General features: G+C 69.1%; 52 protein-coding genes (2 of these 52 only partly in view). 31 read left to right on the forward strand and 21 right to left on the reverse strand.

The window, feature by feature from the left end; genetic code table 11:
* A protein-coding gene (locus KA711_05220) for an N-6 DNA methylase (GenBank protein ID MCM0608384.1) crosses the window boundary here: on the reverse strand, positions 1-1,043 show its 5' portion. Its footprint begins 412 nt before the window's first position; the window shows 1,043 of its 1,455 coding nt (coding positions 1-1,043); its start codon is at positions 1,041-1,043; the stop codon falls past the left edge of the window.
* A 1,015-nt stretch (positions 1,044-2,058) separates the two neighbouring features.
* Between KA711_05220 and KA711_05225 the strand changes: the two genes are divergently transcribed.
* From KA711_05225 to KA711_05240, 4 genes are all read left to right on the forward strand, one after another.
* On the forward strand, positions 2,059-2,283 hold the full coding sequence (locus KA711_05225) for an AlpA family transcriptional regulator (GenBank protein MCM0608385.1): 225 nt from the start codon (positions 2,059-2,061) through the stop codon (positions 2,281-2,283).
* Between the two features lie 9 nt (positions 2,284-2,292).
* Positions 2,293-4,788 carry a DUF3987 domain-containing protein gene (locus KA711_05230; GenBank protein ID MCM0608386.1) on the forward strand — a complete coding sequence of 832 codons (2,496 nt, stop codon included), beginning with the start codon at positions 2,293-2,295 and terminating at the stop codon, positions 4,786-4,788.
* 437 nt (positions 4,789-5,225) lie between these two features.
* Entirely contained in the window at positions 5,226-7,106 is a 1,881-nt protein-coding gene (locus tag KA711_05235; protein ID MCM0608387.1) for an ATP-dependent endonuclease, read from the forward strand.
* Between the two features lie 2 nt (positions 7,107-7,108).
* Complete coding sequence (locus KA711_05240; GenBank protein ID MCM0608388.1) at positions 7,109-8,518, forward strand: DUF2130 domain-containing protein; 1,410 nt, start codon at positions 7,109-7,111, stop codon at positions 8,516-8,518.
* A gap of 112 nt (positions 8,519-8,630) precedes the next feature.
* Here KA711_05240 and KA711_05245 read toward each other — a convergent pair whose 3' ends face one another.
* The 6 genes from KA711_05245 to rpmH all read right to left on the reverse strand — a co-directional run bounded on the left by KA711_05245 (position 8,631) and on the right by rpmH (position 14,243).
* Complete coding sequence (locus tag KA711_05245; GenBank protein MCM0608389.1) at positions 8,631-9,809, reverse strand: tyrosine-type recombinase/integrase; 1,179 nt, start codon at positions 9,807-9,809, stop codon at positions 8,631-8,633.
* Positions 9,810-9,992: 183 nt separating this feature from the next.
* Positions 9,993-11,378 carry a tRNA uridine-5-carboxymethylaminomethyl(34) synthesis GTPase MnmE gene (mnmE, locus tag KA711_05250; protein MCM0608390.1) on the reverse strand — a complete coding sequence of 462 codons (1,386 nt, stop codon included), beginning with the start codon at positions 11,376-11,378 and terminating at the stop codon, positions 9,993-9,995.
* Between the two features lie 184 nt (positions 11,379-11,562).
* Positions 11,563-13,254 carry a membrane protein insertase YidC gene (gene yidC / locus KA711_05255; GenBank protein MCM0608391.1) on the reverse strand — a complete coding sequence of 564 codons (1,692 nt, stop codon included), beginning with the start codon at positions 13,252-13,254 and terminating at the stop codon, positions 11,563-11,565.
* A gap of 10 nt (positions 13,255-13,264) precedes the next feature.
* A complete protein-coding gene (yidD, locus tag KA711_05260) occupies positions 13,265-13,582 on the reverse strand; it encodes a membrane protein insertion efficiency factor YidD (GenBank protein MCM0608392.1) in 318 nt (105 codons plus the stop codon).
* An 18-nt stretch (positions 13,583-13,600) separates the two neighbouring features.
* The gene (locus tag KA711_05265) at positions 13,601-14,035 is read right to left on the reverse strand and encodes a ribonuclease P protein component (protein ID MCM0608393.1); all 435 of its coding nucleotides are present in this window, start codon (positions 14,033-14,035) and stop codon (positions 13,601-13,603) included.
* A gap of 73 nt (positions 14,036-14,108) precedes the next feature.
* Positions 14,109-14,243, reverse strand: coding sequence for a 50S ribosomal protein L34 (gene rpmH, locus KA711_05270; protein ID MCM0608394.1), 135 nt, complete (start codon positions 14,241-14,243; stop codon positions 14,109-14,111).
* A 217-nt stretch (positions 14,244-14,460) separates the two neighbouring features.
* On the opposite strand from rpmH, the gene dnaA reads away from it, so the two are divergent.
* The 3 genes from dnaA (at position 14,461) to gyrB (ending at position 19,927) form a co-directional block, all read left to right on the forward strand.
* The gene (dnaA, locus tag KA711_05275) at positions 14,461-15,900 is read left to right on the forward strand and encodes a chromosomal replication initiator protein DnaA (GenBank protein ID MCM0608395.1); all 1,440 of its coding nucleotides are present in this window, start codon (positions 14,461-14,463) and stop codon (positions 15,898-15,900) included.
* 260 nt (positions 15,901-16,160) lie between these two features.
* Positions 16,161-17,270, forward strand: a complete 1,110-nt coding sequence (locus KA711_05280; protein ID MCM0608396.1) for a DNA polymerase III subunit beta — start codon at positions 16,161-16,163, stop codon at positions 17,268-17,270.
* Positions 17,271-17,371: 101 nt separating this feature from the next.
* Positions 17,372-19,927, forward strand: a complete 2,556-nt coding sequence (gene gyrB, locus KA711_05285; GenBank protein ID MCM0608397.1) for a DNA topoisomerase (ATP-hydrolyzing) subunit B — start codon at positions 17,372-17,374, stop codon at positions 19,925-19,927.
* Positions 19,928-20,402: 475 nt separating this feature from the next.
* On the opposite strand, the gene KA711_05290 is transcribed toward gyrB, so the two are convergent.
* The 4 genes from KA711_05290 to KA711_05305 form a co-directional block, all read right to left on the reverse strand.
* On the reverse strand, positions 20,403-20,831 hold the full coding sequence (locus tag KA711_05290) for an EVE domain-containing protein (protein MCM0608398.1): 429 nt from the start codon (positions 20,829-20,831) through the stop codon (positions 20,403-20,405).
* Positions 20,832-20,886: 55 nt separating this feature from the next.
* Positions 20,887-21,255 (reverse strand): VOC family protein, encoded by a 369-nt coding sequence (locus KA711_05295; protein MCM0608399.1) that lies wholly within the window; start codon positions 21,253-21,255, stop codon positions 20,887-20,889.
* A gap of 103 nt (positions 21,256-21,358) precedes the next feature.
* Positions 21,359-22,048, reverse strand: coding sequence for a YafY family transcriptional regulator (locus KA711_05300; protein ID MCM0608400.1), 690 nt, complete (start codon positions 22,046-22,048; stop codon positions 21,359-21,361).
* Between the two features lie 618 nt (positions 22,049-22,666).
* On the reverse strand, positions 22,667-23,854 hold the full coding sequence (locus KA711_05305; GenBank protein ID MCM0608401.1) for a CoA transferase: 1,188 nt from the start codon (positions 23,852-23,854) through the stop codon (positions 22,667-22,669).
* A 281-nt stretch (positions 23,855-24,135) separates the two neighbouring features.
* Between KA711_05305 and KA711_05310 the strand changes: the two genes are divergently transcribed.
* From KA711_05310 to KA711_05325, 4 genes are all read left to right on the forward strand, one after another.
* Entirely contained in the window at positions 24,136-24,894 is a 759-nt protein-coding gene (locus tag KA711_05310) for a 3-oxoacyl-ACP reductase FabG (protein MCM0608402.1), read from the forward strand.
* Between the two features lie 19 nt (positions 24,895-24,913).
* Positions 24,914-25,849, forward strand: a complete 936-nt coding sequence (locus tag KA711_05315; protein ID MCM0608403.1) for a glutathione S-transferase family protein — start codon at positions 24,914-24,916, stop codon at positions 25,847-25,849.
* Between the two features lie 22 nt (positions 25,850-25,871).
* Positions 25,872-26,288 carry an ester cyclase gene (locus KA711_05320; GenBank protein MCM0608404.1) on the forward strand — a complete coding sequence of 139 codons (417 nt, stop codon included), beginning with the start codon at positions 25,872-25,874 and terminating at the stop codon, positions 26,286-26,288.
* Positions 26,289-26,387: 99 nt separating this feature from the next.
* A complete protein-coding gene (locus KA711_05325) occupies positions 26,388-27,008 on the forward strand; it encodes a glutathione S-transferase N-terminal domain-containing protein (protein ID MCM0608405.1) in 621 nt (206 codons plus the stop codon).
* Positions 27,009-27,011: 3 nt separating this feature from the next.
* Here KA711_05325 and KA711_05330 read toward each other — a convergent pair whose 3' ends face one another.
* Complete coding sequence (locus KA711_05330) at positions 27,012-27,914, reverse strand: LysR family transcriptional regulator (GenBank protein ID MCM0608406.1); 903 nt, start codon at positions 27,912-27,914, stop codon at positions 27,012-27,014.
* A 146-nt stretch (positions 27,915-28,060) separates the two neighbouring features.
* On the opposite strand from KA711_05330, the gene KA711_05335 reads away from it, so the two are divergent.
* From KA711_05335 to KA711_05345, 3 genes are all read left to right on the forward strand, one after another.
* Entirely contained in the window at positions 28,061-29,050 is a 990-nt protein-coding gene (locus KA711_05335) for an aldehyde dehydrogenase family protein (GenBank protein MCM0608407.1), read from the forward strand.
* Positions 29,041-29,865 carry an HDOD domain-containing protein gene (locus KA711_05340; GenBank protein MCM0608408.1) on the forward strand — a complete coding sequence of 275 codons (825 nt, stop codon included), beginning with the start codon at positions 29,041-29,043 and terminating at the stop codon, positions 29,863-29,865. Before KA711_05335 ends, KA711_05340 begins: the two co-directional genes overlap by 10 nt.
* 88 nt (positions 29,866-29,953) lie before the next feature.
* Complete coding sequence (locus KA711_05345; protein ID MCM0608409.1) at positions 29,954-31,651, forward strand: AMP-binding protein; 1,698 nt, start codon at positions 29,954-29,956, stop codon at positions 31,649-31,651.
* A gap of 57 nt (positions 31,652-31,708) precedes the next feature.
* Here KA711_05345 and KA711_05350 read toward each other — a convergent pair whose 3' ends face one another.
* Positions 31,709-32,146 (reverse strand): hypothetical protein, encoded by a 438-nt coding sequence (locus KA711_05350; protein ID MCM0608410.1) that lies wholly within the window; start codon positions 32,144-32,146, stop codon positions 31,709-31,711.
* A gap of 82 nt (positions 32,147-32,228) precedes the next feature.
* The gene (locus KA711_05355) at positions 32,229-33,356 is read right to left on the reverse strand and encodes an extracellular solute-binding protein (GenBank protein ID MCM0608411.1); all 1,128 of its coding nucleotides are present in this window, start codon (positions 33,354-33,356) and stop codon (positions 32,229-32,231) included.
* Positions 33,357-33,535: 179 nt separating this feature from the next.
* Between KA711_05355 and KA711_05360 the strand changes: the two genes are divergently transcribed.
* Positions 33,536-34,117 (forward strand): NnrU family protein, encoded by a 582-nt coding sequence (locus tag KA711_05360; GenBank protein MCM0608412.1) that lies wholly within the window; start codon positions 33,536-33,538, stop codon positions 34,115-34,117.
* A 144-nt stretch (positions 34,118-34,261) separates the two neighbouring features.
* Positions 34,262-34,516: a hypothetical protein gene (locus tag KA711_05365; protein MCM0608413.1), complete on the forward strand. Its 255-nt coding sequence runs from the start codon at positions 34,262-34,264 to the stop codon at positions 34,514-34,516.
* Between the two features lie 17 nt (positions 34,517-34,533).
* On the opposite strand, the gene KA711_05370 is transcribed toward KA711_05365, so the two are convergent.
* Complete coding sequence (locus KA711_05370) at positions 34,534-35,430, reverse strand: pirin family protein (protein MCM0608414.1); 897 nt, start codon at positions 35,428-35,430, stop codon at positions 34,534-34,536.
* 46 nt (positions 35,431-35,476) lie between these two features.
* On the opposite strand from KA711_05370, the gene KA711_05375 reads away from it, so the two are divergent.
* On the forward strand, positions 35,477-35,758 hold the full coding sequence (locus KA711_05375) for a DUF427 domain-containing protein (GenBank protein MCM0608415.1): 282 nt from the start codon (positions 35,477-35,479) through the stop codon (positions 35,756-35,758).
* A gap of 46 nt (positions 35,759-35,804) precedes the next feature.
* A complete protein-coding gene (locus KA711_05380) occupies positions 35,805-37,466 on the forward strand; it encodes a thioredoxin family protein (protein MCM0608416.1) in 1,662 nt (553 codons plus the stop codon).
* A 25-nt stretch (positions 37,467-37,491) separates the two neighbouring features.
* On the opposite strand, the gene gstA is transcribed toward KA711_05380, so the two are convergent.
* Positions 37,492-38,103: a glutathione transferase GstA gene (gene gstA, locus KA711_05385; GenBank protein MCM0608417.1), complete on the reverse strand. Its 612-nt coding sequence runs from the start codon at positions 38,101-38,103 to the stop codon at positions 37,492-37,494.
* 46 nt (positions 38,104-38,149) lie between these two features.
* Here gstA and KA711_05390 point away from each other — a divergent pair, with 46 nt between their 5' ends.
* Entirely contained in the window at positions 38,150-38,515 is a 366-nt protein-coding gene (locus KA711_05390) for a glutaredoxin (GenBank protein MCM0608418.1), read from the forward strand.
* 92 nt (positions 38,516-38,607) lie between these two features.
* Here KA711_05390 and KA711_05395 read toward each other — a convergent pair whose 3' ends face one another.
* Complete coding sequence (locus KA711_05395; protein MCM0608419.1) at positions 38,608-40,590, reverse strand: RecQ family ATP-dependent DNA helicase; 1,983 nt, start codon at positions 40,588-40,590, stop codon at positions 38,608-38,610.
* A gap of 93 nt (positions 40,591-40,683) precedes the next feature.
* Positions 40,684-42,498: a peptidase S41 gene (locus KA711_05400; GenBank protein MCM0608420.1), complete on the reverse strand. Its 1,815-nt coding sequence runs from the start codon at positions 42,496-42,498 to the stop codon at positions 40,684-40,686.
* 403 nt (positions 42,499-42,901) lie between these two features.
* Here KA711_05400 and ssb point away from each other — a divergent pair, with 403 nt between their 5' ends.
* The 5 genes from ssb to KA711_05425 all read left to right on the forward strand — a co-directional run bounded on the left by ssb (position 42,902) and on the right by KA711_05425 (position 48,548).
* Positions 42,902-43,384 carry a single-stranded DNA-binding protein gene (gene ssb, locus KA711_05405; GenBank protein ID MCM0608421.1) on the forward strand — a complete coding sequence of 161 codons (483 nt, stop codon included), beginning with the start codon at positions 42,902-42,904 and terminating at the stop codon, positions 43,382-43,384.
* A 140-nt stretch (positions 43,385-43,524) separates the two neighbouring features.
* Positions 43,525-44,580 (forward strand): efflux RND transporter periplasmic adaptor subunit, encoded by a 1,056-nt coding sequence (locus KA711_05410; protein MCM0608422.1) that lies wholly within the window; start codon positions 43,525-43,527, stop codon positions 44,578-44,580.
* Positions 44,581-44,599: 19 nt separating this feature from the next.
* Complete coding sequence (locus KA711_05415; GenBank protein MCM0608423.1) at positions 44,600-47,911, forward strand: efflux RND transporter permease subunit; 3,312 nt, start codon at positions 44,600-44,602, stop codon at positions 47,909-47,911.
* Between the two features lie 12 nt (positions 47,912-47,923).
* Positions 47,924-48,157, forward strand: coding sequence for a DUF2892 domain-containing protein (locus tag KA711_05420; protein ID MCM0608424.1), 234 nt, complete (start codon positions 47,924-47,926; stop codon positions 48,155-48,157).
* A 100-nt stretch (positions 48,158-48,257) separates the two neighbouring features.
* Positions 48,258-48,548, forward strand: a complete 291-nt coding sequence (locus KA711_05425; protein ID MCM0608425.1) for a metal-sensing transcriptional repressor — start codon at positions 48,258-48,260, stop codon at positions 48,546-48,548.
* Between the two features lie 20 nt (positions 48,549-48,568).
* Here the strand turns inward: KA711_05425 and KA711_05430 are convergent, their stop codons facing one another.
* Genes KA711_05430 through KA711_05440 form a run of 3 tightly spaced genes read right to left on the reverse strand, consistent with a single transcriptional unit; the run spans position 48,569 to position 50,221 of the window.
* Complete coding sequence (locus tag KA711_05430; protein ID MCM0608426.1) at positions 48,569-49,210, reverse strand: histidine phosphatase family protein; 642 nt, start codon at positions 49,208-49,210, stop codon at positions 48,569-48,571.
* A 10-nt stretch (positions 49,211-49,220) separates the two neighbouring features.
* A complete protein-coding gene (locus KA711_05435; protein ID MCM0608427.1) occupies positions 49,221-49,667 on the reverse strand; it encodes a VOC family protein in 447 nt (148 codons plus the stop codon).
* Positions 49,668-49,711: 44 nt separating this feature from the next.
* Positions 49,712-50,221: an NUDIX hydrolase gene (locus KA711_05440; GenBank protein MCM0608428.1), complete on the reverse strand. Its 510-nt coding sequence runs from the start codon at positions 50,219-50,221 to the stop codon at positions 49,712-49,714.
* Positions 50,222-50,356: 135 nt separating this feature from the next.
* Between KA711_05440 and KA711_05445 the strand changes: the two genes are divergently transcribed.
* From KA711_05445 to KA711_05475, 7 genes are all read left to right on the forward strand, one after another.
* On the forward strand, positions 50,357-51,958 hold the full coding sequence (locus KA711_05445; protein MCM0608429.1) for a Re/Si-specific NAD(P)(+) transhydrogenase subunit alpha: 1,602 nt from the start codon (positions 50,357-50,359) through the stop codon (positions 51,956-51,958).
* 19 nt (positions 51,959-51,977) lie between these two features.
* Positions 51,978-53,396 (forward strand): Re/Si-specific NAD(P)(+) transhydrogenase subunit beta, encoded by a 1,419-nt coding sequence (gene pntB, locus KA711_05450; protein ID MCM0608430.1) that lies wholly within the window; start codon positions 51,978-51,980, stop codon positions 53,394-53,396.
* 20 nt (positions 53,397-53,416) lie between these two features.
* Positions 53,417-53,668: a hypothetical protein gene (locus KA711_05455; GenBank protein ID MCM0608431.1), complete on the forward strand. Its 252-nt coding sequence runs from the start codon at positions 53,417-53,419 to the stop codon at positions 53,666-53,668.
* A gap of 166 nt (positions 53,669-53,834) precedes the next feature.
* Positions 53,835-55,010, forward strand: a complete 1,176-nt coding sequence (locus KA711_05460) for a Fic family protein (protein ID MCM0608432.1) — start codon at positions 53,835-53,837, stop codon at positions 55,008-55,010.
* Positions 55,011-55,076: 66 nt separating this feature from the next.
* Positions 55,077-55,304 (forward strand): hypothetical protein, encoded by a 228-nt coding sequence (locus tag KA711_05465; GenBank protein MCM0608433.1) that lies wholly within the window; start codon positions 55,077-55,079, stop codon positions 55,302-55,304.
* Positions 55,297-56,403, forward strand: coding sequence for a helix-turn-helix domain-containing protein (locus tag KA711_05470; GenBank protein ID MCM0608434.1), 1,107 nt, complete (start codon positions 55,297-55,299; stop codon positions 56,401-56,403). The genes KA711_05465 and KA711_05470 overlap by 8 nt, the downstream gene beginning before the upstream one ends.
* Positions 56,404-56,432: 29 nt before the next feature.
* Positions 56,433-56,720, forward strand: partial view of a site-specific DNA-methyltransferase gene (locus KA711_05475; GenBank protein ID MCM0608435.1) — the start only. The gene runs 1,251 nt beyond the window's last position; the window shows 288 of its 1,539 coding nt (coding positions 1-288); the start codon lies at positions 56,433-56,435; the stop codon falls past the right edge of the window.

A 56,720-nucleotide genomic window follows, 5' to 3' on the forward strand; every position in this document is an offset into this window, starting at 1 on the left:
CGCAAGGAGGTGCTCGCGTTGTCGGTGTTGCTCAGGAAGGTGTTCTTGATGACGATGGCCGCGCGCCCGCCAGCCTTCAGCGCCTTGATGAAGTGCTGCAGGAAGAGGAAGGCCGTCTCACCGGTCTTGATCGGGAAGTTCTGCTGGACCTCCTTGCGCTCCTTGCCGCCGAAGGGCGGGTTGGCGAGGATGACGTCGTAACGGTCGCGGTCCTGGATGTCGTTGAGGTTCTCGCCCAGCGTGTTGGTGTGGACGATGTTCGGCGCCTCGATCCCGTGCAGGATCATGTTCATCACGCCGATTACGTAGGCCAGGCTCTTCTTCTCCTTGCCGAAGAAGGTGCGTGTCTGCAGCGTGGCCAGGTCGTCGGTGGTGGCGGCCTTGGCGCTCAGGTACTCGAAGGCCTCGCACAGGAAGCCGGCCGAGCCGCAGGCGGCGTCGTAGATGCGCTCGCCGATCTTCGGGTCCAGCACGCGGATCATGGCGCGGATCAGCGGGCGCGGCGTGTAGTACTCGCCGCCGTTGCGCCCGGCGTTGCCCATGTTCTTGATCTTCGCTTCGTACAGGTGCGAGAGCTCGTGCTTCTCGGTCTGCGAGCGAAAGCGCAGCTCGTCCACCAGATCGATCACGTCGCGCAGGTTGTAGCCGCTCTGGATCTTGTTCTTGATCTCGCCGAAGACCTCGCCGATCTTGTATTCAATAGTGTTGGGGCCGCTGGCGCGCTGCTTGAAGCCGGCCAGGTACGGGAACAACGCGGTGTTGACGAAGTCGCGCAGGTCGTCTCCGGTGAGCGCGGTGTGGTGGTCCAGCCGGCCCTCGGCGTTCTTCGGCGCGGCCCAGCGTCCCCAGCGGTAGGGCTCGGCCAGGATGAAGCTGTACGCCCGCCCTTCCAGCTCGGCCTCGGCCGCGCGGTCGGCTTCCAGCGCGTCCAGGTACTTGAGGAACAACAGCCACGACGACTGCTCGGTGTAGTCCAGCTCGCTGGTGCAGCCGGCATCCTTGTGCAGGATGTCGTCGATGTTCTTGAAGGTCTGCTCAAACACGTGTTGTCCGTTCCCTGGGAATCCGGCCTTCCGGCGCGGCCGGCCGGCGGCGGCCTGCCGAACGCCGAAAGATAACGGTCATTCTCACGGAAAGCATCCTGCGGCTGGTCAGCCCTGGGTCGGACGGGCCCTGTCGTAGCTGTCTTGTCGGTGCCGTTCATTCAGGTCAGTGTTTCTGTCCGTCCCGAGCGCCTGAGCGCAACGAGAACATCGAGGGACACGGGGCACCACTCCCGGTTTGTGCCGAAGTCCTGCGTGTTGGCCTGCCCGGCACGGCTTTGGCCCCGATGACGTTCGCTGTGGCGAGTCGGCTCATCGGTTGAACCCTCTGCTGCGCTGGCAGCCCCGCGGGTTCGTCGGGTTGCGCCAGGTCGATCAGACCGCTGGGCGCTTGCTGGACGAGTCCCGCTTGTGGCGGGGTCATCAGGAACAGCTTGCCGGGGCTACCGGCTGCGGCAGGACCCCGTCACTTGGGTCCGTCACTTGCGCCTGCACCCCGCAATCGCTTGCTGGGCGCGGCTTTGGGCGCGTCGTCACTACCGGCGCACCGCGTAGTGACGACGCGCATCGATGGCGCAGCGGCTGGCCGCTGAGGGGTTGCCGCAGCCTGCCGATGGGCTCGGCGACTGGCGCAGGGGTCGACAAGTTCTCCTGCCTTGCGGCGGCCGGCTCTCGGGAGATGGGCCGGCTCCGGGCGCCCGAGGGGCGGGCTGGGCGATGCGTGACGGGCATCAAGCGGGCTGACTCAACCAACGGGGGTTCGATGCTGCGCAGGCTACCGCGGCCCATGCCATGCGCGCATCCACACTGCGGACACCGCAGCAGCGCGCTGGCCCGCGTCATGACCCGCGTCTTCCGCCAGATGCCGCTGGGCACCGCCTGGTGCGACCGGCTGCCGACAAGTTGCACGGCGTCCCGACACTTTTCCGCGCGAATCCGTATCCCTGCGAAGGCCCGCCGCTTTTCGACGGCATCCGTCACGGCGGGCCTCCCTCCAACACGGGAGCACACGAGCATGAGACACGGAACCCCGAGCACCCCGCTCATCCTTCGCCGGCCGCAGGTCGAGCAACGCACCGGCCTGTCGCGCAGCACGCTGTACCAGTACATCCAGGACGGCCAGTTTCCGCGGCCGGTGTCGCTGGGCGCGCGCGCGGTGGGCTGGCTGGAATCCGAGGTGAACGCCTGGATTGCCGCGCGGGCCAAGGCCGTGCGGCCCGGCACGGCCCCGGGCCGCTGAGGTGGCGCCATGGCCAACTCACTGCCGCCGCTGCGCGGCCTGCCCTCGGCTGTGCCCGATGTCGCCCGGGTGCTCGACCAGTTCCGCGCCGCGCTGCGCGCCCGCGACATCGTGCCGCCCGAGCCCATGGTCGCCGACGGCCGCCTGCACCGTTGCCATGCCGCCGGCCGGCATGGCCGGGGCGACGCGGCCTACCTGCTGCACCTGGACGGCATCCCCGCCGGCGGGCTGGAAAACTGGCGCGACGGGCTCGGCTGGCAGACCTGGCGATGCGAGCTTGCGCGAGCGCTCACTGACGCCGAACGCCAAGCTATGCATGAACGCAGCCGGGCGGCTCGGGCCGAAAGAGACCGCGGCATCGCGGAACGCCATACCACCGCCCGCAGAACCGCGGCCCGCTTGTGGGCTGGCGCCGCACCCGCCCCGGCCGACCACCCCTACCTCGCCCGCAAGGGCGTGCAGCCCCACGGCTTGCGGGTCTGGCGAGGCGTGCTGCTCGTGCCGATGCGCGACCTGGCCGGCGAGTTGCACAGCCTGCAATTCATCGGCGCCGATGGCAGCAAGCGGTTCCTGCGCGGCGGCCGGGTCCAGGGGCTGGCGTGCTGGGTTGGCCCGCCACCCAGGGCCGGCGACCCGGAGTCGTCCATCCTCATCGCCGAGGGCTTTGCCACCGGTGCCAGCCTGCACGAAGCCACGGGCCACCCGGTGGCCGTGGCCTTCAACGCCGGCAACCTCGAACCGGTGGCCCGCGCCGTGCGGGCCCGATGGCGCAGCACGCCGATCATCGTCTGCGGCGACGACGACCACCACACCGCCGGCAACCCGGGGCTCACCCATGCCCGCGCCGCCGCACGGGCTGTCGCCGGCCGGCTGGCCATGCCCGACTTCGGCGACGCCCGCCCACCGGACGCGACCGACTTCAACGATCTGCACCGGCTCAGCGGGGTTTCCGCAGTGCTGACATCCCTCGCCCATGCCGAACCGCCAGCAGCCGACGAAGTAGCCATCCCGATGAGTGCAGCAACCTCTCCGGACGACTGGGCCGAGCCCGAACCGCTCACCACGCCGCTCGATCCCACGCCCTATCCGGTCGATGCGCTGCCGCCGCTGCTGCGCGAGGCTGTGCTCGAAGTGCAGGCCTTCGTGCAGGCGCCGGCCGCGCTGGTCGCGTGCTCGGCGCTTTCCACGCTGTCGGTGGCCGCGCAGGGCCTGGTCAACGTGCGGCGCGACGCGCAACTCGTCGGGCCGGTGTCGCTTTACGTCCTGGCCGTGGCCGAGTCCGGCGAACGCAAGACCACCTGCGACCGCATCCTCGGCGCCGCCCTGCGCGAATGGGAGCGCGACCGCTCCCGTGCGGCCGCCCCGGGGCAGGCTGCGCACACCTCTGCCACCGCCGCGCTGCAGGCCAAGCGCGACGGCCTGCTCGAAGCCATCCGCCGCAAGCGACGCGACGGGCACGACACCGCCGAGGACGAGGCAGCCCTCAACGAACTCGCGCAAGACACCCCGCAGGCCGCACCAGTGCCCCGGCTGCTGTACGCCGACGCCACCCCCGAAGCGCTCTCGCACGCCTTGGCCAGCGGCTGGCCGAGCGGCGCGGTCATGTCGGCCGAGGCGGGCGCCGTCTTCGGCGCCCACGGCATGGGCTACGAGACCATCCTGCGCAACCTCGCCCTGCTGAACACGCTGTGGGACGGCGGCGAGATCGCCGTGGACCGCCGCAGCAAGCCGTCGTTCCGCCTGCGCGACCGCCGCCTCACCTTCGGGCTGATGGTGCAACCCGCGGCGCTGCGCGGGTTTCTCGAACGCGCGGGCACGTTGCCGCGCGGCAGCGGGTTCATCGCGCGCTTCCTGATCGCGTGGCCCGCCAGCACCCAAGGCACGCGCGGCTACCGGCCCGCACCGGCGACGATGCCGGCGGTGGAGCGGTTCGGCGCGCGCGTCCGTGAGCTGCTGGAGATGCCGCTCTCGACCCACGCCGACGGTGGCCTGCAGCCGTCGGAACTGGCGCTGTCACCACCGGCACACGCCGCCTGGGTGCAGGCGCACGACCGCATCGAGCGCGCGCTGGCCTCGGGCGGCGAGCTGTCCGACATCCGCGACGTGGCGGCCAAGGCCGCGGAGAACATCGCACGGTTGGCGGCGCTGTTCCATGTGCTGGCCCACGGGCCGGTCGGCGTGATCGACAGGGACGCGATTGCTGGCGCAGCGGGGATCATCAGTTGGCACCTGCACGAAGCCCGACGCCTGCTCTCCGACCTCGACACCCCGAACGACCTCAGCGGAGCCATCAAGCTCGACAACTGGCTGATCGCCGAGGCAAGGCGCACAGGCAGCCATCGAATTGCCACGAACCGTGTCTACCGATGCGGGCCATCCCCTGTCCGGGACGCGAAAGACATGAAGACCGCGCTGGCGACGCTCGCCGAGCGCCGACGCGCGCGGATGGTCGAGGACGGCCGAAGGAGGTTCGTGGAGGTGAACCCGATGCTGCTATGCGAGTGACCGCTGCAACAGACCCCAGGTGATGTTCAATGGCCCAGGCCCGGGGGCCTTGCGACTGCTGCGACTCCTGCGACCGATTGACTGCAGATGCTTGGCTCTGAGTAGCAGGAATCGCAGCAGTCGCAAGGGTTTGGGGACTCAACGACCTCTCGAGGATTCCGCTGCCACCGAGACAGACTGGGTTTGACCCGGAGCGGTCCAACGCCGGCCAGGAAAGTGGACGTTCGGCAGTCCGCCGCTTGGTAGGCAGCGTGGACGAGGCGATGATGGTGGTGTACTTCCCCTCTTGGAGGCTAGGGCAAAATGTTCCCGGTTCTTAAGCGTAGTTGGCGTGCAGGCGAATCTGGCTTTTGAACTCCGTTGAAGAATCCATCGGGCCAGCCCGCGAATCGCCATTTCCGACTACGAGCGGTCCATCAAGGGAAGGCGGAACAGCAATGAAGATTCAGTCAGTTCGAATTAGGAACTTCCGCACGCTGAATGACGTAACCATCCCCTTCGATTCCGTCACGACATTCATCGGGCCGAACGGCGCCGGCAAATCAACTGTGCTTCGTGCGCTTGACTGGTTCTTCAACGGCAAGCCTGGCTCTCTCACGGATAAGGACTGTTCGTTCGGCGCGACTACCGAAAACATCGAGGTTCAGGTTGCCTTCAGCGCGCTCACCGACAAGGACCGGGAAGCACTTGGCAAGTACGCGCCGGAAGGCGTTGCCAGATTTACAGCTTGGAAGCGTCGGTCGCCTGACGGTACCGAGGTACTTTCTGCGAATGCTAAAGGTCTTCCGGAGTTCAATGCGATCAAGGCAGCAAGCAGTGCGACTGCGAAGAAGGAGATGTACGCTGAGCTTCGCAACAGTCGGGCGGAATTGAATCTTCCGGCTGCCAATACTGGGGCAGCGGTGGAGCAGGCGATGACGGCCTGGGAGTCCTCACACACCGATCAGCTTGTCGACGCTCCAGAGGCGCTACAGACCAACTTCTTCGGTTTCAACAGCGGCGGCAAGATGAGCGGCCTCTTTGACTTTGTCCTCGTCACCGCCGACCTGCGGGCAAGTGAGGAGTCGATCGACGGCAAGTCGAGCATCATTGGGCGAATCCTTGAGCGTTCGATCGACCGCGCAGCCGCCGATGACGAGATCGCGAAGATCGTCGAGGAGTCGCGCGCCAAGCAGCAGCAAGTCTACGAGGAGCAGTTCAAGGCGCAGCTTGATGCGATTACGACGCAGCTGAATGAAGTCGTCGGATCCTACTCCCCCGGTCGAGCGGTCACGGTTTCTCCTGCCGGGGTGGAACTCAAAGCTCCTCGCACGACGTTCGACGTGGCAGTACTGGACGGAACGACCGAGACTGTCGTCGAGCGACAAGGACATGGCTTTCAGCGCACGCTTCTGATCTCTGCGCTCCAGCTCTTGGCGCAGTCGGGTGCGGCTTCGGCGGAGGGTGTGATCTGCTTGGCGATCGAGGAACCAGAGCTGTTCCAGCATCCGATCCAGGCCCAGGCCTTTGCAAAGGTGCTCCGGTCACTTGCCGAAGACGCCAGCAAGCGCATCCAAGTGACCTATGCGACGCACAGTCCATATTTTTTGGAGGCTCGCCATTTCGATCAGGTCAGACGATTGACTCGATCCGTCGACAAGAAGCCCGCAGTTGCCATCCACTTCGCCACGGTCGACGCCGTAAAGGCGAAGCTCAGCGGGACGGTTGATGCTGACCAGGTTGCCCGTCAACTAGACGGAATTGTCGCCAGTCAGCTTTCGGTAACTCTGTTCGCGGCGCGTGCACTGCTGGTCGAAGGGGGTACGGAGGCGGCGGTGTTCTACGGCATTGGCGATCGGGATGCCGTGGGCCGACTCGAATCCCAAGGACTGTCGATTGTCTCGGCGCACGGCAAGGGGGGTATCCCGCTTGCCCATGCCATCCTTGTAAGCCTTGGGATTCCAACCTACGTGCTCTTCGACGGGGACAGTGGCTTCGAGGCGCGTGCCAAGGCCGCAGGCAAGACTCAGAGTGTCATAGAGGGCGAGCGCACGAAGTTTTCGACCGAGAACCGCCGGCTTTTGAAGTATTTCGGCGAGACCGAAGTTGATTTCCCATCAGACCGGGTCGGCGATCGTGTCGCGACCCTGAGCGACCACCTCGAGAGCTACCTTGGGTCCAACTGGACGGAGTGGGTCTCTTCCTGTGCGGCGATTGAAGCCGCTGCCGGCATCCGCCTCTCAAAGAATCAATATGCCTACCGGGCAGCGACTCTTGAGGCGAAAGGAACTGCCCCAGATATTCTCAAGCAGATTCTGGCCAAGGCGATAGGAGCGTAGACATGCACGAGATCATTTGCCCGCACTGCAGGAAGGCATTCAAAGTCGACGAGGCAGGATACGCGGACATCCTGAAGCAGGTTCGCGACAGCGAGTTCGAGCGGGCGCTGCACGAGCGGCTTGCGTTGGCCGAGCAGGACAAGAGGAACGCCGTCGAGCTGGCCGAGACGAAGGTCGCGGCCGAAATGCAGAAGGCTGTCGCGGCCAAGGACGCTGCGGTGCGGGACCTCCAGGCAAAGATCAAGGCCGGTGAGGTTGCGCAGAAGCTCGCAGTAGCTGAGGCCCTGAGTGCCGTGGAAAAGGAGCGTGATGCCCTCGCCAACGAACTCAAGCAGGCCAAGCACGATAAGCAAACGGCTGCGCAGCTGGCGGAGGCGAAGTTCGTCAACGAACTGCAGCGAGCCGCTGCGACGAAGGACGCGGAGATACAGGAATTGAAGGCGCAGCTCGGCGCTGGCGAGGCTGCCCAGAGGCTTGCAGTTGCAGAGTCCGTCAGCGCGGTGGCGAAGGAGCGGGACGAGCTGAAAAATTCCTTGGAGCGAGTGGTCCTTGAGAAGCAACTCGCCGAAAAGTCCCTGAAGGACAAGTACGAGACGCAAATCAAGGACCGCGATGACGCGATCGAGCGACTGCGGGATATGAAGGCGCGGTTGTCGACCAAAATGGTCGGCGAAACCCTGGAGCAGCACTGCGAGACCGAATTCAATCGCATCCGAGCCTCGGCGTTTCAAAGAGCCTATTTCGAGAAGGACAACGACGCACGCAACGGAAGCAAAGGTGACTTCATCTTCCGCGACTCGGACGAAGGGGGAACCGAGGTCATCTCGATCATGTTCGAGATGAAGAACGAGAGCGACGAGACCGCGACCAAGAAGAAGAACGAGGACTTCCTGAAGGAACTCGACAGGGATCGGGTCGAAAAGGGCTGTGAGTATGCTGTGCTCGTTTCACTTCTTGAGCCCGACAGCGACCTCTACAACACCGGGATCGTCGATGTCTCTCATCGGTACCCAAAGATGTATGTGGTCCGGCCGCAGTTCTTCATTCCGATCATTACGCTGCTTCGCAACGCAGCCCAGAACTCGCTGCAATACAAGACCGAGCTTGCCCTCGTGAGGGCGCAGAACATCGACATCACTAACTTCGAGAGGCAGATCGACGACTTCAAGACGGCATTCGGACGGAACTGGCGGCTCGCTTCCGAAGGCTTCGCCGAGGCTATCAAGCGGATCGACGAAGCGATCAAGGATCTGGAAAAGACGAAGGAAGCGCTGCACAAGTCAGCGAACAATCTACGACTCGCCAACGACAAAGCCGAGGACCTCACGATCAAGCGGCTCACCCGCGGCAATCCGACAATGGCCGCAAAGTTCGCCGAACTCAAAGATCCAAACGCTGATGACCCGGATTGAACGCCGCAGCAAGCGCGGACTGCCTGTGCTTGCAGTGGTGGGCAGGGCGTAGCCGAGGGTCGGCTGTGCGGCGTGCAGGCGTGTGACTAATCGTGGCCGAACACGGCCGGGCTCAAGCCCCCCGCCCCAACCCCTCCACATACTCCCCCCAGAACCCCAGCATCTCCCGCCTCTGCCCCGCATACTCCGCCCGGTTGTACACCCCGCGCACCCCGCCGATCGTGTGGTTCAGCGCCTTCTCCACCACGTCCGCCGGCCACCCATGCTCATGCAGCAGCGTCGACGCCGTCCGCCGCAGATCATGAATCGTGAACGCGGGGATGTCCTGCCCCCGCAGCGCCACCTTCAGCGCATTGTTCATCGCGTTGTGCGCGAACGGCTTGGTCAGCGACCCGCGCCCCGGCAGCACCAGCTCGCTGCCGCCAGCCAGTGAGCGCAGCTCCGCGAACAAGGCCAGCGCCTGCGGCGACAGGAACACTAGGTGCGGCTTGCCGGTCTTGGAGTGCTCCGCCGGAATCGACCACTCGGCCTTCTCGAAGTCCACATGCTCCCAGCGGGCCAGCATCAGCTCCGACTTCCTCACCAGGGTCAGCAGGATCAGCCGCAGCGCCACCTTGAACTGCCGGCGCACGTTCGAGTCCATCACCGCCTTCAGGAACACCCGGATCTCCTGCGGCGCCAGCGCACGGTCGCGTGAGCGCGCGCGGTGCACATGCCGCATCGGCAGCGCCATCACCGGATTGGTCGCAGTCAGCCCGGCGGTCATGGCGTAGTCGAACAGGCGCTTCAGCAGGCCGCGGATCACGCCGGCGGCCGCGTCGAAGCCCTCGTTCTTCTTGCGCCAGATGATCGCGCGCACGTCCTCGGTGGTCACCTCGCCCACGGGCTTGCTGCCGATGGCCGGCACGATGGACTTGTCGAAGTAGCGCCGGGGGATGGTGGTGTCCTTGCGGTCGCGGTTGACGATCTCGCGGAAGAAGCGCTCGCCGAACTCGGCCACCGTCAGCTCGGGCCCCAGCCCCTGGCGCGTCAGGCGCTTCTGCGCCGCCGGCGACTGGCCCTGCGCCACCAGCGCCTCGCGCCGGTCACGCTCCAGCCGTGCCTGCCGAAGCGACAGCGCCGGGTAGCGGCCCAGCGTCACGCGTTCGGGCTTGCCGTTCACCCGGTAGCGGTAGTGCCAGAGCATGCCGCCGGTGGGGAACACCTCGATCACCAGGCCGCGCTCGTCGGTGCGGCTGTAGCGCTTGGCCTCGGGTTTCAGGGCGCGGATGGCGACATCGGTGAGCGGCATGGGCGGGCTTCCATGTACACATGACGGAGATTGATCATCATATGCCGGATGTGTACCCATGCGTGTACATGAAATCGCTCGGCTCTTGCCGGAAGCCGACGGTACGCAAGAGACAATAAAGCCTTTTCAATCATAGGCTTATCGAACAACCTAGGAAGTCATCGGAACTCTACGGAACCCCACCTACTTGCCGATGCAGAACCGCCCGAAGATCGCGCCCAGCAGCTCCTCGGTGCCGTACTCGCCCGTGATGGCCATCAGCGCGCGGTGGGCCAGGCGCAGCTCCTCGGCCAGCAGGTCGAGCGCGGCGTCGCGCACGGCGGCGTGGGCCTGTGCGGCCTCGAGGTGGGCGCGGGCCTCGCGCAGGGCCTGCACGTGGCGCGTGCGCGCGATGAAGAGGCCCTCGGCCGCCGGCTGCCAGCCGGCCTGCGCCAGCAGCGCCTGGCGCAGCGCGTCCAGGCCCGCGCCGGTGCGCGCCGACAGCGCCATCGCGCCTGCGGGCAACCCGGCGGCCGTGGCGGCATCGGCCTTGTTCCACAGCGTCAGCCGCGGCGTGGCGGCGGGCAGCAGCGTGGCAATCTCGGCATCGGCCGCGTCGTAGGCCGGCTCGCCGCGGCGCGACAGGTCGCGCAGGAACAGCACCACGTCGGCGCCCGCGATCGCCTCCCAGCTGCGCGCGATGCCGATGCGCTCCACCTCGTCGGCCGCCTCGTGCGGCAGGCGCAGGCCGGCGGTGTCGGTCACGTGCAGCGGCACGCCGTCGATCTGGATGGTCTCGGCCACGCGGTCGCGCGTGGTGCCGGGGATGGGTGTGACGATGGCCAGTTCGGCCCCCGCCAGCGCGTTGAGCAGGCTGCTCTTGCCCACGTTGGGCTGGCCGGCCAGCACCACGCGCAGGCCCTCGCGCAGCAGCGCGCCCTGGCGCGCCCGGCCCAGGCCGCGCGAGACGGCCTCGTGCAGCGCATCGAGCCGCTCGCGGGCGCGGGCCTTCTCGAGGAAGTCGATCTCCTCCTCGGGGAAGTCCAGCGTCGCCTCCACCAGCGTGCGCAGCTCCACCGTCTGCGCGGCCAGCGCGGCGATCTCGTCGCTGAAGGCGCCCGTCAGCGAACGCGCGGCGCTGCGCGCCGCCGCCTCGGTGCTGGCGTCGATCAGGTCGGCCACGGCCTCGGCCTGCGCGAGGTCGAGCTTGTCGTTGAGAAAGGCGCGCTCGGTGAACTCGCCCGGCGCCGCCAGCCGCAGCCCCGGCAGGGCCTGCAGGCAGCGCGCCAGCAGCAGCTGCAGCAGCACGGGGCCGCCGTGGGCCTGCAGCTCGAGCACGTCTTCGCCGGTGTAACTGTGGGGCGCCGGGAAATGCAGCGCCAGGCCGCGGTCGAGCGCCGCGCCGTCGTCGCCCACAAAGGGCAGCAGCACCGCCTGCCGCGGCGGCAGCGTGTCGCGGCCGCAGACGGCGCGGATCAGCGGGGCGAGGTCGGCGCCCGAGGCGCGCACGATGCCCACCGCACCGCGCCCCGGAGCGGTGGCGATGGCGACGATGGGGTCCCGGGGCCGGGACGGGAGGGCCGCGCGCATGGGTTTGTCATTGTCGGCGCGGCGCTGAATGCTGGCGCGGGTGGAGCGGTCCGGCGCTGATGCCGGACCGGGCTCCTGAGCCGGCCGTGTGTGGCCGGGTCACCCGCATGCCTGCATCCTCGGCCACCCGCGCTGCCGCCTGAAGGCCGGGCAGGGCAGGCCGCTCCGGAATCCGTGGCTCAGTTCACGCCACGCCCAGCTTCTTGTTGATGTACCACTGCTGCGCGATCGACAGGATGTTGTTCGTCAGCCAGTACAGCACCAGGCCGGCGGGGAAGAAGAAGAACATGAAGCCGAAGGCCAGCGGCATGAACCACATCAGCTTGGCCTGCATCGGGTCGGTCGGGGCCGGGTTCAGCCACACCTGGAACAGCGACGAGGCCGTCATCAGCACGGGCAGGATGAACCAGGGGTCGGGCTGGGCCAGGTCGTTGATCCACAGCACCCACGGCGCCTGGCGCATCTCCACACTGCTCAGCAGCACCCAGTACAGCGCGATGAAGAAGGGCATCTGCACCAGGATGGGCAGGCAGCCGCCCAGCGGGTTGACCTTCTCCTCGCGGTAGATGCGCATCATCTCCTGCTGCATCTGCTGGGGCTTGTCCTTGTAGCGCTCGCGCAGCTCGTTCACCTTGGGCGCCACGGCCTTCATCTTGGCCATGCTGCGGTAGGCGCTGGCGTTGAGCCAGTAGAACGCGATCTTCAGCACCACCACCAGCGCGACGATGGCCCAGCCCCAGTTGCCCATCACGGAGTGCAGCTTGTCGAGCAGCCAGAACAGCGGCTTGGCCAGGACGGTGAACCAGCCATAGTCCTTGACGAGCTCCAGGCCCGGCGCCAGCGCGGCAAGCTTGTTCTCCTCTTGCGGGCCGGCAAAGAGCACGGCGTCGTGCGCCCGGGTGGCACCAGGGGCCACCTCGCCCAGCGGCTGCACCATGGCCACGGTGTAGTGGTTGTCGGCCACCTTGGCGGTGCGGAACTCGCGCGGGCCCGGCGTGTTCACCAGCCAGGCCGACGCGAAGTAGTGCTGCACCATCGCGATCCAGCCTTCGTTGGCGGCGCGCTCGTGGCTGGCGTCGCCCTTGGCGATGGCCTTGAACTCGACCTTCTGGAACTTCTTGGCCTCGGTGTAGACGGCCGGGCCGGTGAAGGTGAAGTAGAACGCGCTCTCGCCCTCGGGCGGGTTGCCGTCGCGGGCCAGCTGCAGGTACAGCTGCGGATTGATGGGCGCGGCACCCTGGTTGATGACCTCGTGGCGCACGTCCACGGTGTACTCGCCGCGTTTGAAGGTATAGGTCTTGGCCAGCTGCACGCCGTCGACCACGGGCGACTCGAAGCGCAGCGCGATCTCGTTCGAGCCCGGGACCAGCGTGCGCTCGCCGGGCATGGCCGTCATCGCCGTGAGGTGGTTGGGCAAGGGCAGGCCGGCCGTGCTGTTGACGAGGCCGGTCTGCGCCACGTACAGCCGCTTGGGGCTCTGCTCGAACAGCAGCACGTTGCGCGTGGCGTCTTTGTTGTCGCGGTGCGCCAGCAGCTCCAGGCGCACCAGGCTGCCGCCGAGGCTGTCGAAGCTGGCCTTGACGCGGTCGGTGGTGACGGTGACCAGCTCACTGCCCGGCGGCGTTGCGGCCGTCGGCACGGCGCCGGCCGGCGCGGTGGCGGCGGGTACGGCGCCCATGGTGGCCGGCGCCGGCACGGCCGCCGCTGAAGGGGCCGCAGGGGCCGTGCCGGCGGGGCCGCTGGCGGGCGTGGCGGCGGACCGCGTGGGCGAGCCGAACATCGTCGGCTGGCCGGTGTGGCGGTTCCAGGCGTCCCACAGCAGGACGAGCGACATCGTGAAGACCACCCACAGCAGGGTGCGGCGCATATCGGTCATGGGTGGGCGATCAGCGGGAGATTCGGGGCAGTTCGTCGGCGGCACGGGCTCCAAGCCCGAGGCGCGAGAAAAGGGCGGGTGGTGCGGGCGGTACGGGGTCGTGGCCGCCCTCGCACCAGGGGTGGCAACGCGCCAGGCGGGCGACCACCAGGTAGCTGCCGGCGGCCGCGCCATGGCGCTCCAGCGCCTGCAGCGCGTAGGCCGAGCAGCTGGGCTCGAAGCGGCAGCCGTTGCCGATCCAGGCCTTCAGCAACAGCCGGTAGGCGTGTACCGCACCGATCAGCAGCCGGCGCGGTAGGGCCCGGACGAAGGCGATGGCAGCGGGCATGGGGTCCGGGCGGCTGGCTCAGCGCGGCCGAGCGGCGGCCAGCAGCAAACGGTCGAGCTCGGCGCGCACGGCCTCGGCCAGGGCCGTCGAGCGCGCCGATGGGTAGTCGGGCCGCGGGAACCCGGCGTGCAGCCTGAGCAGCCACAGGCCCTTGGGCAGGGCGGCGGCATGGCGGCGGAAACTGTCCCTCATCTGCCGCTTCAGCTGGTTGCGCGTGACCGCGCGGCGGGCCTGGCGCTTGGGCACCATGCAGCCCAGCCACTGCGACCTTGGCATGTTATCCACATGTTCGGGCTGAACGCCGGGAACATCTGTGGACAACTCTGTGCCCCGCAGCCTTCCGCGGTGCGGCGCAACCGGCAGGGGCTCCGCATTCACGTGATGAACGGCGAAGTGAGCACTCCGCCCGCGCGAGCGCGTGGCGAGCAATCGTTCGAAGTCGGCCTTGTGCACAAGGCAGCGGCGCGGCGGGTGTGGGCAGCGTGTGGCAAGGGCTGGCGGCCCGCGGGCGACCGGCTGGCCCGGCTCAGACGCCCAGGCGCTTGCGGCCCTTGGCGCGGCGGGCGTTCAGCACGGCGCGGCCACCGCGGGACTTCATGCGCACGAGGAAACCGTGCGTGCGGGCGCGGCGGATCTTGGACGGCTGGTAGGTGCGCTTCATGGCAGACCTGTAGGGTTGGTGTGGCCTTGAAGGCCTGGTTGCGGGCGAATTCGGGAAACCCACGATTACAGCAAAAATGCCCTTTCCGGTCAAACACTTGCGCATCAACTGCTGCAGTCCGGCGGGGATTGACAGCCGCGCGAAGGTTGTGGATAACCGCGGTCCGCCGGCCGTGAGGGATGCCTTGGCCGGTGGCTCCCAAAAGAACATGTCCACAATGACGTCTGATCTCTGGCAGCGTGCCTGCGAGCGCCTCGCGCTCGAACTGCCTGAACAACAATTCACCACCTGGATCCGGCCGCTGGCCAGCGCCGTGAGCGTGAGCCCGCCAGCGCCCGCCGACGGGGGCACCGAAGCCAGCCCGATCACGGTTTCGGTGCGGGTGGCCAACCGTTTCAAGCTGGACTGGATCCGCGCCCAGTACGCCGCCCGCCTGGAGACCGCGCTGTGCGAGGTGGCCGGCGCCGCCGTGAGGCTGGAGCTGTCGGTGGCGCCGCAGCGCGCAGAGGCCCCGGCGATGCCATTGCGCCGCACCCAGCCCCTGGCGGCCTCCACGCTGGCCCTCGACGCGCTGGCCCTGGGCGACGGCCTGCGCGCGGCCGAGTCACCGCCGCCGGCCCGCCCGCTGCCCGCCAGCACCCACCGCCTGAACACCGCGCTGACCTTCGACACCCTGGTGGCCGGCCGCGCCAACCAGATGGCGCGCACGGCTGCGCTGCACGTCGCCGGGGCGCCGGGGGCCATGTACAACCCCCTGTTCATCTACGGGGGCGTCGGCCTGGGCAAGACGCACCTGGTGCACGCCGTGGGCAACGCGCTGCTCAAGGACCGCCCGGACGCGCGTGTGCTGTACCTGCATGCCGAGCAGTTCATTTCCGACGTCGTCAAGAACTACCAGCGCAAGACCTTCGACGAACTCAAGGCCAAGTACCACGGGCTCGATCTGCTGCTGATCGACGACGTGCAGTTCTTCGCCGGCAAGGACCGCACGCAGGAGGAGTTCTTCAACGCCTTCGAGGCCCTGCTGTCGAAGAAGGCCCACATCATCATGACCAGCGACACCTACCCCAAGGGCCTGGTCGACATCGACGAACGCCTCACCAGCCGCTTCGACAGCGGCCTGACGGTGGCCATCGAGCCGCCCGAGCTCGAGATGCGCGTGGCCATCCTGCAGCGCAAGGCGCTGGCCGAGGGCAGCGAGATGCCCGAGGACGTGGCCTTCTTCATCGCCAAGAACGTGCGGGCCAACGTGCGCGAACTCGAAGGCGCGCTGCGCAAGGTGCTGGCCTACAGCCGCTTCAGCCACAAGGACATCAACATCGCCCTGGCCCGCGAGGCGCTGCGCGACCTGCTGTCCATCCAGAACCGGCAGATCGGGGTGGAGAACATCCAGAAGACCGTCGCCGATTTCTACAAGATCAAGGTCGCCGACATGTACAGCAAGAAGCGGCCGGCCTCGATCGCACGGCCGCGGCAGATCGCCATGTACCTGGCCAAGGAGCTGACGAAGAAGAGCCTGCCCGAGATCGGTGAGCTCTTCGGGGGCCGCGACCACACCACGGTGCTGCACGCGGTGCGCAAGATCGGCGCCGAGCGCAGCACCAACACCGAGCTCAACCAGCAGCTGCATGTGCTGGAGCAGACGCTGAAGGGGTGAATGGGTGAATGGGACGGGGGCCGTTGGGTGGCCTCTTCGGTGGGCAGAAGGCTGTGGGCAAGATTCGAACAAGTCCGGTGTTGTCCACAGCGCGCCGCAACGCGTTGATGATGTCCCCAAAGCCGGCCCGCCGACCAGGGGCCGCACACACAGGGTTCGCCGGCAGCTAAAGCATTGCCGGATAAGGCGAAAATAGCCTTGTCCCCAGGTTCGGTGGCGCTCTATCTACTGCTACCAGAGAAAAAGAGAGAGGAAAGCCCATGATCGTTCTCAAGGCTGCGCAAGCGAACGTGCTGGACGCCCTGCAGGCCGTGGCCGGCATCGTGGAGCGGCGGCACACACTGCCCATCCTGGCCAACGTGCTGATGCGCAAGAACGGATCCTCGGTGGAGTTCACCACCAGCGATCTCGAGATCCAGGTGCGCACCACGGCCGAACTCGGCGGCGACGCAGGGCCTCTGGCCATCACGGTGGGCGCCCGCAAGCTGATCGACATCCTCAAGAGCCTGCCGGCCGACCAGGTCGTCACGCTGTCCAGCAACCAGAACAAGCTCACACTGTCGGGCGGCAAGAGCCGCTTCACGCTGCAGACGCTGCCGGCGGATGACTTTCCGCTCGTCAACGAGAGCGTGGACTTCGGGCCGACCTTCTCGGTGCCCATGAAGACGCTGAAGGGTCTGATCAACCAGGTGCACTTCGCGATGGCGGTGCATGACATCCGCTACTACCTCAACGGCATCCTGTTCATCGCCGAGGGCAAGACGCTCACCCTGGTGGCCACCGACGGCCACCGCCTGGCGATGGCGCAGAACCCGCTCGAGGCCGAGGTGCCAAGCAAGCAGGAGGTGATCCTGCCGCGCAAGACGGTGCTGGAGCTGCAGCGACTGCTGAAGGACGAAGACGCCGCCATCGAGATGCGCTTCGCCAGCAACCAGGCCAAGTTTCAGTTTGCGGGGCTGGAGTTCGTGACCAAGCTCGTCGAGGGCAAGTTCCCCGACTACAACCGCGTCATCCCCAAGAATCACAAGAACAGTGTTGTGCTCGGACGCGCGCCGCTGCTGGCCAGCCTGCAGCGCGCCGCCATCCTGACGAGCGAGAAGTTCAAGGGCGTGCGCGTGAACATCGAGCCTGGGCTGCTGAAGATCGCCAGCAGCAACGCCGAGCAGGAAGAGGCCAAGGAAGAGATCGAGGTCGACTATGCCGGCGACCCGATCGAGATCGGCTTCAACGTCAGCTACCTGATCGACGCGCTGGCCAACAGCGCGCACGAGATGGTCAAGCTGGAACTGCAGGACGGCGCGGCCAGCGCGCTGTTCAGCCTGCCGGAGCAGCCGGGGTTCAAGTACGTGGTCATGCCCATGCGCATCTAGCACCGCCGGCCACCCACCCCAGCAGACGGCGGGCCTAGGCCCGCTTCAGCGTTTTGAAGGGGCTGCGAACACGCGGCCCGCGACCCGGAAAAGAGCCTGTGATGACCGAACCGAAGAAGCCCGACGACGGCGTGACCCGCAAGGACGTGCCCGCCGAGCAGGGCCCCGCCATCGACAGCGGCAGCGCCGCCAGCAGTGCCTACGGCGAGAGCAGCATCCAGATCCTCGAAGGCCTGGAGGCCGTGCGCAAGCGCCCGGGCATGTACATCGGCGACACCTCCGACGGCACGGGGCTGCACCACCTGGTGTTCGAGGTGGTGGACAACGCCATCGACGAGGCCCTGGCCGGCTTCTGCGACGACATCGTCGTCACCATCCACACCGACAACTCCATCAGCGTCACCGACAACGGCCGCGGCATCCCCACCGGGGTGAAGATGGACGACAAGCACGAGCCCCGGCGCAGCGCGGCCGAGATCGCGCTGACCGAGCTGCATGCCGGCGGCAAGTTCAACCAGAACAGCTACAAGGTCAGCGGCGGCCTGCACGGCGTGGGCGTGAGCTGCGTCAACGCGCTGTCGGTGTGGCTGCGCCTGACGGTGCGGCGCGAAGGCCAGGTGCACTTCATCGAGTTCAAGCGCGGCGTGACGCAGGACCGCGTGCTCGAGCAGTGCGACGGCGTCGAGGTGAGCCCCATGAAGGTGACCGGCGCCACCGACAAACGCGGCACCGAGGTGCACTTCCTGCCCGACGACACCATCTTCAGCAACATCGACTTCCACTACGACGTGCTGGCCAAGCGGCTGCGTGAGCTGAGCTTCCTGAACAACGGCGTGAAGATCCGCCTGGTGGACGAGCGCAACGCGAAGGAAGACAACTTCGCTTTTGCGGGGGGTGTGAAGGGTTTCGTCGGCTTCATCAACACCGGCAAGAAGGTGCTGCACCCGAACATCTTCCACGCCATGGGCGAGAAGACGAGCGACCAGAACACCAACATCGGTGTCGAGGTGGCGATGCAGTGGAACGACGCTTACGCCGAGAACGTGCTCTGCTTCACCAACAACATCCCGCAGCGGGACGGTGGCACGCACCTCACCGGCCTGCGCGCGGCGATGACACGCGTCATCAACAACTACATCGCCGAGAACAAGATCGCCGAAAAGGCCAAGGTCGAGATCGCCGGCGACGACATGCGCGAAGGCCTGGCCTGCGTGGTGAGCGTGAAGGTGCCCGAGCCCAAGTTCAGCAGCCAGACCAAGGACAAGCTCGTCAGCTCCGAGGTGCGCGGCCCGGTCGAAGACATCGTCGGCAAGTTGCTCACCGACTGGCTGCTGGAGAACCCCAACGACGCCAAGATCATCTGCGGCAAGATCGTCGATGCCGCCCGCGCCCGCGAAGCCGCCCGCAAAGCCCGCGAGATGACACGCCGCAAAGGCGTGCTCGACGGCCTGGGCCTGCCCGGCAAACTGGCCGACTGCCAGGAGAAGGACCCGAGCCTGTGCGAGATCTACATCGTCGAGGGCGACTCGGCCGGTGGCAGCGCCAAGCAGGGGCGCGACCGCAAGTTCCAGGCGATCCTGCCGCTGCGCGGCAAGATCCTGAACGTGGAACGTGCGCGTTATGAACGGCTGCTCAGCAGCGACAGCATCGTCACGCTGATCACGGCTTTGGGCACCGGCATCGGGGCGGAGGACTTCAACGCCGACAAGCTGCGTTACCACCGCATCATCATCATGACCGACGCCGACGTGGACGGCGCCCACATCCGCACGCTGCTGCTCACATTCTTCTACCGGCAGATGCCGGTGCTGGTGGAGCGCGGGCACATCTACATCGCGCAGCCGCCGCTGTACAAGGTGAAGCAGGGCAAGCACGAGGAGTACCTGAAAGACGGCCACGCGCTCGACGCCTTCTTGCTGGGCGTGGCGCTCGACGGCGCGGCGGTGTACCCCGAGGGTGTGCACGAAGGCGCCAAGCCCGCCATCACCGGCGAGGCGCTGGAGACGCTGGCCCGTGCCTACCTGACGGCCAACGCCGTGACCGAGCGCCTGAGCAACTGGATGGACGAGGCGGCGGTGCGCACCATTGCGGGCGGCCTGACGCTGAACCTGGACACCACCGCCGAGGCCGAGGCCAGCGCCGTGGCGCTGCAGGCGGCGCTGAAGGACGCCACGGTCGAATCGCAGTTTGACGCGCGCACCGACAAGCACCTGCTGCGCATCAGCCGCCGCCACCATGGCAACACCCGCAGCAGCGTCATCACGCAAGACTTCGTGCACGGCGCCGACTACGCCGCGCTGGCGCTGGCCGGCACCAGCTTCAAGGGCCTGCTGGATGCGGATGCCGTGGTGCGCCGCGGCGAGGGCGACAAGATGAAGGAACACCAGGTGGCCGACTTCCGCGCCGCCATGGCCTGGCTGATGCAGCAGGCCGAGGGCGCGGTGAGCCGCCAGCGCTACAAGGGCCTGGGCGAGATGAACCCCGAGCAGTTGTGGGAGACGACCATGGACCCCACCGTGCGCCGCCTGCTGAAGGTGCAGATCGACGACGCCATCGAAGCCGACAAGGTGTTCACGATGCTGATGGGCGACGAGGTCGAGCCGCGGCGGGAGTTCATTGAGAGCAATGCGTTGAGGGCGGCGAATATCGATGTCTGAGCGCAGCCGTTCGTTCGGCGCAATAGTTGTTGAGACTCGCGCAGAAGTAATGAGACTGGCGCGCAGGAGTTGGTGAGACTGGACGGCGGCTTACCTAGGAAGCGTGGCTTCCGGGGTTCAAGTTGTGTGCGGGCCATGCTGTGGTGCGAGGGGCAGCCATGCAGCGGTTGCGGTCCGTCGCCACCAGCTGCCCCAATTCACACTGCCTGGCACCAAGCGGCCGTTGGGCTGTACGACCACCGTCATGTCGAGCGGCCGCTGTCCGAGGTGCAGCGGTCATGGGCCCCTGGTGAGACAGCTCGCTGGGCCGACGACCGCTTCTGCAAGGCTCGAACCGGTAGTACCGACCCTTAGCCGCGCGGGACGCATTCACAAACCTGTCGTTCAGTTGCCGTCCATTGCCACAGTGGACCCAGTGACCTGCCGACTCGCAATCGAGCAGGTCAAGACAAAGCGTCGACGAGGCAGCGCCTAGTCAAGCGCCAACGGGCACTCGCATGGCTGAGGAAATGATGTCCATATCTGGCCCACTGATCGCAAACAGCCCGAAGCGAAATTGGTATCCCCAGTTGCGAACCCCTGACGAGAATTCGAGCCTGTTGAGCAAGGGCTGGATCGGCGTTTCGATGGCCTCGAACCACGTCACGTTCCGCCGAAACGGACGGAAGCCGCCCCCCATGTCGAACTCATAGGGCTCGCCCGCCTGAACCACGCCAATTGCCGTGAAGGATTGCAACTTGTCCTTGCCGCGGAAAGCTGAGCAAGGCGAGTAGTACACAACGCGATCTCCGGGGTGAACTCGGCGCAGCGGAGCCGCCTTGCCGTGACAAACCTGCATGAAGCCAGTTTCGCGGCCGTAGGCTACGTGTTCGGCCGATGCCACCGCAACCCAATTGGCGCTCATCGCGCACTCCCCGCTGCCCACTGCGGCTTCTCGGCAGGCGGGTGGCCACTGGGCCTCATGCGGCACCCGGCGCAAAGACGCGCAGACGGTGGCCGTCCGGATCGAGCGCGACGAAGGTGAAACCGAAGTCCATGCCTGCCGGCCTTTGCGCAATCTTCAGGCCCTTTGCGCTCCAGGCGGCGTGCATGGACTTGACCGTTTCCAAACCGTTCACCGCGAACGCGATTTCTGCACCCCCCACCGCGGTGGCCGCCGGCTCGACTGTGTGCGCAGCCCACAGCCCCAGCATCGTGCCGGAGTCCAGCGCAAACAGCGCGAAGGTTGGGGACGCTTCCGCCGGCGCCTTGCCGAGCAGGTCGGCATAGAACACGACGCTGTCAGTCGGGCTCTTCACATAGAGGATGACAAAGTTCGGATCGGACATGGGGCTTTCCTTGAGCTGGGGTGGCGAACTGCTTCGTTCGGTGCGCTCATCCTAGGAACAACCCATGTCAATTTCTGGCAGCAGTTGATCGTCGGGTTGTCCTCTATCGTTCAGGGATGCCTTCCTGCTCCCGCCACTCCTTCATCATGGCTTGGCGACGACGCGGATAACGGACGCCTGACAGCGTCAGGCTCATGATCCGGTCGGTGCGGAAGTGCCTGATGGACAGGCGCAACTCACACCAGCCGACAACCACGCGGGCGCGGTCGAAGTACCCGAGGGCAAAAGGCCAGATGGTGCGCAAGCTGTCATTGGCGGCAGCGTCCCGGTAGCGGATTTCGAGTTTGTGTTCGGTTCGAATTGCGTTTCGGATTGTCGCCACCTCGACATCGCCAGCGGCGATAGGCGCGCCCGGGCCGACGAGCAAGGCTGAAGTCTCCAATTCGTGGCGAAGATCGTTCGGCAGCACGGCGGCAATCTTGGCCATTGCATCGCGTGCCGCAGCGGCCAGGCGTTCGTCGCCGCGGTCTGCGACCCACCGCGACCCCAGCACCAGGGCCTCGACCTCGTCAGCGGAGAACATCAGCGGCGGCAGGGTGAAGCCGGGCTTCATCACGTAGCCCAGACCCGGCGCGCCGTCTATGCAAGCGCCCTGCGATTGGAGGGTTGCGATGTCGCGATACAAGGTCCGAAGGCTGATGCCCAACTCAAGCGCGATGGCTGAGCCGCTGACCGCTTGGCGGTGTCGACGAAGCAGCTGGAGCAAATCGAGCAGTCGTTCGGAGCGTGACATGGGTGGGTCTGGGTGCAGCCGCACTCTGCGGACCTTTCTTCATGCTAAGCGTACCTGCACCCACGCCCCAAACCGGCAAGGCCAGTGCATGCCGGGTATGGATGCCCGGAGTGCTTGGTGCAGGAACTTCTGCGCGACTGCGCGCCAGTCTCGTTAACTGCTGCAGCCTTCCTGATCCACCTGTTGCGCGTAGAGTGGAGCTTTGGAGGTAACCGAGTGGCCATCCTGTTTCAGCAATTGCTGCGCCCGACGTGGGCGATGCGCGCCATGGTTGTTGAGACTCGCGCAGAAGCAATGAGACTGGCGCGCAGGAGTGGCTGAGACACCGCCCGGACTGCAATGAAGGTCTGAATGGCGGTTGTTCGTCCGGGCCAAAACGAAGCGGCTTGACCGCCCTTGCAGACGGTCTTCAGAACCCGAAGGTGACAGACCGGCTGGACGGGATGGTTTGCAGCAACGCCGGAAGATGCAACTCCCAGGTGAGCGGCGTGCACTTCTTGTCCATGGCGTCACGCGTCACGCCTCAGAGGGCGTGCCTTTGCGGGCTGATCGCCCACGGAAACTGCTGTCGGGGCGCCGCTGTCGTGGCGTCACTCCATCGGCGGGCCGCTCGGGCCTTCAGCGCAGGGCGGTTTCGGGCTGCGGCGCGAACTCCGCGCGGATCGCTGCGCCGTGGGCATCGAGCGCGGGTGCGGCCGCGAAGGTGTCGCCGTCCCACTCCGTGCCCCAGGGCGCTGCGGGTACCTCGACCACGTGGCCGCCCACCGGCATGCGCCGGGTGCGCAACTGCGGGTGAGCGATCAGGTCGTGCACGGCGTTGACGTGGCCGTAGGCCGTCTGCGCCGCGGTCAGGCGGTCGACGAGGTCACCGCTGGGCAAGGCCCCGAAAACCTCGGCCGTGACGCCATCGACGAAGTCGCGGTGAGCCACGCGCGCGGCGTTGCCGGCGCAGCGCGGGTCCTGAAGCAACTCGGGCCGGCGCAGCACCAGGCGGCAGAAGTCGGCCCACTCGCGCTCGTTCTGGATCGAGATCACGATGTCGCGGCCGTCGCCGCAGGTGAAGGCGCCGTAGGGGGCGATCGTCGGGTGCTTCAGGCCCACGCGGTCGGGCGGGCGCCCGCCGTAGCGCGTCTGCAGATAGGGCACCGCCATCAACTCGGCGGCCGAGCCGAACAGCGACACCTTGACGGCTGAGCCGCGCCCCGTGCGACCGCGCTGGATCAGCGCCTGCTGGATGCCGATCAGTGCATTCAGCCCCGCGTTGATGTCGCACAGCGAGACGCCGATGCGTCCGAGTGAATCCACGCCCTGCCCCGGGGGGCCGCTCACCGAGATCAGGCCGCTCTCGGCCTGCACCAGCAGGTCGTAGGCCTTCAGGTCGAACAGCCGACCCTCGTCGCCGTAGCCGCTGATGTCGCAGGTGATCAGGCGCGGGTGGCGTTCGCGCAGCGCCGCCGAACCCAGGCCCAGCCGTTCCGCCGCGCCGGGTGCCAGGTTCTGGATGAACACGTCGGCGGTCGCCAGCATGTTCTGAAGCAGGGCCAGGTCGGCGGGCTGCTTGACGTCCAGCGCAATCGACTCCTTGCCCCGGTTGATCCACACCCAGTACGACGACTCGCCGTGCACCGTGCGGTCGTAGCCGCGTGCGAAGTCGCCTTCACGGCGCTCGATCTTGATCACACGCGCACCCGCATCGGCCAGCCGGCTGCTGCAGTAGGGCGCCGCCACGGCTTGTTCCAGCGCCACGACGAGCAGGCCCTGCAACGGCCGCTGCGCTGGCGACAGATTGGGGTCTGCGTTGGACATGACTTCTCCTTGCTCAAGGCTCGCTGGGCCCGGTGGGCCCGGTGGGCCAGTGCATGGCGCCGATTGTGGGAAGCGGCGCCGCGCTCCAGGAATTGCTTTTGTGCGAAACCTGAGTTCACGCCACCGAAACGCACCCGTTGCCGCAGCAACAACGCTGCATGAACGACTTTGAAATGGCAGCAGCGCAAGGCGCGCGCCACAGTCCGCCGCCACAACGACACGCAATGGAGACAACCCTGGCCCTTGGCAGCTTCGGTCTCCGCGCTTCTCAAGGAAACCCCATGAACAGCCACGATCTGCTCGCCGGGCGCACCATCATCGTCACCGGTGCGGCCACCGGCATCGGCCAGGCCTTTGCCATCGGCGCTGCGGCGCAGGGCGCCAACGTCGTCGTCGCCGACATGAACGCAGCCGACGAGACCGTGGCCACCATCGCAGCCGAGGGCGGCCACGCGCTGGCGGTGCGCGTGGACGTGGCCGACGATGCGTCGTGCCAGGCCATGGCCCGTGCCGCGCTCGATCGCTTCGGGCGCATCGACGGGTTGGTCAACAACGCGGCGTACTTCCGCGAGGTCAAGCTCACGCCTTTCGAAGAACTCGATCCGGCGCAGTGGGACCGCATCTTCCAGGTCAACGTGAAGGGCGTGTGGCACTGCTGCAAGGCGGTGATGCCGGCGATGCGCGAGCGGAAGTCGGGCGCCATCGTCAACATCGCCTCGGTCGTGGCGGTGGCCGGGCAGCCGGGCTACCTGCACTACGTGGCCACCAAGGGCGCGGTGCTGTCGATGACCAAGGGTCTGGCCAAGGAGTGCGGCCCCCACGGCGTGCGGGTGAACGTCATCGCGCCGGGCTTCGTGATCACCGACGCCACCAAGAACCGCCCCATCGAATGGCAGCAGAGCTTTCTGAAGGCGCGGGCGATCTCACGCGAACAGCGCCCCGACGACCTCGTCGGCACGGCGCTTTATCTGATGAGCGACCTTGCCGCCTTCGTCACCGGCCAGACCATCGTCGTCGACGGTGGCCACATCATGTATTGAGCATTCCAAGGGCACCACCATGAGCGACATCATCCTGCACCACTACCCCTTCTCCAGCTTCAGCGAGAAGGTGCGCGCCGCACTGGGCTACAAGGGCCTGGCGTGGAAATCGGTCGAGATCGCCGGCCTGCCGCCGCGCCCGCTGCTGACGCCACTGACCGGCGGCTACCGCCGCGCGCCGGTGCTGCAGGTGGGGGCCGACATCTACTGCGACACCAACGTGATCCTCCCGGCGCTCGACCGCCTGCACCCCACGAAGACGCTCACCCCGCGTGGCAGCGAGGGCGTGGCGCAGGGTCTGGGCTTCGCCTGGGAACGCCAGATGTGGATCCCCACCATCGGCGTGCTGGTGCACTACATCGGCGAGCACATCCCACCCGAGTTTCTGAAGGACCGCAAAGAGGGCTACCTGATGCTGGACATCAGCAAAGAGGCCATGGCGCCGCAATTCGGTGCCCACGTGCAGTTCGTGCGCGCGCAGATCGCGTGGCTGAACCGGGCGCTCGGCGCGCGGCCTTTCCTGTTTGGCGACGCGCCCAGCGCGGCCGACCTGGCCTGCTGGCAGACGATCTGGCTGCTGCGCAAGAACTGTCCGCCCGAGGTGGAAGCGCTGCTGGGCCTGGCACCGCTGGTGCCCTGGTACGAGCGCATCGAGGCCTTCGGCCAGGGCACGCCGACGCCGATGACGGCCGAGCAAGCCTTCGAGGCGGCGTGCCGTGCGCAGCCGCTGCCGGTGACGCACCTTCACGCGGATGGTGATGGCGGCGGCGATGGCGGCGGCTTGAAGGCGGGGTCGATGGTGGCCGTCACGCCCGACGACAACGCCCGCGTGTCGGTGCAGGGCCGACTCGTCGCCGCCGGCAGTGATGAGATCGTCATCCACCGCCATGACACGCAAGCCGGCGACCTGCACATCCACTTCCCGCGGCTCGGCTTCGATGCCGTGGCTGCTTGAACCCAAGCCGAGAGGAGACACCATGAGCACCCTGGAAACCAACAAGCAGATCTGCCGCGACTACTTCAAGGCCTTCCTCGCGCGGGACACCGCGTGGATGGCCCGGCACATCGCACCCGACTTCGTGCGGCACGACCCGGGCCTGCCGTTCGAGGTGCGCGGCCCGCAGGGCGTGGCGCAACTGCACGATGCGCTGCTGCCGGCATTCCCCGACATGGAGCTGCCGCTGCAGGACTTTGTGGCCGAAGGCGAGAAGGTGCTGGTGCGCCTGCGCGTGCAGGCCACCCACACGGGCGCCTTCGGCGACATGGCCGCCACCGGCCGGCGCATCGACATTGGCGTGCTCGACCTGTTCCAGATCCGCGACGGCGTGCTCGTGGAGCACTGGGCGCTGCTGGACAACCTGGGCATGCTCAAGCAACTGGGCGCGATCCCTTGACCCCCCCGCAGCGCCTGCGGCGCTCCCCCCAGGGGGCGCCGCCAGCGGCCCGGCAGAGCCGGCTCCGCGGCGGCCGCTTGAATCGACTGGAGACCACCTATGCAGTTGCTGGCCAACACCACCTCGCCCTTCGTGCGCATTGCGCGCGTGGCGCTGATCGAGAAGGGCTTCGACCTCGACCCCGTGATCGTCGACCCCTGGGCCGACGACACGCGCCTGCGCGCGGCCAACGTGGCCACACGCGTGCCCACGCTGGTGCTGGACGACGGCACGCCGCTGACCGAGGCCCTGCTCATCGTGCAGTGGCTGGAAGCCGTGCGCCCGGCGCCCGACAACCCCAGCCTGCTGGGGCCTGCGTCGGCTGCCGCCGGCGTGCTGTCGCGCGCCGGCGTGGCGATGGGCGCGATCGAAGCCGCGGTGGTGACCATCATCACGCGCAAAGTCACCGCGCCGGTGCTGTTTGATGAAACGCCGGTCGGCCTGCGGCGGCGGCGCTCGATGATCGAAGGCATGCAGCGCCTGGAAGCGCAGGCTGCGGCCATCGCCAGGGGCGGCCCGCCGACTCTGGACGCCATCACAGCGGTGACGCTGTACGACTATCAGCAGTTGCGCTTTGCCGACCAGCCCTGGCTGCCGGCCACGCCGGGCTTGGCAGCGCTGGCGGCGTCATGGAATGCGAGGGCTTCGTTCGCGCAGACCCGGCCCTACGTGCCGGTGTGACGCTCAGCCGCCTGCGGCCTGCGCCGCGGCGGTCTCCAGGTACAGGACCAGTTCGCCCAGCGGCGTGCGCGCCGGCGGCTGGCTGCGCGTGCAGACCAGCATGCGCCGCAAGGCCCAATCGTCGCTGAGCGGCAGCACCTTCAGCTGCATGGACGGGGCAAAGCTGCGGGCCGCCGCCATTGGCAGGATGCCGATGCCCAGCCGCGCCTCGACGGCGCGGCAGACGGCCTCGAAGCTGCGCACCTGCACCCGCAGCGCCATCGCGCGCGACTGCTGTGCCGCCTGGGCCGAGAGCAGGCGCGTCAAGGTGCTGCTGCCTTCGAGCCCGACCAGGTCGCGCTCGAGCAGGTCGTTGAACACCACGGTGTCTGCATCGAGCGTGTCGTCGCAGCGCACGACGGCGGCCAGCTGGTCGCTGCGGTAGGGGCGCGTCCACAGACCCGTGGTGTCGCAGCCTTCGACGACAACGCCCAGCTCAGCCTCGCCGCTGCGCACGCGGCGCACGGCTTCCTCGCTCCAGCATTCCTCCAGCACGATGCGCGCCTGGGGATGGGCCCCCTGGAAGCCCGCCACGTCGGCCGGCAGAAACTGCGTCATGGCCGAGGTGTTGCCGTGCACCCGCAGCACCGCGTGCTGACCGCTGGCGTAGTTGGCCATCTCGGCGCGCATCTGGTGCACACCCGCCACCACCTCGCGCGCCAGCCTCAGCAGATGGTCGCCCGCGGGCGTGAGCTGCAGGCCGCGCGAATGGCGCTCGAACAGCGTGGCCTTGAACTGGTGCTCCAGCAAAGACAGGCGCCGGCTCGCGGCCGGCACGGTGATGTGGCCGGCCTCGGCCGCACGCGTGAGGTTGCCCAGGTCGGCGGCTCGCACGAAGAGCGCAAGGGAGTCGATGTCCGGCAGCATGGCGGGATTGTGGCGCCGCCTGACCTGCATTGCGCTGCGCGCAAGGCGCCGTTGCCGAGTTTCCAATTCCCTCCGGAGGTGCTGCGTGCCGACAGTGCCTGGCGGTGGCCGCCGCACGCGCGGCACTCGACGGCCCGTGGGGCCGCATGACGGCCACCGAGCGCGGCCGGGTGCTGGTGACGATCGGCGAGATGGTGCTCGGGCACGAGGAAGAACTGGCGCAGATCGAGGCGCGCGACACCGGCAAGCCGATGACGACCGCACGCAACGACATCAAGGTGCGGGGCCGCACCGTGGCACCGGCGCTGGCCATGGGCAACGCCACGGTGCTGAAGCCGGCCGAGGACACCAGCCTGTCTGCGCTGCGCATTGCCGAGCTGGCCACCGCGGCGGGCTTGCCCGAGGGCGCGCTGCACATCGTCACCGGCCTCGGTGAAGAAGCCGGCGCGGCGCTGGCCGGGCACCTGGGCATCGACTTCATCTCCTTCACCGGCAGCAACGAGGTGGGCACGCTGGTGCAGCAGGCGGCGGCCCGCAACGCCGTGAAGTGCGTGCTGGAGCTGGGCGGCAAGTCGCCGCGGAACCAGGCGCGTGCCGCCGGCATCGCGGTACTGGCCGAAGGCTCGATTGCCGCAGACGCGCCGAGGACCGGCTGCTGCGTCAGGCCCACGCTGTTCGGCCCTGTGCCGCGCGACGCGGCCCTGGCCCGAGAAGAGGTCTTCGGCCCGGTGCTGGCGGCGATGCCCTTCGACGACGAAGCCGATGCGATCCGTCTGGCCAACGGCACCGACTACGGTTTGCTGGCCGCCGTGTGGACCGAAAGCGCCGGCCGCTTGCAGCGCGTGGCCAAGGCCGTGAAGGCCGGCCAGGTGTTCATGAACGGCTACGGCGCCGGCGGCGGCGTGGAGCTGCCGTTTGGTGGCACCAAGCGCAGCGGTCACGGCCGGGAGAAGGGCTTGCTGGCGCTCGAAGAGATGAGCACCACCAAGACACTCGTTCACTTTCACGGCTGGGAGCGTGGGCGGCAGAAATCCAGCCCCGCGCCGGCCCAACGCGGGGCTGGATTTCTGCCGCCTACGCTTCTAGGATGCCGCCAGCCCCGCCCTCGGCAGCTGCGCCCCCCGCCATGTCCGTGAACCCCGAACTCCGCAAGCTCGACATCGACATCCCCTCGCAGCCGCACGCGCTGCTGCAACTGTCGCTGCTGCTGGCCGAGGACGACATCAATCTGCAGGCCGCGGCGGCGCTGATCCAGTCCGACATGGCGCTGGCCGCGGCGGTGATGCGGGCGCTGAACTCGTCGCTCTACGGCCTGAAGGGCCGGGTGCAAAGCGTGCAGCAGGCCATGACCTACCTGGGCCTGCGCGAGGTCGCGGCGATCACCTTCGAGATGGGTCTGCGCGCGGCGTTTGCACCGGCGCGCGAGCTCGACCCGATCTGGAAGCGGGCCGCCTGGCGGGGCAAGGTCATGGCGCGGCTGGCGCAGCCGCTGTCCGAGGACGCCTGGGGGGCGCACTCGGCGGGGCTGTTCGAGGAGTGCGGCAAGGCGGTGCTGTTCCGCCATGCGCCCGACCACTACCGGGCCATGCTGCGCGCCGCCACCGACGACGCCGCACTGGCCGAGATGGAACGCGCCGGTTTTGGCGTGAGTCACGACGCGCTGGGCGCGGCGCTGTGCGAGAGCTGGGGCCTGGGCGCGGCGGCCGTGCACAGCGTGCGCCATCACGTCGCGGCTCAGGCCACGCGCGAGCTGCCTCCGCCGCCTGCCCGGCGCGGTCTGTGCGCGCTGTCGGTCCTGGCCCATTTGGTGGAGACCGATCCCGACGACGCCGAGACGGCGGCCGCGGCCATTGCCGTGCAGGCCGGGTTCGAGCCAGACCGGGTGTTGCAGGCGCTGCAGAGCGAGCTGGCGCGGCGCAACGAGTCTGCGGCGAAAGACCGCGCCGACTGAGGAAAGCCCGCTGGCGGCCCGCCCGGGCCTTTGGGTACGCTGCCGGCACTTGCATCAACCCGGAGCGGGCTGCCGAGCCTGTCCACCCATGGCCGTTTCCGTATCGCTCGACGCCCTGGCCCTGCAGCGGCTGTACCACTGGGAAAGCACGACGCCCGACAAGATCGCGTTCACGCAGCCGATGGGCGGTGGGCAGGTCGTGGAGTTCACCTGGCGCCAGGTGATGGACCAGGCGCGCCGCATGGCCGCCCACCTGCAGAGCCTGGGCCTGCAGCCTGGCGACAAGGTGGCGCTGCTGAGCAAGAACACGGCGCACTGGCTGATGAGCGACTTCGCCATCTGGCTGGGCGGCTTCGTCTCGGTGCCGCTGTACCCCACGCTGGCCGCCGGCACGATCCGCCAGATCCTCGAGCACAGCGAGAGCAAGCTGCTGTTCGTGGGCAAGCTCGACGGCTGGGAAGGCATGAAGCCCGGCATCCCTGCCGGCCTGCCCTGCATCCACCACCCGCTGAGCCCGGATGACGCCAAGAAGAGCTATCCCGGCTGGGACGCCATCGTCGCCAGGACCGAGCCGCTCAAGGGCAACCCGGTGCGCCCGGCCGACGAGCTGGCCACCATCATGTACACCAGCGGCACCACGGGTGCGCCCAAGGGCGTGATGCACAGCTTCGGCACCTTCGCCTGGGGTGTGCAGAGCGGCTTGAAGCGCGTGCCGGCCATCAACCGCAGCGCGCGCATGCTGAGCTACCTGCCGCTGTCGCACGTGGCCGAGCGCGCGCTGGTGGAGCACGGCATCCTGGCCACCGGTATGCACTTGTACTTCGCCGAGAGCCTGGACACCTTCACCGCCGACCTGCAGCGCGCACGGCCCACGGTGTTCTTCAGCGTGCCGCGCCTGTGGGTGAAGTTCCAGCAGGGCATCAGCGCCAAGATGCCGCCGAAGAAGCTGGACCTGATGCTGTCCATTCCCATCCTCGGCGGCATCGTGCGCAAGAAGATCCTCACCGCCCTGGGCCTGCAGGAGTGCGCGTTCGCCGCGGGCGGTGCCGCGCCGATGCCGCCGGACCTGCTGCGCTGGTACAACAGGCTGGGACTGGATCTCGTCGAGGTCTACGGCATGACCGAGAACTGCGGCGTCAGCCACGCCACGCTGCCGGGCAAGCAGCGCCCGGGTACCGTGGGCCTGCCCTACGACGGTGTGCAATGCCGCATCGACCCCGCCACCGGCGAGATCCAGATGAAGGCGCCCTGCCTGATGCTCGGCTACTACAAGGAGCCCGAGCTCACGAAGCAGGCCTTCACCGACGACGGCTGGCTGCGCACCGGCGACAAGGGCACGCTCGACGGCGAGGGCAACCTCAAGATCACCGGCCGCGTGAAGGACCTGTTCAAGACGAGCAAGGGCAAGTATGTGGCGCCCGCGCCCATCGAGGACCGGCTCGTCATGCACAGCGCCATCGAGGCCTGCTGCGTCACCGGCGCCAACCTGGGGCAGCCGCTGGCGCTGGCCATGCTCAACGTCGATGCCAGCCGCAAGGCGGGCAGCGCCGAGGGCCGCTCCGAGCTCGAGGCCTCGCTCGCGGCCCACGTCAAGGCCATCAACGAGCAGCTCGACCCGCACGAGCAGCTCGACTGCCTGGTCGTCACGGCCGAGGGCTGGACGGTGGACAACGACCTCATCACGCCGACCTTCAAGGTCAAGCGCAACCGCATCGAGGACCTGTTCGCGAAGAACTACGACGCCTGGGTGGGCATGCGCAAGACCGTGGTCTGGCAAAAAGCCTGAGGTCGCAGCCGCCCGGGCTGTTCGCACCGCTCCGGGCCGCTCGCACTGTTCAGGTTTTCAGCGGTTGGCGGCCGGCGCCACGGGCGGCAGCGCGCTCGCCGGGTTCGGCAGGCTGATCCCGGGGCCGAGCGGGATGTCTTCGGTCAGCGTGACCTGGGTGACGAAGTGCCGCGTGTCGCCGAAGCAGGTGGTGGGCAGGCCGACCTTCTCTTCGTAGTGCAGCGCCACGCGCTTGCCGATGTGGCGCGTAATGTCGGCGGCCACGGCGTCGTCGTGCACCGTGAAGAGGAACTTCTCCGCCGTGCTGCCGGGCAGCGAGACGAGCGAGAGCTCGCCCTCCCAGGTCTTGCACAGCCAGCCCTTTTTGCTGAGCTTCTGCACCCAGCCGGCGCGCTCGCCCTCGGAGTAGTTCCAGCTCAGGGCCGCCCAGATCCAGGCCGCGGCCAGCAGGGCCAGCACGAGCAGCGGCACGAGCACGAACTTCAGCAGCTTCATGCCGCCGGATGATAGGCGGCCCGCGTCAGGGCCCGCGTCAGGCCCCGCGTCAGGCCCCGCGCGGGCCGCCCGGCAGGCCCGCTCAGCGGCGGTTGGCCTTGAAGTTGGTGAACACCCGCGTCTGCACGCGCTGGGCCTCGCGGCTGAGCACCTTGGGCATGGTCATCTTCTTCAGCTCAGACTCCGGCGGGAACACCACCGGGTTGCTCGCGATCTCGGGCTTGACGAAGGGCTTGGACGCGGCGTTCGGGTTGCCGTAGAAGACCTGGTTGGTCAGCGCGGCATGCACCTGCGGGCGCAGGATGTAGTCGATGAACCGGTGCGCGTTCTCGACGTTCTTCGCGTCCTTCGGGATGGCCATCGAGTCGAAGAACAGCGTCGCGCCGCGCGGCGGGATCATGACGTCGATCTTCTGACCGGTCTTGCTTTCGGCGGCGCGCTGGTTGGCGATCAGGAAGTCGCCCGAGTAGCCGATGGACACGCAGATGCTGCCGTTGGCGTAGTCGTTGATCGGGCCGGGCGAGGCGATGCGGGTGATGTTCGGGCGGGCCGCCGCCAGCACCGCGCGGGCGGCGTCGTAGTCGGCCGCGTTGTTGCTGAAGCCGTCCTTGCCGGCGTAGAGCATGGCCACCGGCACCACCTCGGAGGCCGAGTCCAGCACGTGCAGGCCGCAGTTCTTGACCTTGCTCGCGTACTCGGGCTTGAACACCAGGTCCAGCGGGTTGGCCGGCATCGGCGTGCTGCCCAGCGCGGCCTTCACCTTGGCGGTGTTCACGCCCACGGTGACGAAGCCCCAGAGCCAGTTCACCAGGTGCTTGTTGCCGGCGTCGGCCTCGGCGAGCTTGGCCAGCAGACCGGCGTCGAGGTTCTTCCAGTTCGGCAGCTTGCTGCGGTCCAGCGGCAGCAGCAGCCCGGCCTCGATGGCCTTTTGCGCGAAGTGCGCACCCGGCACGACGATGTCGTAGCCCGTCTTGCCGGCCACCAGGCGTGCGAACAGCGTCTCGTTGGAGTCGAAGTTGTCGTACTTGACCTTGATGCCGGTTTCCTTCTCGAAGTTGGCGATCGTGTCCGGCGCGATGTAGTCGGCCCAGTTCAGGATGTTCAGCACCCGCGGGTTGCCCTGCGCGGCGGCGCTGCCGGCGTAGGCAGCCAGGCCTGCGGCGGCGAGCGCAAGCAGGGTGCGGCGGAGGGACGAGGGTCGCGGCGTCATGGCGGGGTCCTTTCGGCAGGGCTCGGGTGGGGGTGGGGCGGGGTGAAATCGGGCGCGATTGTGGTCGACCGCGGCGCCACCAGGCGCGCACCGCCGATAGACCCGACAGCCCCAGGCAAAAAGAGCCCGCCGGCCCCGGCCACAATCGACCGCATCGCCGCTCTTCCCGCCCGACTGCCATGACGCTGCTGATCCTCGGCCTGATCCTGTTTCTCGGCACGCATTCGGTGCGGGTGCTCGGCGAAGGCCCGCGCAGCGCGCTGCAGGGCCGCCTCGGCGCCGGCGGCTACAAGGGCCTGTACTCGCTGCTGTCGCTGGCCGGGCTGGTGCTCATCGTCATGGGCTACGGCGCCACGCGCGAGAACCCGCAGATCGTGTGGATAGCGCCCATCTGGACGCGCCACGTCGCCGCGCTGCTGACCCTGGTGTCGTTCGTGCTGCTGGCCGCGGCCTACGTGCCGGGCAACGCCATCAAGGCGCGGCTGCGCCACCCGATGGTGCTGGGCGTCAAGGTCTGGGCGCTGTCGCACCTGCTGGCCAACGGCATGCTCGCCGACATCCTGCTGTTCGGCAGCTTCCTGCTCTGGGCGGTGCTGAGCTTCCGTGCCGCCCGCGGGCGCGACCGCGCCGCCGGCACCGTCGCGCCCGCAGGCCGGGCCGGGCCGACCGCAGCCACGGTGGCCATCGGCGTGGCGGCCTGGGCCGTCATGGCCTTCTGGGCGCACGGCCTGCTGTTCGGCGTGAAGCCTTTCGGGGGCTGAGAGCCCGCCGGCGTTCAGGCGGCGACGGCCTCCACCCCCACGGGGGGCACCCGAACCCGCCACCCGCGCGCGGGCCCGCGCGCTGGCGATGGATGGGGCCGCGCCGGCTGCCGAGCATCGCGGCTCCCGCCCCCGGAGCCCGCCATGTTCACGCTGCTGACCCGCCTGTTGCACCCCGAACCCAACCCCGCGCAGCCGCCGCCGCCGCCACAGCCACAGCCACAGCCACAGCAGCCTCTCCCGCCACGTCACCCGCCACATCACCCGCCACCAGCGGCCGAGACTGGCGACGACCCGCAGCAGGGTTGCGGCTGGTTCGACTCCAGCCACGAGCTGATGCACGGCGTGACCGTCTGGGAAGGCATCGTCGTGGTCGACAACGCCGTGGCCAAGCACTGAAACCGGTTCGCAGGCTCTCAGCCCAGGCGGCCGGCGCGGAAGTCCTCGACCGCCTCGAAGATCTCCTGCTGCGTGTTCATCACGAACGGCCCGTGCTGCACGATCGGTTCGCGCAGCGGCCGGCCGGCCACCAGCAGGGCACACGCCCCCTCGGCACCGGCCTGCAGCACCACGCCATCGGCCAAGGCCGTGCCCGCGCCGCCAACGCTGAAGTCGGGCCGCGGGTTGGCGAAGAGGGCCATGCGGCCCCGTTGCAACTCGGTGCCGGCCACGCTGAGGCTGCCCCGGTAGACGCAGGCGAAGGCGTTGTGCGTGGCGGGCAGCGGCTGCTCGAAGCGGGCGCCCGCCGCGAGGTGCAGGTCGATGAGCAGCGGCTCGGTGTCGGCGCGCTGCACGGCGCCGTCCACGCCGTGCGTGCGGCCCGCGATCACGCGCGCCGTGACGCCGCTGCCCCGCCATTCGGGGACCTCGTCCGGGGCCAAGTCGCGGTACCACGGCGGCTGCATCTTGGCCTTGGCCGGCAAGTTCAGCCATAGCTGGAAGCCCTCCATGGCGCCGTCCTGCTGCTCGGGCATCTCGCTGTGGATGACGCCGCGGCCGGCCGTCATCCACTGCACGCCGCCCGGCACCAGCAGGCCGGTGTTGCCGGCGCTGTCGCGGTGGCGCAGGCGGCCCTGCAGCATGCAGGTCACGGTCTCGAAGCCGCGGTGCGGGTGGTCGGGGAAGCCGCCGATGTAGTCGCCCGGGTTGTCGGTACCGAAGGCGTCGAGCATCAGGAAGGGGTCGAGCCGGCGCTGCAGATCGGGTGTGAGCAGGCGCACCAGCCTGACGCCCGCGCCGTCCGAGGTGGCCTGGCCCCGCACGAGGCGCTCGACGGCGCGCGAGGTGGTGACGAAGGCGGTTGCGGTGTCCATGCCGGGCACTGTAGCCTGCAGGCCCCACACCGAAGGAGCGCGCCGCGTGAAAGCCATCTGGAAAGGCACCGTCGTGGCCGAGAGCCACGACACGGTGGTTGTCGAAGGCAACCACTACTTCCCGGCCGAGGCCGTGAAATCCCAGTACCTGCTGCCCAGCAACACCAAGACCATGTGCTCCTGGAAGGGCCAGGCGAGCTACCACACGCTGTTCGTCAACGGCGACGCCAACCCCGACGCCGTGTGGTTCTACCCGGAGCCCAAGGACGCCGCGGCTCAGATCAAGGGCCACATGGCCTTCTGGAAGGGCGTGCAGGTCGTCGACTGACATCCGCCTCACAATGCGCGGCTTCGCCCTGCCGGGAGACCGTCCGATGCGCCCTGCCCCCCGACGCCCGCTTGCGCTGCCTGCGCGTGCGCTGCGCGCGCTCTTGCTGTCCGCCCTCGCGCTGGCCACCGCCGCTGCGGCCCTGGCGCCCGGACCCGCGCTCGCTGCCACTGCCGCCAACACGGCCGGCAGCAAGGGCCTGCCGTCCACCAACCTGCCCTGGATCAGCGCCGCCTCCGACGCCGAGATCGACGCCGCCTTCGCGCAGGCCGCGCGGCTGAAGCGTCCGGTGCTCATGTACTGGGGCGCCAGCTGGTGCCCGCCGTGCAACCAGCTCAAGGCCACGCTGTTCAACCGCCAGGAGTTCGCCAACCTCGCCCGCCAGTTCGTGGCCGTGCACGTGGACGGCGACCGCCCCGGCGCGCAGCGCGTGAGCAGCCGCTTCAAGGTGAGCGGCTACCCGACGGTGGTGCTGTTCACGCCCGATCGGCAAGAGATCACGCGGCTGCCCGGCGAGGTCGATGCGACGCAGGTGCTGGCCGTGCTGCAAGGTGGCCTCAACGGGGGCCGCCCCGCCCAGGCCGTGCTGGCCGACGCGCTGGCCGGCAAGCCCATTGCCGCCGCCGACTGGCGGCTGCTCGCCTACTACGCCTGGGAAACCGGCGAGTCCCAGCTCGTGCCCAAGGCCGACACCGCGGCCACGCTGGCCCGCCTGGCCGCCGCGCACGCCGCCGTCCCCGGCGCCGAGCCGGACACCACCACACGGCTGTGGCTCAAGGCCCTGGCCGCCAGCGACGACGCGCCCGCGGCCAAGGCCGTCCAGCCCGACGCCGCCCTGCGCCAGCGCGTGCAGCAGGTGCTGGCGTCGGCTGCGCAGGTGCGCTCCCACGTGGATCTCATCGGCGGCAGCGCCCCCGAGATGGTGCGCGTGCTGGAGCCCGAAGCCGGTGCCGCGCGCGACGCCCTCGTGGCGCAGTTCGATACCGTGCTGCAGCGCCTGCAGGCCGACGCCACGCTGTCGCGCAACGACCGCATGGGCGCCCTGTACAGCCGCGTGATGCTGGCGCGGCTGGCGCTGCCCAAGGATGCCGTGCAGGTGGAGCTGGCGCCCGCGCTGGTGGCCGACGTGCGCCAGCTGGTGGGCGCGGCCGACCGCGATATCCGTGACGGTTACGAACGCCAGGCCGTCATCACCTTCGGCGCCGCGGTGCTGGCGCGCGCCGGGCTGTGGAGCGAGAGTGAGGCGCTGCTGAAGAGCAACCTCGCCAGGAGCCACTCGCCCTACTACCTGATGAGCCAGCTCGCCGGCAACTACCGCCGCCTGGGCCGCACGCCCGAGGCGCTGCAGTGGTACGGGCAGAGCTACGCCCAGGCCGTCGGTCCGGCCACGCGCGTGCAGTGGGGCGCGGGTTACGTCAACGCGCTGATCGACCTCGCGCCAGCCGAGACGGCGCGCATCGAGAAGGCCGCCGCCGCGCTGCTGGCCGAGGCCGCCAAGGACAGCGCCGCCTTCGAGGGCCGCAGCGCGCGCAGCTACCAGCGCGTGGCCGCCAAGCTGGCGACGTGGAACGCCGACGGCAGCCGGGCCGCCGTGCTGGCACGGCTGCAGCGCCAGCTCGACGGCATCTGCGCCAAGGTGGATGCGGCCGACGGCCAGCAGGCCACCTGCCGGGCACTGCTCAAGCCGGCCGAGGGCAAGCCGGCCTGAGCCCGTCCGCCACACCCCGTTCGCGCTACTTCAGCAGCCCTTCCGCCTTCAGCGCCTCTTGCACAGCCGGCCGCGCCGCCACGCGGCCCATGAAGGCCGAAAGCTGGGCCAGCGGCGCGGTGTCCACGCCCACGTACTTGCCCCAGCCGGCCACGGTAAAGAGGTAGGCGTCGGCCACCGTGAAGCCCTCGCCCATCAGGTAGGGCCTGCCGGCGAGCTGCTGGTCCACCCAGGCCAGCTTGTCGCCGAGCCGGGCGCGGGCCATGGCCTTGGCCTCGTCGGGCATGCCGGGGGTGAACAGCGGCGAAAAGCCCTTGTGCAGCTCGCTGGTGATGAAGTTCAGCCACTCCATCAGGCGGTAGCGCGCCATCGTGCCGGCGGCCGGCGCCAGACCGGTGGCGGGCGCCTGGTCGGCGATCCACTGCACGATGGCCGGCCCTTCGGTGAGGCGTTGGCCGTCGTCGAACTCCAGCACCGGCACCTGGCTCTTGGGGTTGATGGTGTTGAAGTCGGTGCCGTCGGCGAGCTTTTTGGTCTTGGTGCTGGCCAGCACCAGGGAGAAGGGCAGGCCGGCCTCGCGCAGCGCGATGTGCGGCGACAGCGAGCAGGCGCCAGGGCTGTAGTAGAGCTTGGTCATGGATCGTGTCCTTGGTGGGGTGTCGTTCGGGGGCGACAATGCTGACATGAGTCGCCCCAGCCTGCCGGAGCACCGCCTCCACCCCGCCATCCGCGCCCGCGTGGCCGCCGACCACGCCGACCTCGTGCGGGAGGTCGAGGCCGCCGTCGCCACCCAGCCCGTGGTGGTGGTGGGCATGGCCTGGAACCCGTTCTGCAAGCGGGCCCGCCGCGCGCTGCAGGCCGCGGGCGTGCCGCACCAATACCTGGCGTACGGCAGCTACACCGCGCAGTGGCGGCGGCGCAATGCGCTGAAGATGTGGACCGGCTGGCCCACCTTCCCGATGGTGTTTGTGCGCGGCACGCTCGTGGGCGGTGCTCAGGATCTGGAAGCGCTCATCGCCTCGGGCGAGCTGCAGCGGCTGCTGGCCTGAACAGGGCTTCGACAGGCTCAGCCCGAACGGTGGGGGGTCAGCCTGAACGGGGGGCCAGCCCGAACGGAGGGGGCCAGCCCGAACGGAGGCGGTCAGCCCTCGCGCAGCAGCCGCAGGATCTCAGCGCCATAGGCTTCGAGCTTCTTCGCGCCCACGCCGCTGATCGCGCCCAGGGCCGCCAGGCTGGCCGGCTGCTCGCGCGCCATCTCGGCCAGCGTGGCGTCGTGGAACACCACGTAGGCTGGCAGGTTGTGCTCGCGCGCCACCTCGGCGCGCCAGGCCTTCAGCCGCAGGAAGCGTTCGGTGGCGGATGCGTCCAGCGGCAGCGGCGGCGGCTTGCCGGCGCCCGCTGTGCCGCGCTCCTTGCGCACACGGCCGCGCGGTGCGGCCTCGGCCGGCTGGCGCAGCCTCACCGGCAACTCGCCGCGCAGCACGGCGCGCGCGCTGTCGGTGAGGGCCAGCGTGCCGTACTCGCCCTCGGCCACCACGTGGCCCAGAGCGATGAGCTGGCGCAGCACGCCGCGCCACTGCGCCTCGGACACGTCGGCGCCGATGCCCCAGGTGGAGAGGTGGTCGTGGCCGTGCTGCGCCACCTTTTCGGTGCGCTTGCCGCGCAGCACGTCGATCAGGTGGCCGGCGCCGTAACGGCCCGAGCCGGCGGCGCCGCGAAAGCGGTAGATGCCCGACAGCGCCTTGCGCGCGGCCTCGGTGGCGTCCCAGGTGGCGGGCGGGTTCAGGCAGTTGTCGCAGTTCAGGCAGACCACCCGCCCCGGCCCGCCCTGGGGGCCCGCCCCGAGCCCGATCCGGGTCTCCCGGTCGGGCTCGAGCCCCCCCGGGGGGTGGCGAGCATCGCGAGCCTGGGGGCCCGTGTAAACTTCTCCGAAGTAGGCCAGCAGACGCACGCGCCGGCAGTCGTGGGCCTCGCACAGCGCGAGCAGCGCGTCGAGCTTGCTGCGTTGCAGGCGCTTGAAGTCCTCGCCGGCCTCGCCCTCGTCGATCATGCGGCGCTGGTTGACGACGTCCTGCAGCCCGTAGGTCATCCAGGCGTCGGCGGGCAGGCCGTCGCGGCCGCCGCGGCCCGTCTCCTGGTAGTAGGCCTCGATGTTCTTGGGCAGGTCCAGATGCGCCACAAAGCGCACGTCGGGCTTGTCGATGCCCATGCCGAAGGCAATGGTGGCCACCATCACCAGCCCATCCTCTCGCAGGAAGCGGTCCTGGTGGCGGGCGCGCAGGGCCGAGTCCAGGCCCGCGTGGTAGGGCAGGGCGCTGATGCCCTCGGCCCGCAGCCAGTCGGCCGTCTCCTCCACCTTGCGGCGGCTCTGGCAGTAGACGATGCCCGCGTCGCCCTCGTGCTCGTCGCGGATGAAGCGCAGCAGCTGCTTGCGCGGATCGTCCTTCTCGGCGATGGTGTAGCGGATATTGGGGCGGTCGAAGCTCGAGATGAAGAGCCGCGCCGACTGCAGCGCCAGCCGCTCGACGATGTCGGCCCGGGTATGCGCGTCGGCCGTGGCCGTGAGCGCCATGCGGGGCACGCCCGGGAACTGCTCGGCCAACGCGCCCAGGCCCAGGTATTCCTCGCGGAAGTCGTGGCCCCACTGGCTGACGCAATGCGCCTCGTCGATGGCGAACAGGCTCAGGAGGCCGCGCTCGTGCAGGCTTTGCAGCTGCGCCAGGAAGCGCGGCGTGAGCACGCGCTCGGGTGCGGCGTACAGCAGCACGGTGCGGCCGGCCATCAGCTCGCGCTCGACGCGGCGCGCCTCGTCGCCATCGAGCGTGCTGTTCAGGAAGGCCGCGGCCACGCCGGCCTCGTGCAGGGCGCCCACTTGATCGTGCATGAGCGCGATCAGCGGGCTCACGACGACGGTGACGCCGCGGCCGGCGCGGTGGCGCACGATGGCCGGCACCTGGTAGCACAGGCTCTTGCCGCCACCGGTGGGCATGAGCACCAGCGCATCGCCGCCCTCGCACACGTGCTCGACGATGGCCGCCTGCGGGCCGCGAAAGGCGGGATAGCCAAAAACCTGCTGCAGCACCTGCTGCGCGGCGGCGGGTTCGGCGTTGAGCACGGCAGACATCGGGAGGGATTGTCGGCCAGGGCAGGCGGCAACCGGCCCAACCGGCCGGTCCGCTCTCACCCTCGCAAGCGTGAACGACGCGTCAGCGTCGCTTCAGCGCACCAGCAGCCGGTTCTCGCGGGCCGGACTCCGCACGAGCCGCCCATCCGGAACGCTGCCGATCGCTTCGGTCGACTTGGTCACCGAGAGCACCGGGCACTGTCCGGTGGCGCGCCGCTTCAATGCCGCCGCCAGCATGCCCTCCGACGGACTGCCGAGCGGTTGCGACAGATCGTCGGCCACCGAACAGGTGGGTGCGAACCCGTCGGCATAGTTGCCGAACCCCTTGGCATTGATGCCCTGGAACTCGATCGGAAAGTAACTGGTGCCGCAGTGGTCGCGCGCGGTAAAGCCATAGGGCTTGCCGCAGGTCGTGCCTCCCAGCTGCACCACCTCGATATCCACGCCGCGCAGGGAATTGATCACCGATTCGCTGGCCGAGCAGGTATCTCCGCTGGTCAGCACGAACACCCGCTTCAGACCGAGCGTGGGCAACCGCGTCGTCGTGAGGTTGAGGCTGTTGTCGACTGCAAAAGGCAGGAACTGGGTATCGTTCGCGGGATCGCTGTTGTCGGCCACCCGCTTGTCGTTGAAGAGCAGTTTCTCGAAGCGTTTGCCCTCGGTGGGCGAGCCGCCGATCATGTAGCCCAATTGGGCGGCGATGAACAGAAAGCCGCCGCCGTTGTAGCGCAGATCCAGGATCAGGTCGGTCACCTCTTCATTCTTCAGGGTCTGAATCGCCGCGATCAACGGGTTCTGCGCCGACGCCAGGTGGTCGTTGAAGAGGATGTAGCCCACGCGGCCACTGGAGGTGTTGATCACCTCTGTCCGCGGGACGGGCGTGCTGGTGACGATGGCGGATGTCAGCGCCACGGTGCGCGAGGGGCCTGAGACCGGCTGCAAGGTGAAGGTGTGCGAGCGGCCCGTCTGCGATGGAAACAGTGCCGCATTGAGAAAGTCCGCGCTGGCCGTGTTCACACTGAGGTTGTCGACAGCCGTGATGGTGTCGCCGCGGGTGACGTTCTGCGCAGCGGCCGGCGAGCCCGGTTCCACATAGTTGACACGAACGATGCGCGTGCCCGGCACGATGGACAGCGCCATGCCGTAGCTCGCGGACTCCCCCGAGTTGATGAGGGCATTCCAGGCTGCGGTGTCGTAAGTGAAGCTGAACTGGTCGCGGGGCTTGCCCGAGGCTGTCGGGGTCGTGACGAGAAGCGCGTCGAAGTAGGCTTCCGGTGTGGGATGCAGGGCGGCATTGGTGTTGGGAACGTCTGCGTACCACAGATAGGCTTCATTCACGTAAGAACGCACCCACATCTTTCGAGCGTTGACCGAGGTGCATTGGTTCGCAAACGTGCCCGACGGCAGATAGCTCGCCGGTGGGCTGACCGTCACCTGATAGGGCACGCTGGCTTGCAGGCCTGACACGGGTGACTGGCAGGTGACGGCCGAATCGGTGCAGGCGCGAAGCTGCAGCGTGCCGCTGTAGGTGCCCGCCGGCACGTTGGTCTGCGTTTGGATGGTGACGTTGTAGACGGTGGACGACGCGGCTGAGACGGTGATCTGCGGAGAGATCACTTCGTCGTTGACGACCACACCAAAGTTGACCGCTTCCGTCACGGGGCGGTTGACCGTTCCCGTAACGGTCAAGGTGATGGCCGTGCCTTGCGCGCCAGTGGCCGAGGCGGTCCCGGGAGAGACCGTGAGCTGATAGGACGCCGGCGGCTGCGGAGGGTCCGACCCGCCACCGCCGCCGCCCCCGCAAGCGGCCACCATCAGCGCCAGGAGCGTGGCGCCGGTGGCACGCCATGGCAGCGCAGGCCGTGTCATGGGCACCGCGGTGGGCAGGTCATGAAGTCCGGAACTCATGCAGTTTTCCTGGTCGAACGAAGGATCGACGAATCGCCTGTGCGTCGCGCACGGCCGCCTGCATCGCGCGCTGCGCGAGCTTGCTTCAGGCGGGCGGGCCGTTGAACTAGGGAATCACCTTGGCCACCCCACCACTGCACCGTCAGGCAAGGGCTGCACGGCTTGGGGATATTCCACAGGGCCCTGTGCGGCCCACGCTCCTAGGAGCGTGGGCGGCAGAAATCCAGCCCCGCGCGCTGCAACGGGGGACAGACCGCGTGTTCGCCACTCCCCAGTCCCCCGGGCGGGGGACACCGTGCCGGGCCACCCGGTGGCGGAACGCGGCGCCCCTCGCGCGGGCCGTGGCGGCGGCGGGGCGGCGCCGATAATCTGCCGCTTCCACCCACGAGCCCGGAGCCCCGCCATGGCCAGCGTCAACAAAGTCATCCTCATCGGCAACTGTGGCCGTGACCCCGAAGTGCGCTACGCGCCCAGCGGCTCGGCCATTGCCAACGTCAGCATCGCCACCAGCCGCAGCTGGAAAGACAAGACCACCGGCGAGCGCCAGGAAGAAACCGAGTGGCACCGCGTCGTCTTCTACGACCGCCTGGCGGAGATCGCGGGCGAGTACCTGAAAAAGGGCAAGTCCATTTATGTCGAGGGCCGCCTGAAGACGCGCAAGTGGACCGACAAGGACGGCGTCGAGAAGTACACCACCGAGATCATCGCCAACGAGATGACCATGCTCGGCAGCCGCGAAGGCGGCGGCATGGGCGACGCCGAGATGGGCAGTGCCCCCGCCCCGCGCAGCACCCCGCCCGCCCGCAGCGCCGCCCCGGCGCCCAAGCCCGCCGCCTCAAAGCCGGCCACCGGCTTCGACGACATGGACGACGACATTCCGTTCTAGTCGGCCCGGCACCGCTCCAGCCCCGGCCGACGCCGGGCGCTTGATACCCCTATGGGGTATGTTGTAGGATACTGGTCATGGTATCCAGCAACACCCTCCGCACAGCCGCTTTCCGCCGGGCCCCGGCCGCTTCGGGGCTGATGGCGTGGTTGCTCGGCGCCACCTTGGTGCTGACTGCATCCGCGGCCCGGGCGCAGGTGGTGTCGGTGCCGCTGGTCAGCGTGGGCGCCGCCAGCGCGGCTGCCGGCTTCGAGCTCGAAGGCACCCTCGAGCCGCAGCAGCAGAGCGTGATCGCCGCCCAGGTGAGCGGCGTGCTGCGCCTGCTGGCCGTGAAGGCCGGCGACCGTGTGAAGGCCGGCCAGCTGCTGGCGCGCATCGACGAGCGCGAGCTCGCCGCCGGCCTGGCTGCGGGCGATGCCGGCGTGGCGCAGGCCCATGCCGCGCTGGCGCAGGCGCGCCAGAACGCCCAGCGCACGCGCGAGCTGCGCGCCCAGGGTTTCGTGTCCGCCGCCGCGCAGGACACCGCCCAGGCCCAGCTCGATGCCGCCGAGGCCGCGCTGGCCGCCGCGCAGGCCGGCCGCCAGCAGGCGGCCGTGGCGCGCGGCTACACCACGCTCACCGCGCCCTTCGATGGCGTGGTGCGCGCCACGCACGCCGAGGCCGGCGAGCTGGCCGCGCCCGGCAAGCCGCTGCTCACCCTCTACGCCCCGGGCCGGCTGCGCGTGAGCGTGATGTTGCCGCTGTCGCGCGCCCAGGCCGCCCGCGCCGCGCGCGAGGTGCAGGTGCTGTTGCCCGACGGCCGCGTGCTCGTGCCGCAGCGCCGCACCGAGCTGCCGGGTGCCGACGCCACCTCGCAGACGGTGGAGTGGCGCCTCGATCTGGCCGCCCGCCCACCGGCCGACGTGCTGCTGCCGGGCCTGCCCGTGCGCGTGCGCTTCAGCGCGGTCCCGGTGGTGGGCGGCGCCGCACCCGTGCCCCTGAGCGTGCCCGCAGCCGCCGTGCTGCGCCGGGGGGAGCTCACGGCGGTCTACACCGTCACCGACGGCCGCTTCGTGCTCAAGGCCGTGCGCACCGGCACGCCCGCGGGCGGCCAGGTGCCGGTGCTCGCGGGCCTGAAGGCCGGTGAGCGCGTGGCCGCCGACGCGGTGAAGGCCGGGCTGGCCGGTGCCGTCCCGGCCCAGGCTCCCGCCAACTGACCCCCGCCGCGCCGCCACCGTGAACCCGAAGGACGCTCCGCTCGGCATCTCAGGCCGTCTCGCCGCCGCGTTCCAGCAGCACGCGCTGACGCCGCTGCTGGCCCTCGTGGCCCTGCTGCTGGGCCTGTTCGCCGTGCTCGTGACGCCGCGCGAGGAAGAGCCGCAGATCGACGTCACGATGGCCAACGTGCTCATCGCCTTCCCCGGCGCCAGCGCGGCCGATGTGCAGACGCTGGTGGCCCGCCCGGCCGAGCAGGTGCTGGCGCAGATGGCCGGCATCGAGCACACCTATTCCGTCTCGCGCCCGGGCCTGGCCGTGCTCACGGTGCAGTTCAAGGTGGGCGTGCCGCGCAACGACGCGCTGGTGCGGCTCTACGAAGTGATCAACGCCAACCAGGACTGGCTGCCGCCGAACCTGGGCGTCATGCCGCCCATCGTCAAGCCCAAGGGCATCGACGACGTGCCGGTGCTGGCCGTGAGCCTGTGGAGCCCCGGCGAGACCTCGGCCTTCGAGCTGGAGCGCCTGGCGCGCACGCTGGAGGTGGAGCTCCAGCGCGTGGACGGTGTGCGCGAAGTGGCCACCCTCGGCGGCCCGGGCCGCGCGGTGCTGGTGAACCTGAACCCGGCGCGGCTGCGCGAGCGCGGCATCGACGTGCTGCGCCTGGCCCAGACCCTGGCCGGCGCCAACCGCGCGCTGCCGGCGGGCACGGTGATCGATGCAAGACCGGAAGGACGAGGTGGCCTGCTCACCGTGGAAACCGGCGAGGTGCTGCGCAGCGGCGACGACGTGGCCCAGCTGGTGGTGGGCGTGCACGACGGCCGCCCGGTCTACCTGCGCGAGGTGGCCACGGTCGAAGACGGCCCGGCGCAACCCACGGCCCAGGTGTTCTTCACGCGGGGCCTGGATGCCGCCCAGACCGGCAAGACTTCGGCCGGCCACCCCGCCGTGACGCTGACGCTGACCAAGAAGCCCGGCGCCAACGCCGTGGACGTGGCGCGTGCGTCGCGTGAGCGGCTCGGGCAGCTGCGCGGCGTGATGATCCCCGAGGGCGTGGAAGCCACGGTCGTGCGCGACTACGGCGCCACGGCCGGCGACAAGGCCAGCAAGCTCATCCAGAAGCTGGTTTTCGCCACCGCCAGCGTGATCCTGCTCGTGGGCCTGGCCCTGGGCCGGCGCGAGGCCGTCATCGTGGGCGGCGCGGTCATCCTCACGCTCACGGCCACGCTGTTTGCCAGCTGGGCCTGGGGCTACACGCTCAACCGCGTGAGCCTCTTCGCGCTGATCTTCAGCATCGGCATCCTCGTCGACGACGCCATCGTGGTGGTGGAGAACATCCACCGCCACCGCGCACTCGAACCGGGCAAGCCGCTGGCGCAGATCATCCCCGCGGCGGTGGACGAGGTCGGCGGACCCACCATCCTGGCCACCTTCACGGTGATCGCGGCGCTGCTGCCCATGGCCTTCGTGAGCGGCCTGATGGGGCCGTACATGAGCCCCATCCCGATCAACTCCAGCCTGGGCATGGCGATCTCGCTGGTGATCGCCTTCACGGTGACGCCGTGGCTGGCGCTCAAGCTCATGAAGCCGGGCTCGGCCGTGCGCGGCGAGGGCCACGGCCATGGCCAAAGCCGCCTGGCCGCCTGGCTGCAGCGCATCTTCGCGCGCGCGCTGGCGCCCTTCCTCGACAGCGCCCGGAAGCGCTGGCTGCTGCTGGCCGGCATTCTGGCCGCCCTGGCCCTGAGCGTGGGCCTGGCCGGAATGCAGTGGGTGGTGCTCAAGATGCTGCCCTTCGACAACAAGAGCGAGTTCGCGCTCGTGGTCGACATGCCCGCCGGCACGCCGGTTGAAGACACCGCCTCGGCGCTGCACGATCTGGCCAGCTTCCTGGCGAGGCAGCCCGAGGTGAAGCACCTGCAGGGTTATGCCGGCACCGCCAGCCCCATCACCTTCAACGGCCTCGTGCGCCAGTACTTCCTGCGCGCCGATCCGCACCAGGGCGAGCTGCAGGTCAACCTCGTCGACCAGAGCCAGCGCAAGGGCCAGAGCCACGACCTCGCGCAGCGCCTGCGGCCCGAGCTCGAGAAGATCGCGGCGCGCCATGGCGCGAAGATGAAGCTCGTGGAGGTGCCGCCCGGTCCGCCCGTGCTGAGCCCCATCGTGGCCGAGGTCTACGGCCCCGACGAGGCCGGCCGCCAGGCCCTGACCGTGCGCCTGGAGCGGGCCTTCGCCGCCACGCCCGACATCACCGGCATCGACACCAGCCTGGCCGCTGCCGCGCCGCGCGCGGTGCTGCGCGTCAACCGCCAGCGCGCCGACACGCTGGGCGTGAGCGCAGACGCCATCTCGCGCACCGTGGCCGGCGCGCTCTCGGGGCTCGATGCCACGCATCTGCAAGACGGCACCAGCAAGCATGCCGTGCCCGTGCGCCTGCAGCTGCCGCGCGAGGCCCAGGCCGGGCTCGACGCCCTGCTGGCGCTGCCGCTGCGCACGGCCAGCGGCGCGCTGGTGCCGTTGTCGGAGCTGGTGCGCGTGGAGCGCACGGTGACGGACCAGCCGCTGTTCACCAAGAACCAGCTCGGCCTGAGCTATGTGATGGCCGACGTGGGTGCGGGTGGTCCGAGCTCGGCCGGCACGCCCGACTCCCCGCTCTACGGCCTGTTCAACATCCGCAGCCGGCTGGGCGCCGCCGCGCTGCCGGGCACGGGCGAACTCGGCGAGTACTGGATCTCCACGCCCGCCAACCCCTACCAGCAGTACGCCGTCAAGTGGGACGGCGAGTGGCAGATCACCTACGAGACCTTCCGCGACATGGGTGCCGCCTACGGCGTGGGCCTCATCCTCATCTACCTGCTGGTGGTGGCGCAGTTCCGCAGCTACGCAGCGCCGCTGGTCATCATGGCGCCGATCCCGCTCACGCTGGTGGGGGTGATGCCGGGGCATGCCTTGCTGGGCGCCAGCTTCACGGCCACCAGCATGATCGGGATGATTGCGCTGGCCGGCATCATCGTGCGCAACTCCATCCTGCTCGTCGACTTCATCGAGCTGCAGGTGGCCGAGGGCAAGCCCTGGCGCGAGGCGGTCGTGAACGCCGCCGCCGTGCGCGCCCAGCCCATCGCGCTGACGGCCGGGGCCGCCATGACCGGCGCCGTCTTCATCCTCGATGACCCCATCTTCAACGGCCTTGCGATCTCGCTGCTGTTCGGCATCGGCGTCTCCACGCTGCTGACGCTGATCGTCATCCCGGTGCTGCATGCGGTGGTGAACCGCCGCCGCTACGAAGCCCTGGCCGCATCCCAAGCCTCGTCCCCGTCCACCCCCGCCCAAGCCTGAAGGAGTTCCACCATGACCATCGACCGTCTGATCCGCATCTTTGCCGGCAGCTTCATCCTCATCAGCCTGGCGCTGGGGGTGGAGGCGAGCCCGCTCTACGTCTCGGGCTGGTTCCTGGCCTTCACGGCTTTCGTGGGCGCCAACCTGCTGCAGTTCGGCTTTACCAACGTCTGCCCGCTGGGCTGGGCGCTGGGCAAGCTGGGGGTGCCGGCCACCTGCGACACGCCGGTCGCCAGCCGGGGCTGACGCTGCGCTGCCGACAGCTCCCCCGTGCGGCCGACAAGCCGCACCGGCCAGGGCGGTAACAATGCGGGCTCTTCTCGACCAAGCTGCGGAGCCTTGCCCGATGTCCGTGCTCACCGATGTGGAAAGCCGCACCGACCTGCTCAACCGCCTCAAGCGGGCCGAAGGCCAACTGCGCGGTATCCAGCGCATGATCGAGGAGGGCCAGGATTGCATGGACATTGCCACGCAGATGGCCGCCGTGCGCAAGGCGCTGGACAGCACCTACGTGCGCATGACGGTCTGCTTTGTGCAGCAGGAACTGCGCGCGCGCCTGGTGACCGAGCCCGCGCAGGACGAGCAGATCGAGGCGCTGCTGTCGGGCATGCAGGATCTGCTCAGCAAGGCGCGTTGACGGCCGCAGCAGGCCGGGCCTCAGGGCCGCAGCGGCGGCGCCAGGCCCTCCAGGTGGCTGGCGTCGGCCCAGCGTTCCACGTGCAGCGAGCCGCCCTCCCAGCGCAGGTGGTTGACCCCGGCGTTGGGGATCTCGCAGCGGCGCAGGCCATCGAGCGGCTCGCCGTGGGCGGTGCGCCAGAGCATGTCGAGCACGCCGCCGTGCGTGACGATGACGACGCGGCGGCCGGGGCCGGCGGCCTCGGCCAGCGCCTTGACGGCGGCCAGCACGCGGGTGTGGAACTGCTGCGGCGTCTCGCCGCCGGGCGCGCTCTCATCGGCCCGGTGCTCCAGCCAGCGGTCCCAGAACCCGGGCCACCGTGCACGGATGCTCGGGCCGTCCAGCCCCTCCCACTCGCCAAAGGATTGCTCCCGCAGCGCCGCGGCCAGTTGCGGCTCGCGCCCCCAGGCACGGCCCAGCGGCGCGGCGGTCTGGCGGGCGCGCTGCAGGTCGCTGCTCACGAAGAGGTCGGCCTGCGGCGCGCCCTCGGCCGCGTGGCGCGCCGCCAGGGCCTCGGCCTGCGCCTGGCCCATGGCGTTGAGCGGCACGTCGATGTGGCCCTGGAAGCGCTGCTGGCGGTTCCAGTCGGTCTCGCCGTGGCGGATGACGACCAGTTCGGTCACGGTGCCGCCGTCACTTGGCGAACAGCTGGCGGCGGTCGCGGAGGGCCTTGAACTCCAGCGCGTTGCCGCAGGGATCGCGGAAGAACATCGTGGCCTGCTCGCCCACCTGGCCGGCGAAGCGCACATAGGGCTCGATGACGAAGCGCACGCCGCCCGCGCGCAGCCGCGCGGCCAGGGTGTCGAAATCGTCCCAGTCGAGCACGACACCGAAGTGCGGCACCGGCACGTCGTGGCCGTCGACCGGGTTGTGGTGGTCGGTCTCGGCCCTGTCGCCGGCTTTGCGCGGGCTCAGGTGGGCCACGATCTGGTGGCCGAAGAAGTCGAAGTCGATCCACTCGCTGCTGCTGCGGCCCTCGGGACAGCCGAGCAGGCCGCCGTAGAAGGCGCGCGCGGCGGCCAGGTCGTGCACCGGGAAGGCGAGGTGGAAGGGGGCGATGGGCTTCGGCGCGGTGTTCATGCCGCTGAGCATACGCGGCCCCTGGCCCAGAGCCGGCCCCCTGGTCAGCGCTTGATCTCGGGCTGGGTGACGCTGGCGTCCACCTGCACCAGCCCGAGCGGGTGGCGCACACCGGCGGCGGCGTCTTCGATGCAGCGCAGCACCAGCGGGCTGCGGTGGCGCTCGCGGCAGCCGCGCAGCTCGTCGAGCGTGAGCCACAGCGTGCGCACGATGCCGTCGTCCAGCGCCCAGCCTTCGATGGCCTCCCCCACGGTGCCGGTGTAGGCGAAGCGCAGGTAGGTCACGTCCTCCCCGGTGGCCGGCCGCACGAAGCGCGAGAGGTACACGCCGAGCAGCGCCTCGGGCGTGAAGACGCGGCCGGTCTCCTCCAGCGCCTCGCGCGCCACGCCTTGCAGCGGGCCCTCGGCGGGGTCGAGGTGGCCGGCGGGGTTGTTGAGCTTCAGGCCCTCGGGCGTGCGCTCCTCCACCAGCAGCCAGCGCCGCGCGGCGGGCTCGGCCGCACCGTCGTGCGCGATGGCGGCGACGGTGACGCTCGGGCTCCAGCGGGGGTTCATCGGGGGGCGTTCCGGCCTGCGGGTGGGCGCGGATGCTAGCGAATGGGTTGCGGCAGGGGCTGCAGGCCCAGGGCGGTGGGGCTGAGGCGCTTGTGTTAGCTTCGATGGCTTGCGCCCAAAAAGAGGAGAGCGTGCATGGCTTTGCTGATCGGCGTCCCCAAAGAGACCGCGACCGGTGAAAAGCGCGTGGCCACGGTGCCCGAGGTGGTGGAAAAGCTCGTCAAGCTGGGCTTTGGCGTGGCCGTCGAGAGCGGTGCCGGCGACGCCGCCCACTGCAGCGACGAGGCCTACCGCGCGGCCGGCGCCGAGGTGCTGCCCGACGCCGCCACGCTGTGGGCCCGCGCCGACATCGTCTTCAAGGTGCGCGCACCCAGCGCCGACGAGGTGGCGCTCCTGCGCTCCGGCGGCATGCTCATCGGCTTCGTCTGGCCGGCGCAGAACCCCGAGCTGATGCAGCAGCTGGCGGCCAAGGGCGCCACGGTGCTGGCCATCGACGCGCTGCCGCGCCAGCTGAGCCGGGCGCAGAAGATGGACGCGCTCACCTCGCAGGCGGGTGTGAGCGGCTACCGCGCCGTCATCGAGGCGGCCAACGCCTTCGGCCGCTTCTTCAACGGCCAGATCACGGCCGCGGGCAAGGTGCCGCCGGCCAAGGTGTTCATCGCCGGGGCCGGCGTGGCGGGGCTGGCGGCCATCGGCACGGCGGCCAACCTGGGCGCCATCGTGCGCGCCAACGACACGCGCGCCGAAGTCGCCGACCAGGTGGTCTCGCTGGGCGGCGAGTTCGTCAAGGTCGACTACGAAGAAGAAGGCTCGGGCGGCGGCGGCTACGCCAAGGTCATGAGCGAGGGCTTCCAGGCCGCGCAGCGCGCGATGTACGCGAAGCAGGCGCGCGAGGTCGACATCATCATCACCACGGCGCTGATTCCGGGCAAGCCGGCTCCGAAGCTCATCACCGCCGAGATGGTGGCCACCATGAAGCCCGGCAGCGTCATCGTCGACATGGCCGCCGAGCAGGGCGGCAACTGCGAGCTCACCGTGCCGGGCCAGGCGGTGGTGCGCCACGGCGTCACCATCGTCGGCTACACCGATCTCGCCAGCCGCCTGGCCAAGCAGAGCAGCACGCTGTACGCCACCAACCTGCTGCGCCTGCTTGAGGAGCTGTGCAAGACGAAGGACGGCACGGTCAACGTCAACTTCGAGGACGACGCCATCCGCGGGCTCACCGTCATCAAGGAGGGTGCCGTCACCTGGCCCGCACCGCCGCCCAAGCTGCCCGCGGCGCCGCCCAAGCCCAAGGCCGATGCTGCGGCACCGACTGCGACCAAGGCGTCCAAGGGCCACGGCCACGGCTCGGTGGAGCCGATGTCGGCCAAGACCCTGGCCATCGTGTTTGCCGTGGGCGCGGTGCTGTTCTGGTTTGTGGGCGCGTACGCCCCCGCGAGCTTCCTGCAGCACTTCACCGTCTTCGTGCTGGCCTGCTTCGTGGGCTACATGGTGGTGTGGAACGTCACGCCCAGCCTGCACACGCCGCTGATGAGCGTGACCAACGCCATCAGCTCGATCATCGCCATCGGCGCGCTGGTGCAGGTGGCGCCGCCGCTCGATGCCGCGGGTGCGGCCGACCGGCCCAACACACTGATCCTGGTGTGTGCAGTCGTGGCGCTGGTGCTCACCGCCATCAACATGTTCGGCGGCTTCGCGGTCACGCGGCGCATGCTGGCCATGTTCAGGAAATGAATCGAAGGCAGACCCGAACATGAGCGCAAGCCTCGCCACCGTCGCCTACATCGGCGCGATCATCCTGTTCATCATGAGCCTGGGCGGCCTCTCGAACCCCGAGACGGCGCGCCGCGGCAACTTCCTCGGCATGGCCGGCATGGCGCTGGCGGTGTTTGCCACCGTGCTGGGGCCGCGCGTCACGGCCGCGGGCATCCCGTGGATCGTCGGCGCACTCGTCGTCGGTGGGGCCATTGGCCTGGTTGCCGCGAAGAAGGTGCAGATGACGCAGATGCCCGAGCTCGTGGCACTGATGCACAGCCTGGTGGGCCTGGCGGCCTGCCTGGTGGGCTTTGCGAGCTACGTCGACACCTCCACCGTGTTCCCCACGCCGGTGGAGAAGACCATCCACCACGTCGAGATCTACGTCGGCATCCTCATCGGCGCCGTCACCTTCTCGGGCTCGATCATCGCGTTCGGCAAGCTCTCGGGGCGCATCGGCGGCAAGCCGCTCTTGCTGCCGGGGCGGCACTGGCTCAACCTGGCGGGGCTGCTGGTCGTCATCTACTTCGGCTATGCCTTCCTGCAGGCCGGCGACAACCACAGCGCCGGCCAGATGGCGCTGCTGGTGATGACGGTCATCGCGCTGGCCTTCGGCGTGCACATGGTGATGGCCATCGGCGGCGCCGACATGCCGGTGGTGGTGAGCATGCTCAACAGCTACTCGGGCTGGGCCGCGGCGGCCACCGGCTTCATGCTGAGCAACGACCTGCTCATCGTGACGGGCGCACTCGTCGGCAGCTCGGGCGCCATCCTCAGCTACATCATGTGCCGCGCGATGAACCGCAACTTCATCAGCGTCATCGCGGGTGGCTTCGGCGGCGGGGCCCCGGCCCCGGCGGCCGGTGGAGCGGCCGCGCAGCCCGCGGGCGAGGTGGTGCCGGTGAGCGCGGCCGAGACGGCCGAGCTGCTGAAGGAAGCCAAGAGCGTGATCATCGTGCCGGGCTACGGCATGGCCGTGGCGCAGGCGCAGCACACGGTGTTCGAGATCACCAAGCTGCTGCGCGACAAGGGCGTGAACATCCGCTTCGGCATCCACCCCGTGGCCGGCCGCATGCCGGGCCACATGAACGTGCTGCTGGCCGAGGCCAAGGTGCCCTACGACATCGTGCTCGAGATGGACGAGATCAACGAGGACTTCCCCGAGACCGACGTCACCATGGTCATCGGCGCCAACGACATCGTGAACCCGGCCGCCCAGGACGACCCCACCAGCCCGATTGCCGGCATGCCGGTGCTCGAGGTGTGGAAGGCCAAGACCAGCATCGTGATGAAGCGCAGCATGGCCAGCGGCTACGCGGGCGTGGACAACCCGCTCTTCTACAAAGAGAACAACCGCATGCTGTTTGGCGATGCGAAGAAGATGCTGGATGAGGTGTTGGGGGCGTTGAGGGCCTGAGACCTCGCCCCCAAACTGGCATGCGCATCACGCTCAACATCGCCGACGACGTGCTCTCCACCGCCCGCGCGCAGGCGGCGCGCGAGGGGCGCTCGCTGGGCGAGGAGATTTCAGCGCTGGTCCGCGAGTCGCAGCAGCATCAGGCAGGGTCGGACGCCAAGCAGGGCGTTCAGAAGACCGGGCCAGGCGGGCGCTTTGCCGTGTTCCCGGCCCGTCGTGAAGTCGTCTCGGTTCGGCGCGTGCGTCGACTGATGGACGCAGGCGGCACCTGATCGTGCCTCCTGCGCGGCCTGCCGGCCGTGCCGCGGAGTCCGTGCGCAGGCGCCCGGCCCGGGCCGAATCCTTTCATTGGCCGCCAACTTGCGGCAATCAATGAAAGCCGGCTACCATTTTCTTTAACAAGGGCGCCGGTCATCCGCGCCAGTTAAGGAAACTGACGTGGACCACCCCTTCAGAGCCGGCCGCTACATCCAGCAGAGCACCGGCTACAAGGCCTTCATCCCGGCCCCGCTGCCGCCCGATCAACCGCTGGCCTACGACGGCGAACTGCAGACGCTGCTGTCGACCGCCGACCGAGACATCGGCCGCCTCGATGCCCTGGCGGCTTTGCTGCCCAACCCCGACCTCTTCGTGGCCATGTACGTGCGCCACGAGGCGGTGCTGTCCTCGCAGATCGAGGGCACGCAGAGCACGCTGGAAGACGTGCTCGCCTTCGAAGCCGACGCGCTGCGCGACGACAGCCCGCGCGACGTGGAAGAGGTCGTCAACTACATCCGCGCCATGAACCACGGCCTGCAGCGCCTGGGCGAACTGCCGCTGTCGCTGCGCCTGCTGCGCGAGATCCACGCTGAGCTGATGCGCGGCGTGCGCGGCGGCGACAAGTCGCCCGGCGAGTTCCGCGTGTCGCAGAACTGGATCGGCGGCACCGGCAGCACGCTGCGCACCGCCGCCTTCATCCCGCCGCCGCCGCACGAGCTGATGAATGCCCTCGGCCAGCTTGAACGCTTTCTGCATGAGGCGCGCAACACCGTGCCGCTGCTGGTGCGCTGCGCTCTGGCGCATGCGCAATTCGAGACCATCCACCCCTTCCTCGACGGCAACGGCCGCGTCGGCCGCCTGCTGATCACGCTGATGCTGTGCGAGGAGGGCGCGCTGGCCCGGCCCCTGCTGTACCTGTCGCTGTACCTCAAGGCGCGCCGCGCCGAGTACTACGACCGGCTCACCGCCATCCGCGAGCAGGGCCACTGGGAGGCCTGGGTGGCATTCTTTCTGCGCGGTGTCAGCAGCACCGCGCGCACGGCCACGCAAACGGCACAGGACATCGTCGCGCTGCGCCACGCCCACCAGCAGGCCGTGGCACGCCAGGCCAAGGCACTGGCGCTCATCGACCACCTGCTGCGCCAGCCCACCGTCAGCATCAAGCGCGTGAGCACCCTGCTCGGCTGCACCGCCCCCACGGCCACGAAGCTGGTGCGCGAGTTCGAGGAACGCGGCTGGCTGCGCGAGCTCACGGGCTACGGCCGCAATCGCCTGTGGCGCTACCAGCCCTACGTGGACCTGTTCCACCGCGACGCCCTCGACGCCCTCACGCAACCGGCCGCCGCCCCCACGTGAGCAACGGCCCGCCCGACACCGCTGCATCGTGTACATTCGTTCACCTCAGGGGTGAACAAACATGGCATGCTGGTCGAGTTTGTCGATGCCCGGCTGAAGCGGCTCTGTTCAGACCGGGCCGCGCGCCAGCGCCAATGGCAGAGGGCCGCCGCCGCCAGCCTGGAGGTGCTGCGCAGCCTGCCGGGCAAGTGGGAAGAACCCACCGGCAGTCGCAAGGGCCAGCTCTCGTGCCGGCTCGACTGGCGCGCCGTCGACGCCGTCACCGTGCTCGACGTGGAGAACGACCATGACTGAAACCACCCTGGCCTACACGCCGCGCGAGGTGTCGCCCCCGGGCGCCACGCTGCGCGACCTGATGGAAGAGCGCGACTGGAAGCAGCGCGAACTGGCGCACCGCCTGGGCCGGCCGGTGCAGGCCGTCAACGAGATCCTCGCCGGCAAGAAGGAAATCACCGAAGACACCGCGCTCGAGCTCGAGCGGGTGCTCGAGGTGCCCGCCCAGTTCTGGCTCGCACGCGAGGCGCGGTACCGCGAGCACCTGGCGCGCCAGCGCAGCGCCGAGGCCTCGCGCGGGCACGTGCCCTGGCTGGAGCGGTTTCCGCTGAAGGCGCTGCAAGAGGCCGGGGCGCTGCCGCAGGGCCGCCTGACGGCCGCGTTCAAGCAGGAGCTGGTCGAGCATCTGCTGCGCTTCTTCAACGTGGCCTCGCCCGCCGGCTGGCAGGCCCACTACGACCAGATGCAGCCGCAGTTCCGCCGCGCCCGCCCCAGCCAGCAGACCGACGTGGCCGCCATCACCGCGTGGCTGCGCATGGGCGAGCTGCAGGCGGCCCGGCTGCACCTGGCCGACTACGACGCGGCGCGCCTGCAGGCCGCGCTGCCGGCGATGCGCGCCCTGAGCCTGCGGCCGGCCGAAGAGATCGGGCCCGAGCTGGTGCGTCTGTGTGGACAGGCCGGCGTGGCGCTGGTGTTCGTGCCGCCGCTGCCGGGCACGCATGTGTCGGGCGTGGCGCGTTTCCTGAACGGCCGGCCGCTGATCCAGCTCTCGCTGCTGGGCAAGAGCAACGATCTGTTCTGGTTCAGCTTCTTCCACGAGGTGGCGCACGTGCTCAGGCACCCCACGCGCGCCATCTTCCTGGACGACGCCGCCGCGGGCGACACCGTCGATTCGCCCGAGGAGCAGGACGCCAACCGCTTTGCCGCCGACACGCTGATTCCGCGTGCGCAGCAGGCACGCCTGCCCTACTTGCCGCTGGTGGCCGAGGAGATCGAGGCCTTTGCGGCCGAGATCGGCCTGCACCCCGGCATCGTGGTGGGCCAGCTGCAGCACCGCGCCCTGCTGCCCTGGGCGCACGCGCTCACGCGCCTGAAGGCGCGCCACGACATCGCCCGCTGAGCCGCGGCTTCCACCCACCGACACCGCCCATGCCCACCCTCGACTGGCTCCACCGCGAAGCCGCCTTCCGCACCGCGCAGCAGGTGCCCACGCGTGTGCTGCGCCCGCATGCCGCCGGCCACCGCTTCGGTGATGGGGATGCCGCACCCGGCAACCTGCTGGTGCAGGGCGACAACCTGCAGGCGCTGAAGGCGCTGGTGCCCTTCTACCGCGGCCAGGTGAAGTGCATCTTCATCGACCCGCCCTACAACACCAAGAGCGCCTTCGAGCACTACGACGACAACCTGGAGCACAGCCAGTGGCTGAGCATGATGCTG

It is taken from the genome of Ideonella sp. WA131b, assembly GCA_023657425.1.
GTDB lineage: Bacteria > Pseudomonadota > Gammaproteobacteria > Burkholderiales > Burkholderiaceae_C > Rubrivivax.

Bases quoted from the DNA above. Each gene is read 5' to 3' on its own strand.
- KA711_05330 (MCM0608406.1), bottom strand. From the start codon at position 27,914: ATGCTGCCGGACATCGACTCCCTTGCGCTCTTCGTGCGAGCCGCCGAC.
- pntB (MCM0608430.1), top strand. From the start codon at position 51,978: ATGAGCGCAAGCCTCGCCACCGTCGCCTACATCGGCGCGATCATCCTG.
- gstA (MCM0608417.1), bottom strand. From the start codon at position 38,103: ATGACCAAGCTCTACTACAGCCCTGGCGCCTGCTCGCTGTCGCCGCAC.
- KA711_05400 (MCM0608420.1), bottom strand. From the start codon at position 42,498: ATGAGTTCCGGACTTCATGACCTGCCCACCGCGGTGCCCATGACACGG.
- gyrB (MCM0608397.1), top strand. From the start codon at position 17,372: ATGACCGAACCGAAGAAGCCCGACGACGGCGTGACCCGCAAGGACGTG.
- mnmE (MCM0608390.1), bottom strand. From the start codon at position 11,378: ATGCGCGCGGCCCTCCCGTCCCGGCCCCGGGACCCCATCGTCGCCATC.
- KA711_05390 (MCM0608418.1), top strand. From the start codon at position 38,150: ATGAGTCGCCCCAGCCTGCCGGAGCACCGCCTCCACCCCGCCATCCGC.
- KA711_05355 (MCM0608411.1), bottom strand. From the start codon at position 33,356: ATGACGCCGCGACCCTCGTCCCTCCGCCGCACCCTGCTTGCGCTCGCC.
- KA711_05240 (MCM0608388.1), top strand. From the start codon at position 7,109: ATGCACGAGATCATTTGCCCGCACTGCAGGAAGGCATTCAAAGTCGAC.
- KA711_05445 (MCM0608429.1), top strand. From the start codon at position 50,357: ATGGCTTTGCTGATCGGCGTCCCCAAAGAGACCGCGACCGGTGAAAAG.
- KA711_05245 (MCM0608389.1), bottom strand. From the start codon at position 9,809: ATGCCGCTCACCGATGTCGCCATCCGCGCCCTGAAACCCGAGGCCAAG.
- KA711_05340 (MCM0608408.1), top strand. From the start codon at position 29,041: ATGTCCGTGAACCCCGAACTCCGCAAGCTCGACATCGACATCCCCTCG.
- KA711_05465 (MCM0608433.1), top strand. From the start codon at position 55,077: ATGCTGGTCGAGTTTGTCGATGCCCGGCTGAAGCGGCTCTGTTCAGAC.
- KA711_05235 (MCM0608387.1), top strand. From the start codon at position 5,226: ATGAAGATTCAGTCAGTTCGAATTAGGAACTTCCGCACGCTGAATGAC.
- KA711_05280 (MCM0608396.1), top strand. From the start codon at position 16,161: ATGATCGTTCTCAAGGCTGCGCAAGCGAACGTGCTGGACGCCCTGCAG.
- KA711_05365 (MCM0608413.1), top strand. From the start codon at position 34,262: ATGTTCACGCTGCTGACCCGCCTGTTGCACCCCGAACCCAACCCCGCG.
- KA711_05420 (MCM0608424.1), top strand. From the start codon at position 47,924: ATGACCATCGACCGTCTGATCCGCATCTTTGCCGGCAGCTTCATCCTC.
- KA711_05320 (MCM0608404.1), top strand. From the start codon at position 25,872: ATGAGCACCCTGGAAACCAACAAGCAGATCTGCCGCGACTACTTCAAG.
- yidC (MCM0608391.1), bottom strand. From the start codon at position 13,254: ATGACCGATATGCGCCGCACCCTGCTGTGGGTGGTCTTCACGATGTCG.
- KA711_05350 (MCM0608410.1), bottom strand. From the start codon at position 32,146: ATGAAGCTGCTGAAGTTCGTGCTCGTGCCGCTGCTCGTGCTGGCCCTG.
- KA711_05470 (MCM0608434.1), top strand. From the start codon at position 55,297: ATGACTGAAACCACCCTGGCCTACACGCCGCGCGAGGTGTCGCCCCCG.
- KA711_05425 (MCM0608425.1), top strand. From the start codon at position 48,258: ATGTCCGTGCTCACCGATGTGGAAAGCCGCACCGACCTGCTCAACCGC.
- KA711_05380 (MCM0608416.1), top strand. From the start codon at position 35,805: ATGCGCCCTGCCCCCCGACGCCCGCTTGCGCTGCCTGCGCGTGCGCTG.
- rpmH (MCM0608394.1), bottom strand. From the start codon at position 14,243: ATGAAGCGCACCTACCAGCCGTCCAAGATCCGCCGCGCCCGCACGCAC.
- ssb (MCM0608421.1), top strand. From the start codon at position 42,902: ATGGCCAGCGTCAACAAAGTCATCCTCATCGGCAACTGTGGCCGTGAC.
- KA711_05360 (MCM0608412.1), top strand. From the start codon at position 33,536: ATGACGCTGCTGATCCTCGGCCTGATCCTGTTTCTCGGCACGCATTCG.
- KA711_05315 (MCM0608403.1), top strand. From the start codon at position 24,914: ATGAGCGACATCATCCTGCACCACTACCCCTTCTCCAGCTTCAGCGAG.
- dnaA (MCM0608395.1), top strand. From the start codon at position 14,461: ATGACGTCTGATCTCTGGCAGCGTGCCTGCGAGCGCCTCGCGCTCGAA.
- KA711_05300 (MCM0608400.1), bottom strand. From the start codon at position 22,048: ATGTCACGCTCCGAACGACTGCTCGATTTGCTCCAGCTGCTTCGTCGA.
- KA711_05295 (MCM0608399.1), bottom strand. From the start codon at position 21,255: ATGTCCGATCCGAACTTTGTCATCCTCTATGTGAAGAGCCCGACTGAC.
- KA711_05455 (MCM0608431.1), top strand. From the start codon at position 53,417: ATGCGCATCACGCTCAACATCGCCGACGACGTGCTCTCCACCGCCCGC.
- KA711_05230 (MCM0608386.1), top strand. From the start codon at position 2,293: ATGGCCAACTCACTGCCGCCGCTGCGCGGCCTGCCCTCGGCTGTGCCC.
- KA711_05305 (MCM0608401.1), bottom strand. From the start codon at position 23,854: ATGTCCAACGCAGACCCCAATCTGTCGCCAGCGCAGCGGCCGTTGCAG.
- KA711_05335 (MCM0608407.1), top strand. From the start codon at position 28,061: ATGACGGCCACCGAGCGCGGCCGGGTGCTGGTGACGATCGGCGAGATG.
- KA711_05225 (MCM0608385.1), top strand. From the start codon at position 2,059: ATGAGACACGGAACCCCGAGCACCCCGCTCATCCTTCGCCGGCCGCAG.
- KA711_05325 (MCM0608405.1), top strand. From the start codon at position 26,388: ATGCAGTTGCTGGCCAACACCACCTCGCCCTTCGTGCGCATTGCGCGC.
- yidD (MCM0608392.1), bottom strand. From the start codon at position 13,582: ATGCCCGCTGCCATCGCCTTCGTCCGGGCCCTACCGCGCCGGCTGCTG.
- KA711_05395 (MCM0608419.1), bottom strand. From the start codon at position 40,590: ATGTCTGCCGTGCTCAACGCCGAACCCGCCGCCGCGCAGCAGGTGCTG.
- KA711_05290 (MCM0608398.1), bottom strand. From the start codon at position 20,831: ATGAGCGCCAATTGGGTTGCGGTGGCATCGGCCGAACACGTAGCCTAC.
- KA711_05410 (MCM0608422.1), top strand. From the start codon at position 43,525: ATGGCGTGGTTGCTCGGCGCCACCTTGGTGCTGACTGCATCCGCGGCC.
- KA711_05310 (MCM0608402.1), top strand. From the start codon at position 24,136: ATGAACAGCCACGATCTGCTCGCCGGGCGCACCATCATCGTCACCGGT.
- KA711_05435 (MCM0608427.1), bottom strand. From the start codon at position 49,667: ATGAACACCGCGCCGAAGCCCATCGCCCCCTTCCACCTCGCCTTCCCG.
- KA711_05345 (MCM0608409.1), top strand. From the start codon at position 29,954: ATGGCCGTTTCCGTATCGCTCGACGCCCTGGCCCTGCAGCGGCTGTAC.
- KA711_05370 (MCM0608414.1), bottom strand. From the start codon at position 35,430: ATGGACACCGCAACCGCCTTCGTCACCACCTCGCGCGCCGTCGAGCGC.
- KA711_05440 (MCM0608428.1), bottom strand. From the start codon at position 50,221: ATGAACCCCCGCTGGAGCCCGAGCGTCACCGTCGCCGCCATCGCGCAC.